At 40.7% G+C, this 57,671-nt stretch carries 52 protein-coding genes and 1 tRNA gene (1 of these 53 only partly in view); 21 read left to right on the top strand and 32 right to left on the bottom strand.

Going from position 1 to position 57,671, the window contains the following annotated elements; genetic code table 11:
- Nucleotides 1-5: 5 nt before the first annotated feature.
- The 5 genes from EXE30_RS09910 to EXE30_RS09890 form a co-directional block, all read right to left on the bottom strand.
- Entirely contained in the window at nucleotides 6-1,382 is a 1,377-nt protein-coding gene (locus EXE30_RS09910; RefSeq protein WP_130162238.1) for a sensor histidine kinase, read from the bottom strand.
- 6 nt (nucleotides 1,383-1,388) lie between these two features.
- Nucleotides 1,389-2,066, bottom strand: coding sequence for a response regulator transcription factor (locus tag EXE30_RS09905; protein WP_130162237.1), 678 nt, complete (start codon nucleotides 2,064-2,066; stop codon nucleotides 1,389-1,391).
- Between the two features lie 12 nt (nucleotides 2,067-2,078).
- Nucleotides 2,079-3,719, bottom strand: a complete 1,641-nt coding sequence (locus tag EXE30_RS09900; RefSeq protein ID WP_130162236.1) for a phosphoethanolamine transferase — start codon at nucleotides 3,717-3,719, stop codon at nucleotides 2,079-2,081.
- Between the two features lie 163 nt (nucleotides 3,720-3,882).
- Entirely contained in the window at nucleotides 3,883-5,166 is a 1,284-nt protein-coding gene (locus EXE30_RS09895; protein ID WP_130162235.1) for a DcaP family trimeric outer membrane transporter, read from the bottom strand.
- A gap of 526 nt (nucleotides 5,167-5,692) precedes the next feature.
- Nucleotides 5,693-6,967 carry an MFS transporter gene (locus EXE30_RS09890; RefSeq protein ID WP_130162234.1) on the bottom strand — a complete coding sequence of 425 codons (1,275 nt, stop codon included), beginning with the start codon at nucleotides 6,965-6,967 and terminating at the stop codon, nucleotides 5,693-5,695.
- A 145-nt stretch (nucleotides 6,968-7,112) separates the two neighbouring features.
- Between EXE30_RS09890 and EXE30_RS09885 the strand changes: the two genes are divergently transcribed.
- The 4 genes from EXE30_RS09885 to EXE30_RS09870 all read left to right on the top strand — a co-directional run bounded on the left by EXE30_RS09885 (nucleotide 7,113) and on the right by EXE30_RS09870 (nucleotide 10,150).
- Nucleotides 7,113-7,739, top strand: coding sequence for a lysophospholipid acyltransferase family protein (locus EXE30_RS09885; RefSeq protein ID WP_130162233.1), 627 nt, complete (start codon nucleotides 7,113-7,115; stop codon nucleotides 7,737-7,739).
- 62 nt (nucleotides 7,740-7,801) lie between these two features.
- On the top strand, nucleotides 7,802-8,719 hold the full coding sequence (locus EXE30_RS09880; RefSeq protein WP_130162294.1) for a patatin-like phospholipase family protein: 918 nt from the start codon (nucleotides 7,802-7,804) through the stop codon (nucleotides 8,717-8,719).
- 98 nt (nucleotides 8,720-8,817) lie between these two features.
- Nucleotides 8,818-9,279, top strand: coding sequence for an NfeD family protein (locus tag EXE30_RS09875; protein ID WP_130162232.1), 462 nt, complete (start codon nucleotides 8,818-8,820; stop codon nucleotides 9,277-9,279).
- Nucleotides 9,280-9,298: 19 nt separating this feature from the next.
- Nucleotides 9,299-10,150, top strand: a complete 852-nt coding sequence (locus EXE30_RS09870; protein WP_130162231.1) for an SPFH domain-containing protein — start codon at nucleotides 9,299-9,301, stop codon at nucleotides 10,148-10,150.
- 46 nt (nucleotides 10,151-10,196) lie between these two features.
- Here EXE30_RS09870 and EXE30_RS09865 read toward each other — a convergent pair whose 3' ends face one another.
- The 3 genes from EXE30_RS09865 to prpF all read right to left on the bottom strand — a co-directional run bounded on the left by EXE30_RS09865 (nucleotide 10,197) and on the right by prpF (nucleotide 12,890).
- Nucleotides 10,197-10,565, bottom strand: coding sequence for an MmcQ/YjbR family DNA-binding protein (locus EXE30_RS09865; protein ID WP_130162230.1), 369 nt, complete (start codon nucleotides 10,563-10,565; stop codon nucleotides 10,197-10,199).
- A gap of 56 nt (nucleotides 10,566-10,621) precedes the next feature.
- Nucleotides 10,622-11,533 (bottom strand): polyprenyl synthetase family protein, encoded by a 912-nt coding sequence (locus tag EXE30_RS09860; protein WP_130162229.1) that lies wholly within the window; start codon nucleotides 11,531-11,533, stop codon nucleotides 10,622-10,624.
- A 169-nt stretch (nucleotides 11,534-11,702) separates the two neighbouring features.
- On the bottom strand, nucleotides 11,703-12,890 hold the full coding sequence (prpF, locus tag EXE30_RS09855) for a 2-methylaconitate cis-trans isomerase PrpF (RefSeq protein WP_130162228.1): 1,188 nt from the start codon (nucleotides 12,888-12,890) through the stop codon (nucleotides 11,703-11,705).
- A 367-nt stretch (nucleotides 12,891-13,257) separates the two neighbouring features.
- On the opposite strand from prpF, the gene EXE30_RS09850 reads away from it, so the two are divergent.
- Both EXE30_RS09850 and EXE30_RS09845 read left to right on the top strand, forming a co-directional pair.
- Nucleotides 13,258-14,640 carry an amino acid permease gene (locus tag EXE30_RS09850; protein ID WP_130162227.1) on the top strand — a complete coding sequence of 461 codons (1,383 nt, stop codon included), beginning with the start codon at nucleotides 13,258-13,260 and terminating at the stop codon, nucleotides 14,638-14,640.
- A 72-nt stretch (nucleotides 14,641-14,712) separates the two neighbouring features.
- Nucleotides 14,713-14,788: transfer RNA gene (locus EXE30_RS09845), tRNA-Arg, on the top strand.
- Between the two features lies 1 nt (nucleotide 14,789).
- Here EXE30_RS09845 and EXE30_RS09840 read toward each other — a convergent pair.
- Nucleotides 14,790-16,070 (bottom strand): OprD family outer membrane porin, encoded by a 1,281-nt coding sequence (locus tag EXE30_RS09840; protein ID WP_130162226.1) that lies wholly within the window; start codon nucleotides 16,068-16,070, stop codon nucleotides 14,790-14,792.
- A gap of 32 nt (nucleotides 16,071-16,102) precedes the next feature.
- Nucleotides 16,103-17,449 carry an MFS transporter gene (locus tag EXE30_RS09835; protein ID WP_130162225.1) on the bottom strand — a complete coding sequence of 449 codons (1,347 nt, stop codon included), beginning with the start codon at nucleotides 17,447-17,449 and terminating at the stop codon, nucleotides 16,103-16,105.
- 398 nt (nucleotides 17,450-17,847) lie between these two features.
- Here EXE30_RS09835 and EXE30_RS09830 point away from each other — a divergent pair, with 398 nt between their 5' ends.
- The 5 genes from EXE30_RS09830 (at nucleotide 17,848) to EXE30_RS09810 (ending at nucleotide 23,914) form a co-directional block, all read left to right on the top strand.
- The gene (locus EXE30_RS09830; RefSeq protein ID WP_130162224.1) at nucleotides 17,848-19,524 is read left to right on the top strand and encodes an arylsulfatase; all 1,677 of its coding nucleotides are present in this window, start codon (nucleotides 17,848-17,850) and stop codon (nucleotides 19,522-19,524) included.
- A 10-nt stretch (nucleotides 19,525-19,534) separates the two neighbouring features.
- Nucleotides 19,535-20,497, top strand: coding sequence for a formylglycine-generating enzyme family protein (locus EXE30_RS09825; RefSeq protein WP_228256118.1), 963 nt, complete (start codon nucleotides 19,535-19,537; stop codon nucleotides 20,495-20,497).
- A 1-nt stretch (nucleotide 20,498) separates the two neighbouring features.
- The gene (locus EXE30_RS09820; RefSeq protein WP_130162223.1) at nucleotides 20,499-21,686 is read left to right on the top strand and encodes an OprD family outer membrane porin; all 1,188 of its coding nucleotides are present in this window, start codon (nucleotides 20,499-20,501) and stop codon (nucleotides 21,684-21,686) included.
- A 194-nt stretch (nucleotides 21,687-21,880) separates the two neighbouring features.
- The gene (locus EXE30_RS09815; protein ID WP_130162222.1) at nucleotides 21,881-22,957 is read left to right on the top strand and encodes an aromatic ring-hydroxylating dioxygenase subunit alpha; all 1,077 of its coding nucleotides are present in this window, start codon (nucleotides 21,881-21,883) and stop codon (nucleotides 22,955-22,957) included.
- A 12-nt stretch (nucleotides 22,958-22,969) separates the two neighbouring features.
- The gene (locus EXE30_RS09810) at nucleotides 22,970-23,914 is read left to right on the top strand and encodes a PDR/VanB family oxidoreductase (protein WP_130162221.1); all 945 of its coding nucleotides are present in this window, start codon (nucleotides 22,970-22,972) and stop codon (nucleotides 23,912-23,914) included.
- Nucleotides 23,915-23,954: 40 nt separating this feature from the next.
- Here the strand turns inward: EXE30_RS09810 and EXE30_RS09805 are convergent, their stop codons facing one another.
- From EXE30_RS09805 to EXE30_RS09795, 3 genes are all read right to left on the bottom strand, one after another.
- On the bottom strand, nucleotides 23,955-24,653 hold the full coding sequence (locus tag EXE30_RS09805; RefSeq protein ID WP_130162220.1) for a GntR family transcriptional regulator: 699 nt from the start codon (nucleotides 24,651-24,653) through the stop codon (nucleotides 23,955-23,957).
- A gap of 236 nt (nucleotides 24,654-24,889) precedes the next feature.
- Nucleotides 24,890-26,302, bottom strand: coding sequence for a glutamine synthetase family protein (locus EXE30_RS09800; RefSeq protein WP_130162219.1), 1,413 nt, complete (start codon nucleotides 26,300-26,302; stop codon nucleotides 24,890-24,892).
- Between the two features lie 247 nt (nucleotides 26,303-26,549).
- Nucleotides 26,550-27,110 carry a phosphatase PAP2 family protein gene (locus EXE30_RS09795; protein ID WP_130162218.1) on the bottom strand — a complete coding sequence of 187 codons (561 nt, stop codon included), beginning with the start codon at nucleotides 27,108-27,110 and terminating at the stop codon, nucleotides 26,550-26,552.
- A 153-nt stretch (nucleotides 27,111-27,263) separates the two neighbouring features.
- Here EXE30_RS09795 and EXE30_RS09790 point away from each other — a divergent pair, with 153 nt between their 5' ends.
- Nucleotides 27,264-28,724, top strand: a complete 1,461-nt coding sequence (locus EXE30_RS09790) for a coniferyl aldehyde dehydrogenase (protein ID WP_130162217.1) — start codon at nucleotides 27,264-27,266, stop codon at nucleotides 28,722-28,724.
- Between the two features lie 59 nt (nucleotides 28,725-28,783).
- On the opposite strand, the gene EXE30_RS09785 is transcribed toward EXE30_RS09790, so the two are convergent.
- The 8 genes from EXE30_RS09785 to kdpA all read right to left on the bottom strand — a co-directional run bounded on the left by EXE30_RS09785 (nucleotide 28,784) and on the right by kdpA (nucleotide 38,378).
- A complete protein-coding gene (locus EXE30_RS09785) occupies nucleotides 28,784-29,461 on the bottom strand; it encodes a DUF799 domain-containing protein (protein WP_130162216.1) in 678 nt (225 codons plus the stop codon).
- Nucleotides 29,458-29,826: a DUF4810 domain-containing protein gene (locus EXE30_RS09780; RefSeq protein WP_130162215.1), complete on the bottom strand. Its 369-nt coding sequence runs from the start codon at nucleotides 29,824-29,826 to the stop codon at nucleotides 29,458-29,460. The genes EXE30_RS09785 and EXE30_RS09780 overlap by 4 nt, the downstream gene beginning before the upstream one ends.
- A 17-nt stretch (nucleotides 29,827-29,843) precedes the next feature.
- A complete protein-coding gene (locus EXE30_RS09775) occupies nucleotides 29,844-30,515 on the bottom strand; it encodes a CsgG/HfaB family protein (protein WP_130162214.1) in 672 nt (223 codons plus the stop codon).
- Nucleotides 30,516-30,659: 144 nt separating this feature from the next.
- Complete coding sequence (locus EXE30_RS09770) at nucleotides 30,660-31,358, bottom strand: response regulator (protein WP_005195468.1); 699 nt, start codon at nucleotides 31,356-31,358, stop codon at nucleotides 30,660-30,662.
- Between the two features lie 10 nt (nucleotides 31,359-31,368).
- Complete coding sequence (locus tag EXE30_RS09765; protein WP_130162213.1) at nucleotides 31,369-34,020, bottom strand: sensor histidine kinase; 2,652 nt, start codon at nucleotides 34,018-34,020, stop codon at nucleotides 31,369-31,371.
- A 13-nt stretch (nucleotides 34,021-34,033) separates the two neighbouring features.
- Nucleotides 34,034-34,645: a potassium-transporting ATPase subunit KdpC gene (gene kdpC / locus EXE30_RS09760; RefSeq protein ID WP_130162212.1), complete on the bottom strand. Its 612-nt coding sequence runs from the start codon at nucleotides 34,643-34,645 to the stop codon at nucleotides 34,034-34,036.
- Nucleotides 34,646-34,654: 9 nt separating this feature from the next.
- Complete coding sequence (kdpB, locus tag EXE30_RS09755) at nucleotides 34,655-36,667, bottom strand: potassium-transporting ATPase subunit KdpB (RefSeq protein WP_130162211.1); 2,013 nt, start codon at nucleotides 36,665-36,667, stop codon at nucleotides 34,655-34,657.
- Between the two features lie 13 nt (nucleotides 36,668-36,680).
- Nucleotides 36,681-38,378 (bottom strand): potassium-transporting ATPase subunit KdpA, encoded by a 1,698-nt coding sequence (kdpA, locus tag EXE30_RS09750; protein ID WP_130162210.1) that lies wholly within the window; start codon nucleotides 38,376-38,378, stop codon nucleotides 36,681-36,683.
- A 487-nt stretch (nucleotides 38,379-38,865) separates the two neighbouring features.
- On the opposite strand from kdpA, the gene EXE30_RS09745 reads away from it, so the two are divergent.
- Entirely contained in the window at nucleotides 38,866-40,365 is a 1,500-nt protein-coding gene (locus EXE30_RS09745) for an outer membrane protein transport protein (RefSeq protein ID WP_130162209.1), read from the top strand.
- A 224-nt stretch (nucleotides 40,366-40,589) separates the two neighbouring features.
- The gene (locus tag EXE30_RS09740; RefSeq protein ID WP_130162208.1) at nucleotides 40,590-41,819 is read left to right on the top strand and encodes an OmpP1/FadL family transporter; all 1,230 of its coding nucleotides are present in this window, start codon (nucleotides 40,590-40,592) and stop codon (nucleotides 41,817-41,819) included.
- A 78-nt stretch (nucleotides 41,820-41,897) separates the two neighbouring features.
- Here the strand turns inward: EXE30_RS09740 and thrH are convergent, their stop codons facing one another.
- Nucleotides 41,898-42,515 (bottom strand): bifunctional phosphoserine phosphatase/homoserine phosphotransferase ThrH, encoded by a 618-nt coding sequence (gene thrH, locus EXE30_RS09735; RefSeq protein ID WP_130162207.1) that lies wholly within the window; start codon nucleotides 42,513-42,515, stop codon nucleotides 41,898-41,900.
- Between the two features lie 173 nt (nucleotides 42,516-42,688).
- Here thrH and EXE30_RS09730 point away from each other — a divergent pair, with 173 nt between their 5' ends.
- Both EXE30_RS09730 and EXE30_RS09725 read left to right on the top strand, forming a co-directional pair.
- Nucleotides 42,689-43,420, top strand: coding sequence for a phosphoadenylyl-sulfate reductase (locus tag EXE30_RS09730; RefSeq protein WP_004669347.1), 732 nt, complete (start codon nucleotides 42,689-42,691; stop codon nucleotides 43,418-43,420).
- A 224-nt stretch (nucleotides 43,421-43,644) separates the two neighbouring features.
- Nucleotides 43,645-45,030: a WS/DGAT/MGAT family O-acyltransferase gene (locus EXE30_RS09725; protein WP_130162206.1), complete on the top strand. Its 1,386-nt coding sequence runs from the start codon at nucleotides 43,645-43,647 to the stop codon at nucleotides 45,028-45,030.
- Nucleotides 45,031-45,064: 34 nt separating this feature from the next.
- Here EXE30_RS09725 and EXE30_RS09720 read toward each other — a convergent pair whose 3' ends face one another.
- From EXE30_RS09720 to EXE30_RS09695, 6 genes are all read right to left on the bottom strand, one after another.
- Nucleotides 45,065-45,238, bottom strand: a complete 174-nt coding sequence (locus tag EXE30_RS09720; protein WP_130162205.1) for a PA1571 family protein — start codon at nucleotides 45,236-45,238, stop codon at nucleotides 45,065-45,067.
- A 134-nt stretch (nucleotides 45,239-45,372) separates the two neighbouring features.
- Nucleotides 45,373-46,827, bottom strand: coding sequence for a ribonuclease G (gene rng, locus EXE30_RS09715; protein WP_130162204.1), 1,455 nt, complete (start codon nucleotides 46,825-46,827; stop codon nucleotides 45,373-45,375).
- Nucleotides 46,828-46,869: 42 nt separating this feature from the next.
- Complete coding sequence (locus EXE30_RS09710) at nucleotides 46,870-47,436, bottom strand: Maf-like protein (RefSeq protein WP_130162203.1); 567 nt, start codon at nucleotides 47,434-47,436, stop codon at nucleotides 46,870-46,872.
- Nucleotides 47,424-47,918: a rod shape-determining protein MreD gene (mreD, locus tag EXE30_RS09705; protein ID WP_130162202.1), complete on the bottom strand. Its 495-nt coding sequence runs from the start codon at nucleotides 47,916-47,918 to the stop codon at nucleotides 47,424-47,426. The genes EXE30_RS09710 and mreD overlap by 13 nt, the downstream gene beginning before the upstream one ends.
- The gene (gene mreC, locus EXE30_RS09700) at nucleotides 47,905-48,762 is read right to left on the bottom strand and encodes a rod shape-determining protein MreC (protein ID WP_121928650.1); all 858 of its coding nucleotides are present in this window, start codon (nucleotides 48,760-48,762) and stop codon (nucleotides 47,905-47,907) included. The genes mreD and mreC overlap by 14 nt, the downstream gene beginning before the upstream one ends.
- Nucleotides 48,763-48,779: 17 nt before the next feature.
- Entirely contained in the window at nucleotides 48,780-49,826 is a 1,047-nt protein-coding gene (locus EXE30_RS09695) for a rod shape-determining protein (RefSeq protein ID WP_121928651.1), read from the bottom strand.
- 133 nt (nucleotides 49,827-49,959) lie between these two features.
- Between EXE30_RS09695 and gatC the strand changes: the two genes are divergently transcribed.
- From gatC to EXE30_RS09675, 4 genes are all read left to right on the top strand, one after another.
- A complete protein-coding gene (gene gatC, locus EXE30_RS09690; RefSeq protein ID WP_004669364.1) occupies nucleotides 49,960-50,277 on the top strand; it encodes an Asp-tRNA(Asn)/Glu-tRNA(Gln) amidotransferase subunit GatC in 318 nt (105 codons plus the stop codon).
- A 53-nt stretch (nucleotides 50,278-50,330) separates the two neighbouring features.
- The gene (gatA, locus tag EXE30_RS09685; protein ID WP_130162201.1) at nucleotides 50,331-51,809 is read left to right on the top strand and encodes an Asp-tRNA(Asn)/Glu-tRNA(Gln) amidotransferase subunit GatA; all 1,479 of its coding nucleotides are present in this window, start codon (nucleotides 50,331-50,333) and stop codon (nucleotides 51,807-51,809) included.
- Nucleotides 51,809-53,293 carry an Asp-tRNA(Asn)/Glu-tRNA(Gln) amidotransferase subunit GatB gene (gene gatB, locus EXE30_RS09680; protein WP_130162200.1) on the top strand — a complete coding sequence of 495 codons (1,485 nt, stop codon included), beginning with the start codon at nucleotides 51,809-51,811 and terminating at the stop codon, nucleotides 53,291-53,293. Before gatA ends, gatB begins: the two co-directional genes overlap by 1 nt.
- Before the next feature lie 123 nt (nucleotides 53,294-53,416).
- Entirely contained in the window at nucleotides 53,417-53,884 is a 468-nt protein-coding gene (locus EXE30_RS09675) for a hypothetical protein (protein ID WP_130162199.1), read from the top strand.
- Nucleotides 53,885-53,937: 53 nt separating this feature from the next.
- On the opposite strand, the gene EXE30_RS09670 is transcribed toward EXE30_RS09675, so the two are convergent.
- The 4 genes from EXE30_RS09670 to EXE30_RS09655 all read right to left on the bottom strand — a co-directional run bounded on the left by EXE30_RS09670 (nucleotide 53,938) and on the right by EXE30_RS09655 (nucleotide 57,465).
- Nucleotides 53,938-54,453, bottom strand: coding sequence for a hypothetical protein (locus EXE30_RS09670; protein WP_130162198.1), 516 nt, complete (start codon nucleotides 54,451-54,453; stop codon nucleotides 53,938-53,940).
- 151 nt (nucleotides 54,454-54,604) lie between these two features.
- Nucleotides 54,605-55,375 carry a hypothetical protein gene (locus EXE30_RS09665; RefSeq protein ID WP_130162197.1) on the bottom strand — a complete coding sequence of 257 codons (771 nt, stop codon included), beginning with the start codon at nucleotides 55,373-55,375 and terminating at the stop codon, nucleotides 54,605-54,607.
- 36 nt (nucleotides 55,376-55,411) lie between these two features.
- Complete coding sequence (locus tag EXE30_RS09660) at nucleotides 55,412-56,482, bottom strand: DUF1176 domain-containing protein (RefSeq protein WP_130162196.1); 1,071 nt, start codon at nucleotides 56,480-56,482, stop codon at nucleotides 55,412-55,414.
- An 80-nt stretch (nucleotides 56,483-56,562) separates the two neighbouring features.
- The gene (locus EXE30_RS09655; RefSeq protein WP_130162195.1) at nucleotides 56,563-57,465 is read right to left on the bottom strand and encodes a LysR family transcriptional regulator; all 903 of its coding nucleotides are present in this window, start codon (nucleotides 57,463-57,465) and stop codon (nucleotides 56,563-56,565) included.
- A 100-nt stretch (nucleotides 57,466-57,565) separates the two neighbouring features.
- Here EXE30_RS09655 and EXE30_RS09650 point away from each other — a divergent pair, with 100 nt between their 5' ends.
- Nucleotides 57,566-57,671: the 5' portion of a chromate transporter gene (locus tag EXE30_RS09650; protein ID WP_130162194.1), read on the top strand. The gene runs 467 nt beyond the window's last position; the window shows 106 of its 573 coding nt (coding positions 1-106); its start codon is at nucleotides 57,566-57,568; its stop codon lies beyond the right edge, outside the window.

Raw genomic sequence — 57,671 nt, 5'->3', positions numbered from 1 at the left:
AGGGTTTAGTTGTTTTTTTTAGCATTGAGCTTGGTATGGTCTTCATAGGATCCCAATACCTTCGGTAATTTTACCAATACCGATAAGCCACCCAAGTCCATACTTCTCGATAAAGTTAGCACCCCGCCTAGGCGTTGGGTTGCTTTATCCACAATCGAAAGCCCCAAACCACTCCCCACTTCCAAGTGATGATGAATACGATAGAAACGTTTTAATACTTCGTCATATTTTTCTGGCTCAATACCCGCCCCACTATCTTCGATTTGGATATAGGCAAAGTCATCCGTATCACTAAAAACAGAAATATTAATAATGCCTTGGTTGGGTGTGTACTTAATCGCATTGTCAATCAGATTAAAAATAATCGAATGTACCGTGGATTCAATGCTCTGCATTTCAATCAACTCGTTGCGTTCAAAGCCTAAATCAATTTCTTTTTGCATAGCTAGATTGACCAATTGCTCAACGCAATTTAAGGCCACATCATTTAGGCGAAAATGTGTATTGGGTTCAATCATGCTCAATGCAACATCTTGTTTTGCCAGTGCTAATAGCTGCGTGACCAAATGTTGAATACGCGCTAAACCTTTACTTAAATTTTGTAAAGCTTCATGTTCAGGAAACTGTCCAATCAAAATCCGAGTTTGTAAATTAAGTGCAGTGACAGGGGTTCTTAGCTCATGTGCCGCATCTGCAATAAATTGCTTTTGCTCAGTTTGCGCATGTTGAATCCGCTCAAATAAACGATTCATTTCTTCAATCGTCGGCATCAACTCTTGAGGATAATGATCACTGTTAATCGGCGCCAGCCCATCCGAATCACGCTGAGTCAGTTCTGTCTTAAAATCATCTAAAGGCTTTAGATTCAAACTGATAATAAATGCCAAAAGTAAGATTGCGATCGGCAAAAGCAGCACGTAGGGCATAAACATGCTGCCCGCCAACTCCCAAGCAAAGGTTTGACGTACACTTTCACGTTGGCTCACTTGTATCTGATAGTGTTTAAGTGGAATCACATAAACGCGCCAGTTCCCTTGATTGGTCTGCTGACTATAAAAACCAGCTTGTTTGACTGGCGGAAGCAATAACTGACTTGGATCGGATAAATGGTTGTGATCATGATATGCCCAAATATCAACCAACAACCCTTCTTGATGATAATAATAGGTTTCGTGTGATTCAATACGGCTGGCCATCGTCGGTATAGGTCGGGTCGCGGATTGCTCTGCCATATATTGCATTTGCGTATCTAAAATCTTATCGACTTCATGCAATGAAATTTTATAGGCGGCCAAAATCAATAAACAGCCCAATAAGAGGCTAAAAATAGACGTTCCCCAAATCAGCCTTTTCTTGAGCGAATAATGCTTAACCGTTTTCATCAGTTTTTATGATTGTCCCAAACGATAACCCAAACCACGGATGGTGCGAATAAAATCTTTGCCCAGCTTGGCACGTAAATGATGTACATAGACTTCAATAGTATTACTGGTCACTTCGCTATCAAAATCATATAACTTATCTTCAAGATTAACCTTTGAGAAAATTTTATTCGGATGCGTGACCATTGGAATTAAAATTGCCCATTCACGGTTAGATAGCTCAACTTGCTGTCCCTTAAAAGTCGCTAAATGCTGTTCCACATCAAGCACCAACTCACCACATTTGAGTAACTGAGATTGATTTTTTAGCTGAGCCGTATCTGAATGCCCTCTACGCAATAATGCATGGATCCGTGCCAGTAGCTCATCAAACTCATAGGGTTTGACCAAGTAATCATCTGCGCCTTGATTTAAGCCATCCACACGGTTTTGTAGCTGATCACGTGCTGAAATAATTAATACAGGAATCGAGGTGCGCTGACGAAGTTGTTTCAGAATTTGCATCCCATCCATCAACGGCAAACCTAAGTCCAATAACACTAAATCAAAATCGTGTTTGTTCAACAAAGCCAAGCCATCCACGCCATTGTTGACCCACTCCACATCAAACTGATGATATTGCAATAGTGTCAATGTTGACTCTGCAATCATAAAATCATCTTCTATCATCAAGATTTTGGTCATGCGCCTCTCACCTTATGGATTCAAACATGTGTGTAACATGTCATTTTTAGGGTTAATTACCTTACTCGTAATACCTAACAAGCTCAGCATGGTTGGAAATAAGTTATCTTGGCTAAGCTCAACTTTTCCTTGCTGAGCAAGGCACTGTACTTGTTTTTTTGCGTGTTGTTTCCATGCGTCAGAAAACCACATCAACATTGGGATATGGGTTTGTTGGGTCGGAGCAATCGCATACGGCGCACCATGCAAATACATGCCACTTTCACCGGTGGACTCGCCATGATCAGATAAATACCATAAAGCTGTTTGATATTGCGTTGTATTTTTTAGTGTTTTAATTAAAGCATCTAAAACATGATCGGTATAAAGTAAACTATTGTCATAACTGTTCATTAACTGTTCTCGTGTACAGCCTTGAATAGCATTGGTTTCACAAGTGGGGTTAAACACTTTGAATGGTGGAGGGACACGCCGATAATAAGCTGGTCCATGACTGCCGATTTGATGCAGAACAATTAATCGCGGTCGCCTATCCTTTTGATCAAGTGCAGCTAAATATGCTTTTAGGCTATCAATCAAAATACCATCAAAACATTCCCCCTCATTACACCACTTCTGTTGCAGAGATTCAGGGATTTTAAACTGTTCAACGCGGTCACATGCCCCTTTACAGCCCGAGTTATTATCAATCCAAGTGACTTGATAACCCGCACGTTTTGCAATATCCAGTAAACCCTCACGATGACTTGCAAGCTGTTCATCATAATCTTCTCTCGGCATGCCTGAAAACATGCATGGAACCGAAACGGCGGTGGCTGTCCCACAAGAACTGACTTGTGAAAAGTTTAGAATATCTTGTTTGGAGAGTTTGGGATTGGTCTTCTTAGCATAGCCATTTAACGAAAAGTTTTCTGCACGGGCCGTCTCACCAACGACTAATACCATCAATTTAGGCAATGTTGAATGATCTATTGAGGCTATCTTTGCATCAGTACCGTAGCTCAGCAAAGGTAAATTCTGTTTGGGTGCTTTATGCTTATAATAAGACGCAACCGATTCGATCATATTTTGTGGTGAAATCATTTCTTTTAGATCACGATTTTCACGAAAAATCTCTGCAAAATCAACATAAAAAACAAATAACAAACCACTAACCAGCACAAGGGAAAGCGCTAAACCGAGTGCTTTTTTCCAAATCTTTTGCCATATGGGTTCTGGCCTCAAAGTGACTGATAAAATCACAATGATAGGCAACACAACCATCCCTAAACCCCATATCACCAAGTCCCAAGACCATATATCACGCGCTTCAACAATATCTGTTTGCATCAGGTTTTGAATTTGGTCTGGCGTGATCAACACTCCCAAGCTCGTCACAGCATAGGAAGAAAAACCACCAATCACCACCAGCGCAATTGCAAGTGGTTTGGCCGTGCATGTCCAGCTTAAAATCTGCAATACAAAGTAATATGCGGCTGCAACCACAATGACCGATGCAGCGATGAACAGTCGTGACTTGACCCCCGTATAGGGCGTGAGCGCTTGTATTTTCTCATAGAATACAATATTCAGAAAAACACCTAACCAAATTGCAAGGAGCAGATTGAATGCAAATAGGGAGATGGTCTGGGTCTTGATTTTCTGTAGTGACATCACATTCTAAAAACCGATTGCTGAGCTACTTAAATATAGTTTTAGAAACTTAAAAATGACTTAAAGACAGAATGTCTCAAGCTCCTCAATCTTTCAAAAGTTATATAAACAAAAAAATCGAGGTTTAAACCTCGATTTTTTAAAATTTGAGTTTTAACAAATTTTAGAAGTTGTATTTAGCCATTAAGCCGACGCGATTATCTTTGAAAGACTTACCTTCGAATGTTTCGCGCTTACCATTGATATATTCAACGCCCAAATCAATTGGTTTTACTGGCGTATAGATAAAGTTGATCCAAGCTTGTTGAACTTTCTCATTGGCTGTGACATTCGCTTTGGCATAGTCAGTACCATCATCAGCGAAGTGAGCACCATACGCTAACGTCGAACGTAGATTCGGTAAAATCTTATAGGTTCCACCCACCTGCACTGCGATTAATTCATTCTGTTCAATAGCATCATTGACCACCGTATAGGCAGTGTTACTACCATATAAATAACTACTGTTACCTACAACATAAGAAGCATCAGCAAAAAGCTTCAACGGATCAGCGACTTTAAAATCTGTACCGACAGCAACTCCCCAACCCGTTTTATCGTCATCCGCCTTTTCGGACTTATAGTTTTCGACTAAAGCGCGAGCTGAGGCAGAGCCTTTGCCTTCCGCATAAGCTTGCGTCACTTTAGCTGTCAGCACAGGTAATCTATACTTGAGTGTATCGCCTGTTGCAGAGCTATCGCCCTCTTCAGCAGAAACAAATAATTGTGTTGTAGGACTTAATTTGTAGTTATAACGCACTTGTGGAAGACGCTTGGTACCACCACCAATGTTAGTCGAGAAGTCGATCATTTCTGGCGCGTGATTTGACAAGAAGTTTGAGGTTGTTTGACCAAATAACCAGTTATTGTAAGTTAAGTAAGCATGACGGATACGTAATCCCTCATTCGTACCAGCAAAGTCAACCTCGACTTTACCACCTACTTTTTCGTCACCAAGCGGGGTTGTGAAATCTAAACCAAGACGCGTCGTTTTCGCTGTTGCGCGTAATTTATCTTTTGTTTCGCCAGTTGACTTACTTACAGCGTTAAAATCATCGTCTGCACCTTCAATAATGTAGTTCGCATCTCCTCGAACGAAACCATACAGGCTCACATCAGCACCTGTTTTGGATTTTAATGAGGCTAAAGGGGAAACGGGTGCAACTGCTTGCGGTTGTGTTTTAACTTCAGCTAACTGTACTTGTTGTTGTTGCTGTACTTGTTGCTGCTGTTGTTGTACTTGTCGTTGTTCTTGAACTAACGCTTTTAATGCTTCAACCTCTTGACGAAGCTTTTGAATTTCTTCTTTATCTGAGACCGCCGCATTTGCCCCACTCATCATTAAAGCTGTGACTGTAAGCACTAAACCTTTAATTACAAATGATTTACCATTAAGAAATAGTTCCATCAAAAACTCCTAATCTATATTTTATATTGCCTATCCATGCTCAGTTGATCCGTACTATTCCTAAGAACTAAAGAAATCAACCGTCTTAAAATGTATTGAGTTGCATGGGTTCGGTTACTACATCCAAAAAATGATTTATATATAAAATAAAGTCGAACTTGAAACTTGAATTGCAATTAGGTGAAACCATGCTTCCAGTTTACAAAGTTACTCTCTTTACTATTTATATTTAGTAACGAATCCTACACATCACCTTTATCTTACAGAACGATTAAAAAAATATTTCATTATTCTTAATTAGACTTTAGGCTAATATCCAAGTGTGAGTAGGTCTTGTAAATTTACTGGGCTATTCACATGATTTTGCTGATTGAAGCTAGGCTACTCATTTTTATTTTTTATTTCCAAGTCACATAAGTTATGTATAGTTAAACTTGTATTGAAATGGCTAAAACATACTCTTTACAACATGATTGAAAAACATATTCATAATATATAAATGCATTACCGTTAAAATTTAAAAGATTTATTTCAAATACTTATTGTTAATTTTCTGTAGGACTCTTTGTTTCCATAACAAAATCGGCATCAATGCCAACACCCCAATAATCACAATAATAATCAAATAATGGTAATAACCCAATAAATCCCCCATCACGCCGCTGACCATGTACAGCGAACCACTTACTGTCGCCATAATTGACACCTGAAAGGTGAAATCAGTTCCTGCAAATTGTTTTCGGCTATAGTGCATGATCAAAGTCAGCATCACCACCAACAGCATAGCTGAACATGCATCTTCAAATGCATTAACGGCATATAACCACACAGGACTAATTTGATATTGATGTTCATAGGCAAATGCTAAAAACACATAACCAATTAAACTGCTAATCTTTAAAACTGAGAAAAAAATCAACGATGCGGGTCTAGAAACATATCGAAGTAGTACACCTGCAAGTCCGGCTCCGATGAGTGCTGCGACAGCACCAAACATGGTGATGTAAACCCCAATCTGCGAGAAACTTAAACCCATATCCACCATTAAAGGTTTTAATAATGCTCCAGACAAACCATCTGCAACTTTAAAACTCACTAAAATAATCAACCACATTTTTAATTCAGCGGAAGATTTAAAATAATTCAGATAATTCTTAATCGCTTGCTTAACTGAAGATGTAACTGCTTCAGGATTATTGTGTTTGCTGGAATGTATCGGTTCTTGGAAAAATAGAACAGGCAACGTATTCAGGAAAACCAACCCCGCCAATGTGAGAAAGGTCGCTTGCCAGTGTAGCCAATCTAAGCCCCAAAGCACGGCACCACCACCCACAATAAAACCGAGTCGCGAACCGACCACTTGAAACGTGTTGCCCCAATGTTGCTGATCACTTTTTAGTAAATTTACAGCCAATGCATCTGTTGCAATATCTTGGGTTGCACCCGTGAGATTCATTAGAAAGAGTAATGCAAAGAAAATGAGTAAATAACTCGGCTGATCCAAGCTCTGAATAGGAAAAAATGAAAGAATAATTAGAATAATTACACTGCATAATTGAGTGGGGATAATCCAACTGCGGTACTGCCCTAGGCGTGACAATGCGATTCGATCAACAAAAGGCGCCCAAAGAATCTTAATCGCCCAAGGCAACATCAGCAGACCAAAACCACCAATATGCGCTAATGACACGCCTTGTGCTCTTAAAATCACTGGCAACGCATGCGTCATAAAGCCAACAGGTAACCCCTGTGCCCAATACAAAGAAAATAACAGGACATAAACCTGCTTCATATTCGGCATTATTTGCGTTCCTTCCGTGAGTGATCAACATCAGCAAAGTATCTAATTCTTACAGCACAGTGACAATAAAATCTTATTTCTTGCCAATGTAGTCCATTTCATGAGCGCTTAATATAATAGAAGTTGTCATTATATATCTTCATTTATGCCACAACATTTTCCTGATTTACCGCCGCTCGTTCCACAACGTGGAACCGCATCTAGTCGCGCGTTATGTAAAAAACTTTTTCTTCGTCAAGGCTGGAAGATCGTTGGCGAAATCCCGAATCTGCCCAAAGCTGTTGCCATTATCTCCCCCCATACCTCGAATATTGATGGCTGGTATGGCTTTCTAGCAATCGGCGGCCTCGGTTTAAAAATCACCGTTTTAGGCAAAGATACGTTATTCAAACCACCTTTCAAAGCATTTCTCAAATGGGCTGGACTCGTACCTGTACATCGTGACACTGCCCATGGTCTAACAGAACAAGTCGTTGCAACCATTCAGCAATACGACAGAATTTGGGTCGGAATGGCGCCAGAAGGCACTCGGAAAAAAGCGGAGAAAATGAAAAGTGGCTTTTACCATATTGCGCATGCAGCTGGTATTCCCATTGTGATGTTTGCCTTTGACTATGATCACAAGACCATCTATAGCTTAGGTGCGTTTAAACCAACGGGACATTACCAACAAGACCTTGAACAAATCATGCAACGATATGTCGGTCACTTTTCACCAAAAAACCCCGATTGGCTCGCTGAGCCATTACAAAAACTTGTGAAAAAAAACTAGAAAAATAAGGGCAAATCTGATCTGATGTGCCCTTCTCATTGGTTAATTTATCTACACTCGATATGAATATTGCTCGACTGTCTTGTTTGGCACTTGTTAGCTTCACATTATTTGGCTGTGATCCCACTGCAAAAAAAACTGTCCCTACTCCAACGATTCAAACGCGTGAACCTGTCATTGCGATTGCCTTGGGCGGTGGTGGTGCGAAAGGCTTTGCCCATATAGGGGTCATTAAAGTCTTAGAGTCTCATGGGATTAAACCCAAAATTGTGACTGGAACCAGTGCAGGTAGTTTTGTTGGGAGTATTTATGCCAGCGGGCAAACCCCTTATCAAATGCAAAATCTTGCACTTAAACTACAAGAATCTGATATTCGTGACTTAACCCTTAATAGCCAAGGATTCGTTCTGGGTCAAAAACTACAGAATTACGTCAACACGCAAATTGGCAATAAACCGATAGAGAAGTTTCCAATCCGCTTTGCTGCTGTTGCAACACGCTTAGATAATGGTAAAAAAGCCGAGTTTATCAAAGGCAATGCAGGTCAAGCCGTTCGTGCATCTTGTAGCATTCCAAACGTATTTGTACCTGCACTCATCGGGAATACGAAATATGTTGACGGTGGTTTAGTCAGCCCGATCCCTGTAAAAACAGCAAAAGATATGGGTGCGGATATTGTCATCGCCGTGGATATTTCAGCACGACCAACGGGTGATAAACCCTTAAGTATGTGGGGATTACTCGATCAAACCATTAATATTATGGGACAACACAGTATCAATGAAGAACTACGCCAAGCGACTGTAGTGATCCAACCCAAAGTAGGACATTTAGGTGTGCTCGATCTCAAATCAAGCAATCAAGCCATCTTAGAGGGCGAAAAGGCAGCCCAAGCCAAGATCATTGCCATTCAAAATGCAATCAGTGATTTCAAAAAATCCCCTGCCGCATTAAAACCTGCCCCAAAACCTAAATTCTAAAAAAACAACCTTTTTATATTCATAAAGATAATGATCTGCTAGAGTAGAGGAGGTGAATATTTCTTCACCTCCAACACTTAAATAATGCGAGCAAATCTATGGAATTTGTAGTTGAGCCTTGGCACTGGTTTGTATTAGGTATTTTACTGATTCTTTCAGAATTGATCATACCTGCATTCGCCGCTTTATGGTTCGGCATCGCAGCAGTTATGGTCTGCATTTTATTGTGGCTTTTCCCGATGATGGGCTTTCCAACGCAGGTCATTACTTGGGGAATTTTATCGATTTTATGTACTGTACTTTGGTTTAAATTTATCAAACCGCTTTCAATCGATAAAACCAAAGCTGGACTATCTCGTGAAGCAACTATCGGGCAAGTTGGGATGGTCATCCAAACTGGGCTTGAACACGAACAAATTTTAGTCCGCTTTTCACTCCCCGTATTGGGTTCTGATGAATGGCATTGTCGCTGTACAACGCCAGTCAAAGTGGGTGATCGCGTTCGAGTAATTGATATTTTGGGCAATGATTTAGTCGTCCAACCACATTGCACTTCATAAACAAAAAAGAGGGTTTCAAATGTCTGTCGGTACTATAGTTGTCATTGCGTTTTTAGCATTTGTTGCGATAACCATTTTCAAAGGGGTACGTCTCGTTCCTCAAGGCTACAAATGGATTGTTCAACGATTAGGTAAATACCATACCACTCTACAGCCAGGTTTGAATTTCGTTATTCCTTATATTGACGAAGTCGCTTATAAAATCACCACCAAAGATATTGTTTTGGATATTCCTTCGCAAGAAGTGATCACCAGTGACAATGCTGTATTAGTGATGAATGCTGTGGCATATATCAATATTACAACACCTGAAAAAGCAGTCTATGGTATTGAGAACTATAACTGGGCGATTCAGAACATGGTTCAAACTTCACTTCGTTCAATCGCTGGTGAAATGGCTTTAGATGATGCTTTGTCTTCTCGAGATCAGATCAAAGCGAAGCTTAAAGCTGCAATTTCTGACGATATTGCAGATTGGGGAATTACCCTTAAAACGGTTGAGATCCAAGACATTCAACCATCACATACCATGCAATCTGCAATGGAAGCTCAAGCGGCTGCTGAACGTCAACGTCGTGCAACCGTAACTAAAGCAGATGGCGAGAAACAAGCGGCGATCTTAGAAGCAGATGGTCGTTTAGAAGCGTCTCGTCGTGATGCAGAAGCACAAGTCGTTCTTGCTGAAGCATCAAAACGCGCGATTGAAATGGTCACCAGTGCTGTTGGTGACAAAGAAACGCCTGTCGCTTATTTGCTTGGTGAACAATATGTGAAAGCAATGCAAGAGTTAGCTAAATCAAACAATGCCAAAACTGTGGTATTGCCTGCTGACGTATTAAATACGATTCGTGGATTGATGGGTAAACACTAAACTGTCTCTACACCTATATCCCCAAAAACAGCCTACGGGCTGTTTTTTATTGGGCCTTTAAACGCTTTTGATCTTTGAGTGGAAGCTTTTTCACGACAAGGGTATAAGAGTCTTGAATTAAGTCTGTCAGTAAGTCACTGGTAAGTAAGTCGTTTTCGACAATAGAAATCCAGTGTTTTTTATTCATGTGATAAGCGGGTTTAATAAAGCAATATAACTCTTGGTATTCTTGTCCTTTATAAGGGTCACATTTTACATTGACCATTTTGACACCATTCACCTCAGCCGTGAGCATGAAGATTTTACCTAGAATTTTAAAGACTTCATAATCAGGTCCGAAAGGCTGGGTATGCTGAGCAAAAGGGAGTTGTGCTGCAATCTCTAGCGCATCTTGATGTAAGTGCTCTCCATTCATGAGACGCTCCTCTATGAATTTATCGTAGTCATCAAGATCATAAAAATGACGAACGATTAACTTTTACGAGCAAGTAAAAATTGTGAAATAGCAGTTAGTTCTTTCGCATCATCGCCCAAATACGCTAAAGCCTCAAAAGCTTGATCATGCAAACGTTGTGCATAAGCTTGTGCTTGTTCTAATCCCATAAGCGCAGGATAAGTCGATTTTTGTACTTGCTCATCCTTTCCAGCAGTTTTACCTAACGTTTCAGTACTCGCGGTAATATCTAAAATATCGTCTTGTACTTGGAAAGCTAAACCTATCGCCTGCCCGAACTGACGTAATTTTGGAATCGCCTGATCAGTCCCCGTAAAAATCGTCACCGCACCCATCATGATTGCTGCTTGAATCAACGCACCAGTCTTATTACGATGAATATTTTCCAATTCAACCTGCTCAACCATCTTGCCTTCAGCTTGGATATCAGAAACCTGTCCGCAGACCATTTTTGAACTTGCTGTTGCTAGAATCTGAACTTGTTTAAGCACAATCGCTGCATCTGTTCCCTGTCCTTGCTCATCGAACAAACGACTGCCTAAAATCTCAAATGCCATCGACTGTAAAATATCACCCGCCAACAAAGCGGTATCTTCACCAAAAGCGACATGACAGGTTGGTTGTCCACGACGCAATAGATCATTATCCATACATGGCAAATCATCATGCGCTAAGGAATAACAATGAATCAATTCCACAGCAACGGCCGCACGTCGAACAGCAGCAAAATTAGAATTGGGTCGCAATGCAGCTGCGGCATAACATAAGGCAGGACGAACTCGCTTACCACCTAACATCACCGTATGATGGACGGCTGCTTTTAAAGGTTCTGGGATGGAAAATGCAGCCAATGCGGTCAATAAATCTTGTTGAATACGTTGTTGAGCTTGTTTTAGAACATCCGCATTAACTTGAGAAATAGATGACACAATAGCCTCGGGAAATCTGAATGGAAGAATAAAATGACAAGACTCACCAGCTCGTCAGAATAGCGATATCATAGCATTATTTATTTGGATAGGCGGGTTTGTATCTTGCCCCTTTTAAATAATAAAACCTCCAAATATGGAGGTTTTATAGCAATGCGATAGTGACAGTTTAAAATGTATCACCAGGTACACGTACCCAACCTTCCATCAACACACGCGCACTACGGCTCATAATGGCTTTTTTAACAGCCCATTTATCATTAACCCACTCAGCTTGAGCACCAACACGAAGCGTGCCTGATGGATGTCCGAAACGAACCGCTTCACGCGCGCCACCACCAGCAGCTAAATTGACTAATGTACCCGGAATCGCAGCTGCAGTACCAATCGCCACCGCAGCAGTTCCCATCATAGCATGATGTAATTTACCCATAGAAAGCGCACGAACCAGTAAATCAACGTCAGCTGCTTCAACAGTTTTACCGCTTGAAGATGGATATGTTTTTGGCTTAGATACAAAAGCAATCTTCGGAGTGTGCTGACGTGATGCAGCTTCAGAGATATCTTTAAAAAGTCCCATTTGAACTGCACCATAAGCACGAATCTTTTCAAAACGAGCCAATGCAGCAGCATCTCCATTGATATGATCTTGTAACTCTGTACCTTGGTAACCAATATCTTCTGCATTGAGGAAAATCGTTGGAATACCAGCATTAATAAAAGTTGCTTGGAAAGTCCCAACGTCAGGAACAACGAGTTGATCAACGACATTTCCTGTAGGGAACATATCGCCACCGTCTTCACCATCATCAGCAGGATCTAAAAATTCAATTTGAACTTCCGCTGCGGGAAAAGTCACACCATCCAGCTCAAAATCACCTGTTTCCTGCACTTGACCATTGGTGATAGGTACATGCGCAATAATGGTTTTTTGGATATTTTTCTGCCAGATACGTACCGTACATATACCATTTTCAGGAATACGCTCTGCATCGACTAAACCATTTGAAATCGCAAATGACCCCACGGCAGCAGTGAGATTGCCACAGTTACCACTCCAATCTACAAAAGGTTGATCAATCGAGACTTGTCCAAATAAATAATCAACATCATGGTCTGGCTCAGAACTTTTTGCCAAAATTACGGTCTTACTTGTGCTTGAAGTTGCCCCGCCCATCCCATCAATTTGTTTTGCATAAGGATCTGGGCTCCCTATCACACGTAAAAGCAACAGATCACGCGCTTTACCAGCAACTTGTGCTGCTTCAGGTAAATCATCTAATTTAAAAAATACACCCTTACTTGTACCACCACGCATATAGGTTGCAGGGACTTTAATTTGTGGAACTGAACTCATGTTAATTTCATCCTTTTATCATGTTCATGGTACAAAATATTGCGTCTAAAGTTACTGCACAACGATTTAAAATGCCATATACCTTATTATTTTTTGGCGATCACTGTCAGTAGAAACTAAGCTATATCTTCCATATATCAAGATAATTAAACAATGGCATCAAAGCCAACAAACCCGGTTTAAACAACAAAGATGACATTTTACAGTCTACACTTCTATTAGACTTAAATTTACTATTCACTCAAATATAAGATTTTAAATGATTTTTTAAAACAACTTTCCAGTCATACCCAGACTGTACTTTTACTAGTCGAAAATCGTTGAATCTATTAGAATAATCCACTTATTCCTCGTCGAGCTCAGTCCTTTGAACAACGATTCCTCTCAACTTCAGCGTGGACTAAAAAACCGTCATATCCAACTCATCGCGATGGGTGGGGCAATTGGTACGGGGTTATTTTTAGGTTCTGCACAAGTGATCCAGTCTGCTGGACCATCTATTATTTTGGGTTATGCGATTGGCGGTTTGATTGCCTTTTTAATCATGCGCCAACTCGGTGAAATGATCGTTGAAGAACCTGTTGCAGGTTCATTTAGTCATTTTGCATATCAATATTGGGGTAAATTTCCAGGCTTTTTGTCTGGTTGGAACTATTGGGTGCTTTATATTTTAGTTGCCATGGCGGAACTCACCGCAGTAGCAAAATATATTAGTTATTGGTGGCCTCATATTCCTGCTTGGTCTTCAGTTTTATTCTTCTTTGTGGTCATCACCGCAGTCAACTTAACCAATGTCAAATTCTACGGTGAGTCAGAATTCTGGTTAGCAATCATCAAAGTCACCGCAGTGATTGCGATGATTCTTTTTGGTCTGTTCTTGATTGCAACTGCTGACGCAAATTCAACCGCTTCATTTAGTAATCTTTGGACTCATGGGGGCTTCTTTCCCAATGGTTTCGAAGGTTTGTTCTTCATGTTGGCTTTCTTGATGTTTGCTTTCGGTGGTATTGAACTGATCGGGATGGCGGCAGCTGAAGCGAAAGATCCAAAGAAAACGATTCCTAAAGCCATTAACCAAGTTGTATTCCGTATTTTGATTTTCTATGTCGGTTCATTAACGATTTTACTATCGCTTGTGCCGTGGAATCAGCTTGACTTAGGTGGTTTGGATAAAAGTCCATTCGTAATGATTTTTAGTCAGATGGGGATCGGCTGGGCTGCTCATTTATTGAATTTTATTATTTTGACTGCAGCACTCTCGGTTTATAACAGTGGTATGTATGCCAATAGCCGTATGTTGTATAGCTTAGCAAAACAAGGCAATGCGCCAAAGGTTTTTGCCAAGACCAACAAACAAGGCGTACCCATCCCTGCTGTTTTACTCTCAGCGTTATTGATCTTTGGCTGCGTACTCTTAAACTACTTTGTGCCAGAAGAAGCACTTGGTCATTTGATGTATGTAGTTGTCGGTGCGTTGGTTCTAAATTGGGCAATGATCAGCATTACTCATTTGAAATATAAACGTTATATTCTTCATGTGAACATCAAACCTTCATTCCCTGCTTTATGGTCACCTTTTAGTAACTACTTGGTATTAGCTTTCATTGCTGTGGTGCTTTATATCATGTGGCAGCAAGGCTTTAAAGAATCTGTGTTGATGATTCCAATTTGGATAACACTAATGTTAATTCTGTTTGATTATTTAAATCCTAAAGATTTGAATAGTGTTAAAAAGCCAGAAGACAATTAAAATAAGTCCAAAAGTGATTGCTTAGGCAATCACTTTTTTGTTTATAATTTTGATTTACAATCATAAAATTATGCGCTCATAGCTTAACTGGATAGAGCAGTTGCCTCCTAAGCGACCGACGTGGGTTCGAGTCCCGCTGAGCGCACCAATCAGAACTTGAAACTATAATCAATATTGAAACGTGTTTCGTTGGCTGAGTGAAAAGTCATATTCATCGGCATATCGTTACGATAGTGAGAGAAACGTGCACGCATTCCCAAACCCTGTAATTTTCCTTCAGGGATTTTATACCCAAGATCAAACTCAATTGATTCCTCTTTAAAACGTTGATCTCCGTATTGGAGCAAATCAATATCTTCCCCTTTCGCATATCGGGTCATTAAGCGAAGTCCATTTAAGGGCAGATCACCTAACTGTGCATTTTTAAAGTCATACTCATAACGAACTGAATAGACTTTTTCATCCTTGTTGGAATAATCCGAACTCATAAAATCAAGCACAACAGGACTTTCGGTTCCCGACAAAAATGGCAATCCGGTCGAACCAAACGACTGCATATATCCCAAAGAAATCGTATGATTGTGATAATTCAAACCAAATAAACCACTCATATGACGGTTATCAACCTCTCCGATTTGTTTGCTTCCAGTTTCAGTACTATTAAAAAAACGTACGTCACTTAGAAAATTAAGTTGTTCGTTTAAAGCCTGTTTTCCGTTAAAGCCTAAAAACTGTTGTTGGTAAATATCTTTAAGTTCAGCGTGATAAGCGCGCAAACGGTAATCTTTTAATTGGTAATTTCCCCCAAAACTATAAAAATGGTCAGTCTTTGCTGATTTGTCAAAACGTTGGTTGATATTATCTATACCCACCTCTGTATAGCGAATCGAGTCGCGTTGTCGCACTTCATCTACATAAAACCCCTCTAATTGAAGGTTTGGAATTTCATTTGAAACAAAGCGAATCCCGCGATAAGTCTGTGGAAACAAACGCGCCGGCGATGAAAATATGGTCGGTAATTGTGGAACAAGATCCCCCACAAACAGCTCATTTTTTCTGAATTTTGCCTTTCCCGTAACTCCAATTTTCCCATAATAATCATCACGAGAGTTATCCGCATTGACCTGCAATAAACCACTACGGGCATAATCATCTGCACGATTACCCATCAAGTTAAAACCAGCCATAGCCAATATATCGACACCGAATCCAACTGGACCTTCGGTATAACCCGATTGTCCTTTGAAAATTAAACCCTGCGCCCAATCTCGCGCAGCAGTATAGGGATATGGGTCTTTTTTATAATCTCGATCAAAGTAAAAATTTCTAAGGGTCAGTTCAGCGCTACTGTCCGAAATCAACTCAGCATGCGCCAAATGACTAAATAACGGGCACAAGCAGATCCCCACCCATACAGATGTCCTTTTCATTTATTATCTCAACTATTTAATTTTAATCAGATTTAAGATGTCACTTTCAAAGAAAGTGGTTGCGTTTGGTTATGCTGATAAAAAGCTTTCGCTAAAGCTAAAATCAGAAAAATAGCAAAAATAAAGACGACGCCGTAGTAGGCATACAGGGTGGCTGGAGCTATACCTTTATCCAGAAAGATCCCTGCAACTGTTGGCGATAAAATAGCACCAATCCGCCCAAAACCAATCGCATAACCGACTCCACGACTGCGAATATCTGCCGTATAAATTGTAGGTGAAATCGAATATAAGCCTGCTACACAACCATTAATAAGCGTCCCTAGCAACAAACCAACTATCAGAGCTACACTCACCTGTGCAGAAACAGCAACAAATAAAAATACACAAACCGCAGTCAATCCCAGAAATAGACTTAATGCATAGAAAATTTTGATACGAGATGCAAGCAAACCAATAATCGCTGCTCCAAAAATCCCACCAATACTAATTAATATTCCAGTCGTTACACCTTGATCAGCCGACATTCCCATTGAGATGAGAATTTTAGGTGTCCAACTCATCACAAAATAAAAACCGAACATCACCAAGAAGAAGGCAAACCAAAGGCATAGTGTTTGAAATCCGAGTTGACCAGCAAATAATTTTGCAAATTGGCCCTCATTGCCCGTACTGTTTTTGAAATGATTCGGTAGAACAGAAAGTGTATTTCCTCCCATTCGCTGCATGATGATATTCGTTTGCTTTAGTGCCTGTTTTGGTCTTTTTGCCAATAAATAATCAAGAGATTCAGGCAATAACCAAATACTTAACAACAACATCATGATCGTGGCGACACCACCTGCCAAGAAGATTGACCGCCATCCTAAGTGTTCAATCAATGCAAGTGATAACACGCCACCTAATGTGGCACCAATACCATAACCAGTCGACATCAAACTCACTGCGAGACTTCTCCAGCGCGCATTGGCATATTCACTCGCCAATACATTACTACTCGCAAGAATACCGCCAACACCGATCCCTGTGATAAAACGAAGTAAAGCCAACATACTATGACTGTTAACCAAAGCACACGCCGACATACTCAAGCCCGCAATCACAAGGCACGCCAAGATCAGTAAACGACGTCCTATTTTATCAGCGAGTGGAGCTAAGAAAATCGAGCCAGCAGCCATACCAAATAGACCTGCACTCAATAGTAGTCCTATTTGTGCCCCCGAGAGTGACCATTCCACAGATACTGAGGGTGCAGTAAATGCCATGACCATAACGTCAAAACCATCAATAATGTTTAGGCAAATACAAATTAAAATCACGAACCACTGATAGCGGCTCATTTTATTTTGGTTTATTTCACTGAGAACATCTCTGCTCATGTGTTTATCTCCAAGATTGGACAAAATACACACATGTCAAAGCAAAAACGTGCAATAGCTGATCATGCATATCCCTATCCAAAATGATTTTTAAAAATTGTTTGATTTCACAAACCGTATGCCATTGATACGGTTGCTAAGCATCCTGCTACTTTTATATTGAATAAATGGATCCAAAAAATCAATACGTTTTGCAATTCAATTTAAAATTTAAAACTATCACCCTGTATTTTATCGTTTTTAAGCCTAAACCATGTAATCATCAAACATTTATTAAATTATTAAAATTAAATATGGATCCAATTGAAAAAATAAATTATGCTTTTAGTGAGCCTACTTTTTAAACAAAAAATACCCCTTGAGTGCACGATGCACCACCCAAATCAAAGGATTGCGATATGAAGCTAAAAAAAATGGCCCAGTTCACACTTGGACTCACTTTTCTAGGAAACCCCCTCCCCATAACTCATGCCAAGACAACCCAAACGCCTAATATCATGGTCATTTTGGCAGACGATTTGGGCTTTTCAGATATAGGGGCTTACGGTAGTGAAATTAAGACACCAAATATTGATAGTTTATTAAAGCAAGGAAAAATGCTTTTCAATTTCCATGCATCATCAATGTGCTCACCAACCAGAGCACAACTCATGACAGGAGCTGACAATCATCTCGTGGGTTTAGGCGCAATGTATGAAACATCCAAACGCCAAGAGACGCTAGTAGGTGAGGATAGCCCTCGTGCACTACTCAAAATTGATGGTTATTCTGGTCATTTAACCCCAAATGCCTACACCCTCGCCGAAATTCTTAAGCGCAAAGATTATTACACTTTCATGGTTGGTAAATGGCATTTAGGTCATGCACCAGAACACAATCCTCATGCACGTGGTTTTGATCAATCCTTTGTCCTACTGGATGGCTTCGACTTACACTTCAAAGACCAACCTAAAAACTATCCTCGGAAGGTTCAATATACCGAGAATGGTCAAAAAACCGAGTTGCCCGATGGCTATTTCTCCACCGATTACTTTACTCAAAAAGCTTTTGAATATCTTGATAAGAATAAACAAGCCAAACCTTTCTTTGCCTATCTTGCATATACCGCACCCCACTGGCCAATTCAGGCACCAGATGCGTATTTAAATCTTTATAAGGGAAAATATGATCAAGGCTATGACGCGATCAGAAAACAGCGCTTTGAAAAGCAGAAAAAATTAGGATTGATTCCAGTTAACGCCAAACTCCCAACACAACAAGGAAATCAGGCACTCAATACCAAAAGCTGGTCAGAGCTATCCTCAGAAGAACGTAAATATGAAGCTCGAAAAATGGAAGTGTATGCAGGCATGATCACTCAATTGGATGATCGTATCGGAGATGTTATCCAATATCTAAAAAAACATAATCAATATGAAAATACACTCATCATTTTCATGTCTGATAATGGCGCCGAAGGAGGAAATCATAACTTCCCAATGGGTGAAGCAGACAACAGCTATGAAAACATTGGTAAAGCCACCTCCTATGTATATATGGGACCACGTTGGTCAGAGGTGAGTAGCACACCCTTCACCTATTGGAAATCTGCCGCTTCAGAAGGCGGGGTGCGAGTCCCTTTTATCATCAAATACCCACACCACCTTTCCAAAGATCGAGGAATCAACAATCATTTTGCAACTGTACGCGATGTCTTCCCAACCGTGATGGAGTTAGCAAATATTCAATCTGATCAACTCTACCCCACATCAAGCAAAAAAATTCAACCCTCTGGTTTTAGCTTAATTCCTGCATTGAAAAGCAATAATGCACGCATTCGCCCCGTAAATTACTACGATTTCAAAGAATTACACGGCAGTCGTTACGCCAAAAATGATGAATGGAAACTCGTAGAAAACTCTCCATCGAAGTTCAACAGTCAAGGTTGGGAACTCTATAATTTAAAAAGAGACTTCAATGAACAGCATAATGTTTCTACTCAACACCCAGATATCGTAAAAATCTTAAATGATAAGTACTTAAAATATGCCGATGAAAATGGTGTTGTCGATTTCGAACAATACATCAAGAAATAGGAGTTAGCTGATGAAAATGATCATCATGCTCTTACCCCTCCTCTTCATATCTGGATGTCAAAAACATACACCCAATGAGCAGATGGCCTTAAACCTAGGCGACATATCAAAATGTTCAGATTATTCTGGCCTGCCTCCCGATTGGCCAGAAAACAACACTGCAGGTAAGATTCAACTCCCTGCTGGACAAATTCAGCTTGGTTCAACACAAGGTTATGACGATGAAAAACCTTTCAAACAAGAACCCAGCTCAGTCAAATCATTTTGGATTGACGCAACCGAAGTAACCAATGCTCAATTTGCTGAGTTTACCCAGCAAACTGGCTATATCACAGATGCTGAAAAACAAGGTGGTGCCGCTGTTTTTGTTCAACCGACTACCCCCGTAGAGGAAATGCAATGGTGGACTTTTAAACAAGGAGCTAATTGGAAGCAGCCCTGGGGTACAAATAGCAATAGATCTCCACTTCCAAGTGAGCCTGCACGCCTAATCACATGGAATGACGCCTATGCCTATGCACATTGGTTAGGACATGACCTACCAACAGAACTCGAATGGGAATATGCCGCCAAAGGATTTCAACAACTGTCTGATATCGGCCCAACCCATCAAGGACACATTACGGCAAATTACTGGCAAGGTGAATTCCCTTACCAAAATACCCAACAAGATGGCTTTGATGACGTGGCGCCCGTCGGTTGCTTTAAGGCAAATCCATTTGGTCTATACGACATGATTGGAAACGTTTGGGAGTGGACTCAAACACCCTATACGGGACCGAGAGACCACCATATGGGTGACCCCTCCGTTTACAGACAAGATCTAAACTACATTTTGCAATACACCATCAAAGGAGGCTCATACCTGTGTGCAAGTAATTATTGCGCACGTTATCGGGCTGCCGCAAGACACCCACAAGAGCTTGATTTAGCCACGAGTCACGTTGGATTTAGAACCGTAAAAAGGAATTAACATGAAATATTATTTAACTTATGGGATGTTTGTCTCAGGGATTACTATTGCCTGCTGTTCTGCATATGCAACTGAAACTTTTAATGTTCAAAATGAGCTTAGCTTTAAAACCTTTAGCTTTGAGCGCGACTACAAAGATGATCCCAGTGCAAATTCAAACAGCTTGAGCCAAGGCTTGCTTTATCGTGGTGACTGGTCGGTAAAATTAAATGACATCCAACTTCACCTCATGCCGAGCTTACAATATGCCTATCGACTCAGTTCCGATCAGCATGCAAATGACTTCACCCTACCATTTGACCCCAACACAAAGCAACAAGCCCAGCACTACAGTAAATATGGTTTAGGCGCGGGGGTTGAGTACAAAGACTTTCGCATCAATATCGGTGAAATCACCCCCAATACTCCACTCACACCACAAGTAGACACCCATCAATTAAGGGTTAATTACAAAGGTGCTGAATTTAAATATCATCAGCAGCAACAGAATTTCACGCTCGGATTTATCAACCGATATTCGCCTCGAAATGAAGAGGACTATAGAAAACTTGCTATATCCAAACAAGAATCTGATGGTTTATATTTTTTTGAATGGAATGGGAAAAAGCCACAATATAGCTGGAAGTTCTACAATGGTTATTTAACCGATATCATTAATCAGAGTTACTTCGCTGTTGATTATCAATGGTCAGATCGACACAGTACAAAATTGCGCATATTTCAACACACCGATATTGGAGATGCAAAATTAGGTCAATACAACAATACATCCTTAGGCGCAATGCACTTTATACAGCATGGCAACTTTAGCACTGGAATCGGCTATCAAGAGAACTTTGGTAGAGATGGGATACCCAAACTCGATGGATCACCCATTCCACACATGATGAACTGGACATTAGGGGCATTTACCAAAGCAAATGAAAAATCCTATCATTTCGTGAGTAGCTATGATTTTAAAGACTATATAAAAGGACTAAAAATCACCTACAAGTACATATACGGCGATTCATTTCAAACGAAAAATAAAGATGATTTTGAACAAGAAAGTGACCTACTCATCCAATATGATTTAAATCACGTCGTCAAAAATTTGAAACTTCTATTCTTAAACATCAACTACGATACAAAATATGGAAAAAGCCTCGATGAGCAAAGAATGATGCTTCACTATACATTAAAATTTTAAAAAACCTTAAATATGGATCCAATAAACATTTCTCTTTAAATCACCCCATAAAACGAACCAAGCTAAAAACACCAAAATCAATCAATTTAAGCACAAAATAAAGTTTAAAGTTGCAGTCAACCCAACTGAACGGGTTGACCAACTTTATCATTTATTATAAATTGGATCCAATAAGTGATAAGGAGACGTCACACATGTTTATTAAAAATGCTTGGTATGTGGCATGCCGCCCAGAAGAAATTCAAGATAAACCACTTGGTCGTACAATTTGTGGCGAGAAGATTGTTTTTTATCGTGCGAAAGAAAACCAAGTAGCAGCCGTTGAAGATTTTTGCCCGCATCGCGGTGCTCCACTATCCCTAGGTTATGTCGAAAATGGAAATCTGGTCTGTGGCTACCATGGTTTAGTCATGGGGTGTGATGGAAAAACTGTTTCTATGCCAGCCCAGCGTACCCACGGCTTTCCTTGCAACAAAGCGTATGCGGCGATTGAAAAGTTCGGGTTTATTTGGGTTTGGCCAGGTGAAAAAGCGTTGGCAGATGAATCAAAACTTCCAACTCTAGAATGGGCCGAACATCCCGAGTGGAGCTATGGTGGCGGCTTATTTCATATCCAATGTGATTATCGCTTAATGGTGGATAATCTCATGGATCTGACACATGAGACCTATGTTCACTCAAGCAGTATTGGTCAAAAAGAAATTGATGAAGCACTACCTGTGACTAAAGTGGACGGTGATCACGTCATTACTGAACGTTATATGGAAAATGTTATTGCACCACCATTTTGGCAAATGGCACTTCGTGGCAACAATTTAGCCGATGATGTGCCCGTAGATCGTTGGCAGCGCTGCCATTTCTTCGCTCCAAGCAACGTACATATTGAAGTGGGTGTCGCACATGCGGGATGTGGTGGATATGATGCACCGAAAGATAAAAAAGTATCTTCAATCGTCGTAGATTTCATTACACCTGAAACCGAAACTTCGCACTGGTATTTCTGGGGAATGGCACGCAATTTCCAGCCAAACAATCGCGAACTCACTGACCAAATTCGTGAAGGCCAAGGCAAAATTTTCACTGAAGATTTAGAAATGCTGGAACAGCAACAACAAAATATTTTAAGCAATCCTCACCGAAAGTTATTGATGCTTAACATTGATGCGGGTGGTGTTCAGTCACGTCGAGTCATTGATCGTCTGCTTTCTGAAGAAAACAAAACGCCTCCCAACATATCTAAGCAGAAGTTTCCCAATATTCATGTGATTTAAAGGAAGAGGAACATGGACGTAATTATTCAGAAAATTCATCAACTCACCCCCACCATTCGTGCATTTGAACTCGTTTCAGCGAACGGCTCAACGCTTCCTGCTTTTGAAGCCGGTGCACACATTGATGTACATCTTAAAAATGGCTTAACTCGACAATATTCGCTTTCGAATTGTTGCAGTGAACGACATCGCTATGTCATTGGTGTTCTACATGACGCCAATTCACGGGGCGGGTCGCGTTGTATTCATAATGAATACCATGAAGGCGACCATTTACACATTGGGGAACCACGTAATTTATTTGAGATTCAACCTCAAACCAAACAAGCCATTTTATTTGCAGGTGGTATCGGAATTACCCCGATTTTATCGATGGCGTATCGACTTAAATCAGCACGAATTCCGTTTGAGTTACATTACTTTGTTCGCAGTCATGACATGATTGCTTTCTATGGTAATTTAACCGAGCATTTTAACGGTCAAGTCCATTTTCATATTCAAGATCAACCAGGTACTGGTTGTGATATGTCACAGGTCCTGGAGCAAAGTCCTGCTGATAAACATTTATATGTCTGTGGCCCTACAGGGTTTATGGAGTTTGTTATCAGTTCGGCTTTACAAGCTGGCTGGTTGGCAGAGCAATTACATCAGGAACATTTTGTTGCTCAAATCGCGGATACTTCGACGAATGAAACCTTCACCATTGAGGTTAAGGGCTCAAATCGTCAAATCGAAGTATCAGCTCATCAAACCGCAACCCAAGCCTTAATTGAGCATGGCTTTGATGTTCCAATTTCCTGCGAACAAGGTATCTGCGGAACATGTATTACTCGTGTGGTTGATGGCATTCCAGATCATCGTGATGTATTCATGACAGATGAAGAGCATGCGCTGAATAATCAATTTACCCCTTGCTGTTCTCGAGCAAAATCAGGAAAACTAGTGATTGAACTTTAATGTATTGAGTTCCTTTTCAAAAATGCTTAAAAGGAGCTCTTTAATCTTGTTCACTTAGAATATTTTTTAAAGTTTCACCCAAAATCACCACACTACTGTGTTCACGCATTAATGTTTCTGCACGCCCAGCTTGACGATGGAGCAAAGCATCATAAATTGAACAATGCTGTAAATGTGCATAATGCAATCGACGGTACTCCGACAAAGCTTGGGTCTGATCATAAGTAATCGCTTGTGCCGAAGCCATAGGCAACTGATTATTTTTAGCTAAGGCTTGTAGCAAGGCTACATTTTGTGCCCCCTGAATAATCGTATCGTGGAAAATCACATTCAAGTGGTGATAACGTTCTAATTCAGCATCACCAAATTCTGTATGCTCATCAAAAAGCTGTTCCGTTTCCTGAATACAATTTTTTAAGGCTGTTTTTTGTTGGTCAGTCAACCCTTGCTCAGCTAATGTTTTTGCAGCCAATCCTTCCAGTACACCACGCACCTCAAGCGCATCGTGAATAAGCTTCTCAGAAATCTCCCGTACGGTATAACCCCGTGTTGGATTTTTAATCAGCAAACCTTCTTGTTCAAGCAGGCGAAATGCCATTCTGATGGGTTGCCTAGAAACTCCAAGCAAGTCAGCTGTTGGAATCTCTGCAAGTCTAGTACCGCCTTCAAACTCTCCTGCAATAATCATTTTTCTGAGTTTAATTAAAACTTGTTGTCCTGAAGACATGCTGTTCCACACACTATCGCAAATTATCTTTGATCTTCGATGCTAGCAAGTTCGCCATTAAAATGAAAATAATATTTTCCTCCTAAACCTTAATCAGATACCTGAAACAATCATCTCAATGCCTTGGTAAAGGATGGGGTTTAGAATAACAATCATCCATTCACACTCACTTGATGAGTCTAAACCATTCGATTTACTGGGTTCGTTATCTGATGATTGAATCAATTATCTAAAACAGCTCAACAGATTTAGATATCCCAATTCCGTTCTATAGACGTAATCTGGCTATAAACATTTTGATATTCTGCCTGCTTAACGGTGCACCAGACTTCTATAAATTCTTTTCCTAATGCATCCCCAAGTAAATTATTCGCTTTCAATTGTTTTAATGCTTCAATTTGATCAGTGGGTAATAAAACATGTTCACTTCGGAGCTTTAATTGATTGGCCTGTTTGGGAATTTCCAAACGATGTGTTAAACCATAAAAAGCCCCTGTTAGAATTGTCGCTAAAGCTAAATAAGGATTACAGTCGGCCCCTGCAACACGATATTCTAATCTTTGGTTCTCTTGATCTGAGCAAGGTATTCGAATCGCCACATTTCGATTATTGAAGTCCCAATTTGCTTCGAGTGGAACATGATGACCCAATTTAAAACGTCGGAAGGAATTCAAGTTAGGTGCTAAAATCGCCATTGAATCAGGCATAAATAAGAGCAGGCCACTGATGACTTTCAATAGAGCCTCAGACATTTCATCTTGCTTCGCACTGAAAATATTATTTTTATATTCGTCTAAAATACTCATATGAAAATGCATCCCACTACCCGCTTGATGCATATCGGGCTTTGCAAGGAAGTTCGCTCGTAAACCATATTTTTTTGCGATTTGTTTTATTGTTCGTTTGAGCAACATTATTTGATCACATAATTTCAAAATATCATCGGTGTGTAGAAGGTTGATCTCATATTGACCTGAAGACGACTCTGAAACGATAGCTGTAATCTGAACGCCTTGTAACTTAGCAATATGCTCAATTTCGTTTAAAATATTTTGATAAAGGTCTGAAGTATTAATATCAAAACATTGGGTAATGGTTTCTTTGACTTGCTCCATTGAATTTAAAGGTTGTAAATAAAATTCTATTTCTGCTGAAACACAAGGATAGACATTTTTATCATGCAATTGCTTAAGTATTTTTTTTAAGATATTCCGTGGCTCAAACCCACAATCTTTTTCCTCACTTTCTTTCATGGTTAAAAGTAGTTGGGCATTGATTTCAGGATCGATAGGATTCGGTTGTAAGGAACCTACCACAGGCTCACAGAGATAATCAGGTTCTCCTATGAACTTTCCTAGTCCAGTTTCTTCAATGACTTTTCCATCCAAGCTCATTGCATAAATAGATAATGGAAAGTAACACCCTTTGGCTAAGCCACTTAAGCAACTGACATCAATTCTTTTACCGCGTAAATGCCCATTTAGATCACATAAATAGATGTCTATATGTTGTGTCTTTGGATACTGCTTTAGGTAATTATCAACTTCTTCTAAAAATGGAGTCCTTATAGGATGGCGCTCTGTTACGCTCTTGTTCTTCACAAGAGGAAGATACTTTTTAAGTGTAGATTGGTTATTTATCTCAACAAGTACAGCGCTCATAGCTGAAAGCTCAAATTATATTGATAAAATCAGCTTAAAGGATGCTCAAAAAGAAGTAACGTAAACAGTGCGTAAATTACTTCATGAAGGAAATAAATTTTATATAAATTACTCAATCCGAATTATGCTACCAGCAACCGATAATGCCTTAATCTTTCAAGCACTTTGACATCTAAAATCTAACACTAACCTGCAAAATAAATAATAAAAAACGGAGCAAATGCTCCGTTTTTACCCTAGACTCAATCTAATCAATCGCTTGTATTGACGTTGCTTTACGCAATCTTATTGCCAATTCTTTTAAGCCATAATTAACAGCTACCACCAACATAAAACCAATCAAGAAAGCCCCCACGATATCAAATGGGAAATGCACTCCAACATAAATTCGAGATAACCCAACCACTAAACTCAGTACTAAGCCAATACCACCAATCAGCTTAAACCCTGCCATCAAATATGAGCATGCTATAATCACCATCGTCAAGGTATGCTGACTAGGAAATGATGAACTCGTACCATGACCAATCAGTTTGTGTCCCAACCCGTATTGAAATGGCCGCGGATGATGATAAAAATAATCCACTAAATCACACAATAACAATGATATAAGTACAATAAACAATGTTTTTGCAAATATCATATTGTATATTTTCAACTGCACAACCAGTAAAAACACAAGAAAACTGATAAAGACTGTGTTTAAATCATCAGCCAAGAATATCGCTATTTTGTCTAAAATCGGATATTTCAAAGCAAAAGAATTTATACAATGAAATAAATGAATGTTTAAGTTTTCAAAAATCATCTCAAGTCTATTTTTGATCAATGAATAAGTTCCAACAATTGTACAACAGCCAGATGAAAGAATGATGAATTCGGTTCTCCAAACCTAAACCATTGAGATGAAATATTTAGAATATTTAAACAATCGAGATAATGAAGCATAAAAGGAGCAATTATGAATTCCCCTCATTCAATAGAATCTAGTCAATCAGCCAATGAACATATGCAATCTGTTTTTACTCAACAATGCGCTGCCTTCAATGCTCAACCCTATCCTGATCTAGACACACGACGCAGTAAATTATTTAACCTTAAAAAACAGATCATTCGTTATCAAGATGCGATCGCATCGGCAATCAATACTGACTTTAGTTCACGCTCACTGGATGAGTCCAAGCTATTGGATTTACTGGGTTCAGTATTAGAAGCTGAGCATGCAATTCGTCACTTACGGAAGTGGATGCGACCGAGCAAACGCAGTACTGAATTACTTTTCCTATCCAATCGATTACGCGTGCAATACCAACCCAAAGGAGTTGTTGGCGTTGTCGTACCGTGGAATTTTCCCGTTTATTTGGCGCTCGGTCCTCTCATTGCAGCGATTGCAGCAGGCAATCGCGTCATGATCAAACTTCCTGAGATTACCCCAGCCACCAACGCGATGCTCAAAAGAATGTTGGCTGAAGTTTTTAGTGAAGATGAGGTATGTGTATTTGGTGAGGAAATCACTGATCCATCACTATTCACATCGCTACCATTTAACCACATCGTCTTTACGGGCTCGCCTGCGATTGGACGTGTTGTGATGCGCGCAGCCGCAGAAAACTTAACGCCTGTAACGCTTGAATTAGGTGGTAAATCCCCTGCACTGATTAGCCGAAATTATCCATTAGCCGATGCAGCAAAACGTATTTTGCATGGTAAAGCCACCAATTGTGGTCAGATCTGCGTTTCCCCTGACTATGCACTAGTGCCTAAAGAAAAAGTTGAGCAGTTCGTACAGGAATGTAAAACCAATTTCACGGCGATGTATGGCAACAATATTCATAATAATGACAATTACACTTCTATTGTAAATGACCGCCATTTAAAGCGGATTCAAGAAATATTAGAAGACGCAAAAACCAAAGGTGCTCAAATCATTGTTTGTGGTGATTACGATCATGAACAAGATGCGCGTCGTATGCCAGTGCATATCGTACTAAACTGCACAGCAGAAATGCGTATTTTAAAAGAAGAGTTGTTTGGACCTGTGCTACCTGTTGTTGCTTACGACACCTTAGATGAAGCGATTGATTATATTAAAGTGGGTGATCGACCTTTAGCCTTATATTGTTTTACTCATGATGCCACAGAACGTGATCACATTTTAAAACAGACTCACTCTGGCGGTGTCACCATCAATGACTGGGGTTGGCATGTCGTCAATCATGATGCACCATTCGGTGGGATCGGCAACTCAGGTATGGGTACATATCATGGTGTAGAAGGTTTCCGAGAACTTTCACATGCAAAAACAGTCTTTATTCGACATCGATTCTTCCCAACCCAATTATTTTATCCACCTTATGGTACATGGGTACAAAAACTCGCTTTGCATTTCTTTTTGAAAAAAGGCGATCCAAATATTAAATAACCTTCAATAATAAAAAAGCCTCATTCAGAGGCTTTTTTATTATGTGTATGAACAATGGATTACTTCACAACACCATCTTGTTGATATCGAGGGGATCGTGGTCCATAGAGCAAGCCCAAACCAGGATTATGCTGAGTTGGTGTAAATAATTGCATATTTACAATCGTTGCTAAAGGATAAGCACGATCACTTAAACTACCCGCAATTTGTTCAACCAATGCCCCAACAAGTGCAGTGAGTAAATCATTGTTGCCATTATTACTGGATTGAACTGCCTTTTTCTCACCTGTCCAAAGCGTCTCATTGGTTTTTAAATCAACTAGCTTTGCCTCTACACTCACCGTCGCAACACTTTGGATGACTTGATATTTAGAGCCATATTCTTTAATTCGAATATAAAGTGCAGCATCAGCACCAAAAATTTCGTGTAATTTCTGAGTCGGAATGCTTTGAGCATCATGACCATTGGTCACACCATTCTCTTTAAACATCGAATCAACCACAGAAATTGGAAAGACGTAATATCCTGCTTCAGCAACAGGTGTAATCACAGTTGGCCAATAGCTATAGGTTGCCTTCACATCTGGGGAATCATTGACAGGCGGTAACACTAAAATTGATTTTGGCATATGCTGCTTATACACAGTCATATCTTTATTCACTGCAGGAGAGGATGCACAGCCCGTAAACACCAAACCTGTGAGCAAAAGACTCGCAACTAAAAACGTCTTGATCATGGCTGTGTCGATCCTACATTGGCATTCATTTTCTGCAACAAACGATCCATCAACACTGTTGATTCTGGATAAACTTGTCGTTCCAATTGGAAATATTCAACTGATTTTTGCGCATTGTTCTGTTGTAAAAATAACAACCCTAAATGTGCATAGAGTCCGGGTGGAACAGCCAAATTTTTCGCTTTTGCTTTTTCTATTTCCGCTTCCAACTTGATGATTTGTGCATTGGGTGTGGCTTTTTCTGGCGCGTTATACATCAAATAAGTCTGTTGCGTATAAGACCCCCAACTGTATAAAGGTTGAGGTCCAGCAGCACAGCCAACCAATCCAATACTCATCAGACTGGTGAAAAGAATTTTTTTCATTTTACAGCGACCCTGTCTTATTGTGCAGTCCAACGGTTATTCTGAATATCAGTAACCAAATTGTTGACTGCTTCACGTACCGCTAAATCAAGTACCTTACCGTTCAAGGTTGAGTCATAAGAAGCTGTAGAACCAAAACCAAGTACTTCGCGCGCGCTCAATGCATATTCGCCCGCACCCTGCACTGAATGCACGATCTCTGATGTTTTCACATCCACAATATTCAAGTTCACTTTGGCATAAGAAATTTGTTGTTTACCTCGTCCCAAAATCCCAAATAATTGCTGATCACCAACTTCTTTGCGGCCGAACTCAGATACATCACCTGTGAGCACATAACGCGCGCCTTTGATCGCTTGAGTGGTATTGCTATAGCCTACTTCTTGCTTGAGTTCAGACAAGTTATCGCGGTTTAAAACCGAGAAATAACCAGTTTGCTGTAGGTGAGTTTCTAAAATGGTTTTCGCCTGTCCACCAAGACGATCGACATTGTCCGAGAATATTCCTCTCATATAACTTGAACGATTATCAAACTTACCAATCGAAACAGGTACTTTCGTTCCGTTATATTTAATTTGTTGTACCGCTGCCGTCACTTGTGGGCTTTGAATTGACTTTGATGTTTCTGTGGTTGAACAGGCCATTAAGCCTAAAGAACTAAATGCCGCAATCGCTAATAATTTTTTCATTGTTGCTCAATCAAAATAAAGATAAAAAACCGTAAAATTATAGCTTAAAAACGATTAAGCACCTAACACTTTACAATTCAAGCATCCATTTAAATCAGAACAAATCATTTTATAATCCAAGCAATTAGATCGACTTAATCGAGACTATTCGCAAAATCGCAAACCAACCCCAGCAATCGTAAAAATATAATGTGGCGTTGCGGCAGAATCACCAATTTTAGTTCTAAGCTTTTTCAGCAAAATTCTGAGATAGTGGGTATCTTCTTCATGGGTGATGCCCCACAACTCATTCATAATTTGTTTTTGCGTCACTATTTTGCCTTGGTGGCGGATCAACAATGCAAAAAGCTGAAATTCTTTTTTGGTTAAAACGATTTCCTCACCAGCAAGTTTCACGACATGCTCAGCGACATCGACAAATAATTGCCCATCATTAAAAATGATATTGTGTTCTGATTGCTGTGATTTATTACGAAACAATACACGGATTCGAGCGCATAACTCCTGAATACTAAATGGTTTGGTCACATAGTCATTGGCACCCGCATCCAGTAGCTTAATTTTTTGATTTTCATCGGGTCGTGCTGAAAGAACAATGACTGGAATATCGGACCATTGCCTCATTTCAGTTAAAACAGCTTGCCCTTCCATATCAGGCAGGCCTAAATCCAAAATCAATAAATCTGCACCGCGAGTTGCTAATGTTTCCAACCCTTTCATACCAGTTTCAGCAACATGCACCTGATAACCTTGAGCACGTAAGGCGATATCTAGAAATTTTCTGATTTGCGGTTCGTCATCAATAATAAGAACCGACGCTTGTTGATTAAATGTTTGTGGCATACAAATGATTTTAATCCTGATGTAACGGTAATCGTATTCGAATTAAGGTACCTTGACCATATGCTCCAGCATGGGCTGTAATGCTGCCCATATGGGCACCAATAATCGCTTTGACGATGGCTAGACCTAAACCTGTTCCAGTTTTACCACGATCCCCACGTTGCATGGTATAGAACATATCAAAGATTTGCTCTCGCTCATCTTCAGGAATCCCAACACCTTGATCTACGATATCTATTTGAAGTTCAGTTTCATGCTGCTGGATCTTTACTTCAATTGGAATGTCATCGGGTGAGAACTTGGCAGCATTTTCCAAAACATTGAAAATCGCCTGTTCAATCAAAGCAGGATGCACATAGAGTTGCGGCAAATCTTCGTGAAAAGACACTTCAATATTAATATTCGGCTGATAACGTTTGAGTCGTTGGGTTGCAGAACCAATCAACTCATCCACCCCAATCCAAGCTCGACTAAGCGTCAAACCTTGATGACCCAATCGCGTCATATCGAGTAAGTTTTGAATATAACGATCTAAACGTTCCCCCTCGATATGAATCGTATCCAATAAATCGTGGCGGTCAGACACCGACATCTGCTCACTATAATATTTTAAACTGTCCGCAGAACCAATCATCGCAGCCAATGGTGAGCGTAAATCATGCGAAACAGATGACAATAAGGCTGAACGTAACTTTTCAGTTTCAGCCACGACCCGAGAGTTTTCCAGCTGTAATGACAACTGTACCCGAGACACAGTTTGAGCAATATCATCAATCATCAACTCAGCCAAACGTTGTTGTTCAAAGCTGATGGTTTGGGGATGTTGGTTAAATTGAATCGCAATAACACCATATCCATCAACTAAATGAACTGGATTGAACCACCATTCGGACTGAGTCAATGTATTGGTAAAACGTCCGCAAGGTTTAGCATTTTTTTGTGTCCAGTCTGCTGCGATTTGATCTTTGTCATTCAACAAAGAAGCTGTATCGCCTAACTCTTGAGTCCCTATTCTCAACCAAACTGCTGCATTTAAAGCGCTTTCTAAATGTTGTTTCGCCACATTTAAAACTTGCTCAATATCAACACAACTTGAGAGCTTCCTTTCCAGTTCTTGGAGTTGTAAGGAAACTGAATTTGCAGCACGTAAACTCAATACTTGAGCACGTAACTGATTTGCCAAACGTCCAACCAATAATGCCGTGACGATAAATGTCACAATCGTAATCACACCACGTTCGGCACTGATTCTAAACGTATAGCGAGGGTCAATAAAAAAGTAGTTATAAAGTAAAAAACAAATAAATACCGTTGCAAGAGTAATCACCATCCGCGCTCGCATAGCGACCAAAAGTACGGTAACAATAAAAATTAAAGCTAAATCACTATAACCAATAAATCGGTCACTCACGACCGCAGCAAAAAAACCAAGGAGAATGATAAAAATACTTTCAATCACTTCACGTTGATTAAAAGCGAAACCTTGCTCGAAAAATGATTTACTTGAAGCATCCCCGTGCTGTTGATGATCATTCTGCCTATCCTTCAACGGCTGAACAAAAGTGATCTCAAAAGGATGCTGTTTTTCTAAGAGTTGATCCGCAATATGATCTGAAAATAGTCGCTGCCAAACTGATTTTTTGGGACTTTTACCGAGTAAAATATTCGATGCACCGTAATCATAAGCCGCTTGTAAAATACTTGAGGCGATATGATTGCTATAGAGCAGATAAGTATCTGCACCTAACTTACGTGCCAAATTAAAGGCTTTAGTGACTGCAAAGGTTTGCGTGTCTTGATATCGACTCTTTTGAATCGACATCACGCTCCACGTTGCATTCCGTCTTTCTGCGATACGATGTGCTCGTCTGACCAAATCCTCTGAAAACTCTGAACCATCAATCGCCAGCATGACATGATTTTGGATCGGAATAATTTGCCCTTGAGCAACAAACTTTTCTCGATAATCAATTTCCACTTGTCCAGCGACAGTTTGAATTGCTAAATCACGTAACGCAGTCAAATGTGCTGGCTTAAAAAAACCTTGCAAAGCATGCGGTGCAACATCTGCTCTATAAATTTTGCCGTGATTCATCCGTTCCAACAATTCTGGAACGGGCAAATCAACCAAGCGAATATCTTTCAGACGTTTCAATAACGCATCGGGAACTGTTTCACTGACTCGAATCCCTGTGATTTGATAGACCACATCATTCAAACTTTCGAGATGCTGGATATTCAAAGTGCTATATACATCAATACCAGCATCAAGTAATTCATTGACATCTTGCCAACGATATTCATGGCGACTATTGGGTACATTACGATGTGCCAATTCATCAACCAACACAATTTCAGGTTTTAAACTCAGTATGTGATCGAGATCCATCTCATCCAAAGTTCGATCCTGATATTCAACATTCTTCCTTGGTATAACATTGAGCCCCTGAATCAAGCGTTCCGTATCAGATCGACCATGTGTTTCCACCACGCCCACAACCACATGATGACCTTGTTGCATCAACTCATGTGCTCGGGTCAGCATGGCATAGGTTTTACCCACACCGGGCGCTGCACCCAAGAAAATGGTTAAACGTCCAGATTGTTCACGCTGACTATGTGCCAACCATGCATCAGCTTTATTGTTACGGTCGATCTGCATAAAGTTTGCTCTATCAACGTGGTGTAGAAGATAATTGATCTAATGCCAAGTTTAGCTGAAGTACATTTACTCGTGCTTGCCCATATATCCCCCATTGAGCAGGTTGAATATGTTGTTTGACCAGATTAGTAACCTCTTGCTCAGCTAAATGGTGTTGTTCAGCCACACGTTTGACCTGTAATAACGCACTCTCAGGTGAGATATCAGGATCAATCCCACTTCCCGAAGCAGTGATCATCTCATTCGGCACTTGCTCTGCCGTCGTATGATTGTGTTGCGCAAACTGTGCTGTTCTTTCTTTTATTTGCTGATGTAATTCAGGATTTGAAACAGCCAAATTACTTCCCCCAACCGCAAACGCATCATAAGCAATAGCACTAGGACGAGCGTGAAAATAGCGATCACTCACAAAAGACTGTCCAACCAAGCTTGATCCTACAATTTTACCATTCGTAGTAATTAAACTACCATTCGCCTGCGTTGGAAATATGAGCTGTGCAATCGAGACACTCGCACTGCAATACAGCGCACCAGCAATCAGGAATCCAACCATAACCAAACCAAGGCTAGGACGGAGTAACGACTGAGACTCAATCATTGATGGAAGTTTTTCTAATGTATTCATTTCACACTCCTAAATCCACAACGAAACAACAAGATCAATCAGCTTGATTGCAATGAATGGAAATACCACCCCACCGACACCATAAATCAGCATATTACGACGGAGTAATTGCAAAGCACTCGCTGGCTTGAATTGCACCCCTTTGAGTGCAAGTGGAATCAACATTGGAATAATGAGTGCATTAAAGATCAAAGCAGAAATAACAGCACTGCTTGGACTACTCAATTGTAAAATGTTGAGCACTTCAAGTTGAGGGATTGCCACGGCGAACAATGCAGGCAAGATAACGAAGTATTTAGATACATCATTTGCCAAAGAGAATGTGGTTAACGCACCTCTTGTGATCAATTGTTGCTTACCAATTTCAACCACATCTAACAGTTTGGTCGGATCAGAATCCAAGTCCACCATATTGCCAGCTTCTTTAGCGGCTTGCGTACCTGAATTCATTGCTAAACCAATATCGGCTTGCGCCAAAGCAGGTGCATCATTGGTACCATCCCCCACCATGGCCACCAACTTACCAGCAGCTTGCTCTTTACGAATACAGTTCAGCTTATCTTCTGGTTTAGCTTCGGCAATATAGTCGTCAACCCCAGCTTCAGCAGCAATTGCGGCGGCAGTTAAAGGATTATCCCCTGTCACCATAATGGTTTTAATGCCCATCTCACGTAGCAAAGCAAAACGCTCTTTAATCCCAGGCTTAATCACATCAGACAGCTCAATCACACCGAGGATCATTTCACGATCAATCACCACCAAAGGTGTTGCACCTTTACGAGCAACTGTTTCGACTACTTGCTTTAACTCAGCTTGAATCGTTTGATTTTGATAAGGTAATTGAATAATTGCATCATAAGATCCCTTACGAATCTGGCGATTTTCTGCCAAGTCCACACCTGAAATACGCGTCTGAGCACTAAAGGGAATAAACTGCATTTCAATCTCAGAAGAATGAACCTGTTCACCTTGTTCTTGTGCCAGTTTAACAATCGACTTACCTTCAGGCGTTGGATCAGCTAAAGATGATAAGACTGCGGCTTGACGTAAGTTTTGAATCGCAACACCCTTGAGTGGATAAAATGCGGTTGCTTGACGGTCGCCATAGGTAATCGTGCCAGTTTTATCTAACAGCAACACATCAATATCGCCTGCCACCTCAACTGCTTTTCCTGACTTTGCCAATACATTGGCTTTTAATGCGCGGTTCATCCCTGCAATCCCAATTGCAGGCAATAATCCACCAATCGTCGTCGGAATCAAACACACCAACAAAGCAATCAATAACACAAGACTAATCTTGATTCCCACCATTGAACCAATGAACGGTAGTGTTGCAACCACCACCACAAAAGTTATGGTCATAATGTTGAGCAAGATACTCAGTGCTATTTCATTCGGTGTTTTCTGACGGTTGGCACCTTCGACCAAAGCAATCATTCGATCTAGAAAGCTATGACCAGCTTCATTACTAACTCGAATAATAATTTGATCAGATAATACCTTCGTTCCTCCGATCACCCCTGAACGATCAGTATCTGCTTCACGGAGTACAGGCGCAGATTCACCAGTTACGGCTGATTCATTAATGGTGGCGAAACCTCGGATAATTTCTCCATCAGCAGGCACAATTTCACCTGCCTTGACCACGACTAAATCATCTTTTTTAAGTAAATTTGCAGATATGACATGTGGAGTCGCATTGAGGTCTGCGATTCGATTTGCAGTTAAATTCTCACGAGCTTGACGCAATGAAGCAGCTTGCCCCCGTCCTTTGGCCTCTGCAACAGCTTCTGCATAATTGGCAAATAACACCGTCACCAATAAAATCAAAGTCAGCAATAGACCAAAGCCTAAACTGGTACTTCCCATTAAAGTTGCAATAACAGTTAAAACAGTCCCCACCCATACACACGCCATCACAGGGTTTTTAAATGCATGTTGCGGCAGCAATTTATAAAAGGTTTGCTGAATAATTGCTTTATTCAAAATATCCATTTGTGTCGCATTTGAATGATTCATTGAGCTTGCTCCACTAGATGTTTACAGATAAATAATCAGCAATTGGTCCAATCACCAACACTGGCATAAATTGCAATAACGTGAGGATCAATACAATTGCGATCAACGTCAGCGCAAATGTAGGCGACTCAATCTGTAAAGAACCTTTGCTTTCTCCAGCTTGCGGTTTGGTTGCCAAGCTCACGGCGATTAAAACAGGGACAATCAATACGCTATAGCGCCCTGCTAACAATGCGACACTCGCACTGAGATTCCACCACAAGCTGTCATCGCCCAGTCCCTCAAAACCAGAACCATTGTTGGCATAAGCAGAGACATACTCATAAAACACTTGGCTGATTCCATGGAATGCAGGGTTTGAATTGCCTGTCAACGAAGGAAATGCGATTGCAATTGCAGTTAACCCAAGAATCACAACAGGCTGTAATAGGATCACAAATGCTAAAAGTTTAATTTCAGTGACTTCAATTTTTCGCCCAAATAACTCTGGAGAGCGCCCTGTCATTAAGCCTGCAATAAAAACGGCTAAGAACAGATAAATAAAGAACTGCAATAGACCACAACCGATCCCCCCCCAAATCGCATTAATCAACATATTGCATAGCTCTAGCAAACCCGTCAGAGGGGAAGCAGAATCATGCATCATATTGACAGAGCCATTATTTACTTGTGTGGTCAAGCTGCCCCACAACGCGGATGCATCAGCGCCAAAACGGACTTCTTTCCCTTCCATCAATGCTGAGTTTGCAAGCAAAGATGATTTTTCAGTCCACAATGTCAACGAGGCAGAAGCAACTGACATCAATAACATCGTTCCGAAAATCATCCACATCAATTTCCGACGTTGGACAAAACGCCCGACCATAAACACCACAGATAATGGAATCAATAGGATTGCAATCATTGCAAGAACATTTGAAAGTGGAGTTGGGTTTTCTAAAGGCACACTGCTGTTTGGACCATACCAACCACCACCATTACTCCCTAATTGCTTAATCGCAACCATCGGTGCCACTGGGCCAAGAGGGATACGTTGAGTTTGGACTTCTGCTGATTGATCCAAAACTTGTACAGTCGGGCCAGCAGAAAGCGTTGCTGGAACGCCTTGAAAGGTGAGCAATAAAGAGAAAATAAATGCTAAAGGAATAAAAAACCGAAATAATGGACGAATAATATCCATCCAAAAATTACCCAGATTAATATTCTTCCATGTCTTTTTCTCTGAGCTTTCTGTTTGACTCGGCTGTAAGAATAATGCTCTTAACATTGCCACTAATAGTGCCAATCCCATTAAAGGTGACAAGTATTGCAGCCCCACGATCACTGTCATTTGTGATAAATAAGAAAGCTGTGCTTGTCCAGAATAATGCTGCTGATTGGTATTGGTCAGGAACGAAATCGCAGTATGTAACGCCAAATCCCAATTCATATTTGGAATATGATCAGGATTCAGTGGTAACCAAGCTTGTGTCATTAAAATGGTGACACTGGTCACCAACAATAAAATATTACTCAGAACAAAGGCTGCCAAATATTGGCGCCAATTCATTCCAACTTGTTTTACATTGAGAACAGTATAAATGGGCTGCTCTATCCATTTAAAAAATCGGTCGCTTCGCATCGGTTTTGCTTGCATCACATCGGCGAGATAGCGTCCTAAGGGATACGCTAGAAGCAATGCAAACATAAATACGGAAATAAATTCCCACATAGGTAATGCCATAAAAAAATAGTTCGGCATAAGTATGGAAATTGAGTGCGTAAATTCTCTATATTGAAAAAAGACAGATGCGTAAATTTTGCGTAAACTTATTTACTGCACACCTAAATCACCCGATAGCGCAATTAAAATAACTGTATTGAAAAAATTTCCTATTTATTACAAAAAATCTTTGACCTTAAAAAAAATATTTTTCTTAAAAATGCAAAAAAAAATATACTCCTCCAAAAAAAATAATTTATATTTTTCATGATTTTATTAATAAAAACACAGATGTATAAAATATATATAGATTATTTTCCGTTCATTTTCATGTAAAAAATCGTACTGAATAGTTCATTTAGAACATTTACTCTTATTTTAATTATGGTATTTTTGTTACATGAAGTTATAGCCAATCACAATAGACAACTGTTTTGTTGTTAATTCATAGCTTCTCAACACTTAAGAATCTTAAAAGTTCAAGGAAAGATTTAAAATGAAATTAAAACACCTTAGCACTGCAATGATCTTAGCAACGTTACCTGCAACTGGAGTTTTTGCAGCGGCGTTAGACCGTTCGGGTCAGTCTATGTCTGCTTTTTTACAACCAGGTAATTATTTTGAAGCTGGAATTTCAATTCTAGATCCGACGGTAGAAGGACAAGAAGCTGGGGAATCTACTAGTAAACGTAAAATTGACGATATGGCGGGAGATTATTTTTTCCCTGGTGCGGCTTTAAAACTTCAATTAACAGATAAGTTCTCTTTCGGTTTACTCTACGACCAACCATTTGGTGCAGATGCTGCATATACTGGTAATAATGTGTTTGTTTCTAGTCCATCAGATACAATTTTAGCTCAAGATAGATTAGATGTTATTCGCCAATCAACTATCGACACTCAATTCAACAATCTTTCTGCTCAACAACGTGTTGGTGCTGCATTAACAGCACAAGGTGTTGACTTAACTACTCCAGCAGGTCAACAACAGTTAGCAGCCACTTTAGCTCAATATAATACAAGTGATGCTGTCAAAAATCAGATCGATACAGCCGTTAAACAAGGTGTAACAAACTTAGTTGATCAAGGTTTACAGCAAGTTAACGGTTTACTTGGAGAAGGAAATACCAAAGTAAAAGTAGACTCACAGAATTTATCTATGATTTTTGGTTTCCAGCCTAATAAAAACCTTAACTTTTATGCTGGTGGCGTATATCAAACAGTAAAAGGCTCCGTGAATCTTCGTGGTCAAGCTTATAGTATCTACAATGGCTATGATGCAAACATCAAAGAGACTGGCGGTGTGGGATGGCTTGCAGGTGCAGCGTATCAAATTCCTGAAATTGCACTTAAAGCATCGGTTACTTACCGCTCTGAGATAGATCATAAAGTTGATATAAATGAGACGCTTCCAACTTTACCTGCTTTAAATCTATTAGGTAAAGGTGATGCTATCGATGTGATTAACAACAGCTCTGAAAAAACAAAAATTACAACTCCACAATCTGTCAACCTTGATTTCCAATCGGGAATCATGGCCAACACCGTAGCATTTGCCAATGTACGTTGGGTGAACTGGAAAGACTTCTCGATCCAACCATATAAGTTTGGTTTATTGTCAAAACAGATTGGTGAAGCTGTAAATCGCCCTAATGGTTTCAATTTAGTAGAATATTCTGAGGACCAATGGACAGTAAACGCAGGTGTTGGTCGCAAACTCAGCGAACAATGGGCGGGTAACGTTTCTGTGGGTTGGGATTCTGGCGCAGGTAACCCAATTACGACTTTAGGTCCAACTGATGGTTATTGGAATGTTGGTTTAGGTGTGCAGTACAGCCCTACCCCAGCAACCTTTATTGCAGGTGGTGTGAAGTACTTCTGGTTAGGCGATGCTAAAGCTCAAACTGGCGCTCAAGCGGGTAGCAATGATTATGTTGCGAAGTTTGAGGACAACAATGCAATCGCTTATGGCTTAAAAATCGGTTACCGTTTCTAATCCATATCAACGAAAAAAGGCCGTCATAAGACGGTCTTTTTTTTCTCATAATTTACCGTTAAATAAAAAAATTAGAGTGAATAATCTATAAACCCCTATAACTCAACACCTTTCCATGACTTTAGCAGTTCATTTATTGACATTTGTAAAATATTTCGGCTTCCCAAAATTATGTTACTTTCCGCGGCATTCTTGTTATACCGTGATATGAGAGAAAAATATCAATGAAGCTGCATGCCATTCAAAAAGCTGTATTACTCAGTTTACTACCAACGACCTCAGCCTTTGCTGCTGCATTAGATCGTTCGGGTCAGTCAATCGCTGCATTTTTACAGCCAGACAACTATTTTGAAGCGGGTATTACCTTTCTGAGCGCAGATGTTTCAGGAAAAGATATTTCACAAAACTCTACGGGTGATATGGCAAACCAGTATTACTCACCAAGCGCTGCATTAAAAATTCAAGCAACTAAGCATTTTTCTATTGGTCTACTCTATGATCATCCTTATGGTGCTGATGCTGAATATCACGGTCAAAACAATTTTGTTGAAAATCGGCCAGTACCTTTTAACGGCAGAACATCGGTTACGGTAAGTACCGAAAATTTAAATTTACTCTTTGGATATCAGCCAAATCAAAACTGGAACGTTTATGCAGGTGCGGTTTATCAAACCTTAGACAGTACCGTATTATTACGTGGCACTAGCTATAGCGCATACAATGGCTATGATTTTAAAACAGGTAAAGATGAAGCAGTGGGTTGGTTGGCTGGTGTCGCTTATCAACTTCCTGAAATCGCACTGAAAGCATCTCTCACCTACCGTGCCAAGATCAAGCATGAAATGAATGCATATGAAAAGCATAATGCTGCTGGAATGACTGGCAACCCGATATTTGATGCGATGTTAAACGACATTAATAATGCACAAGGTACAACAGAAATTATCACCCCTCAATCCATCAACCTCGATTTACAAACAGGGATTATGGAAAATACCATTGCATTTGCGAACATTCGCTGGGTGAACTGGAAAGACTTTGCTATTCGTCCTTATAAGTTTGGTGAAGCCTCTGTGTTAGCACCAATCATTGCCTCAACAGGCAAAAAAGAGGGTTTTGATCTTGTCGCTTATACCGATGATCAATATTCGGTTACTGCTGGTGTAGGACGTAAACTGAATGATCAATGGGCAGGCAATCTATCTGTCGGTTGGGACTCTGGTGCAGGTAATCCAGTCACCACACTTGGACCAACAGAAGGTTATTGGAATGTAGGCCTAGGTGTTCAATACAGCCCTGCTACAAACTACTTCATCGCAGGTGGCGTAAAATATTTCTGGTTAGGTGATGCCAAAGCACAATCAGGTTCTCAATTTGATACACCTAATTATATCGCCGAGTTTAACAATAACGATGCGATCGCTTACGGCCTGAAAATTGGTTATAAGTTCTAATTGCGTTTGATAAAACAAAAGGCGCTTGATGCGCCTTTTGTTTTATACATTTTTCACGCGATGGTGAAAAAACACATATTATTCTGGAATATTGCGTTGCGATACTGAACGAATTGCTTGCTTCAATGCTTCATAACCATGAAGTGGTGGAAATTGTGGAAACTCAGCGATCACATTGTCTGGTGCATCAAATAAGAAACCATGATCTGCTTCGCCCAACATCGTAGTATCGTTATAAGAATCGCCCGCTGCGATTACACGGAAATTCAAACCATGTAATGCTTTGACTGCTTGACGTTTTTGATCAGGTTGACGCAATTTATACGCGGTAATCATGCCATTTTCATCTGTCTCTAATTTATGACAGAAAATAGTTGGCCAACCAAGTTGCTTCATCAACGGGTGCGCAAACTCATAGAAAGTATCAGACAAAATGATCAGTTGAAAATGAGTACTCACCCATTCAACAAACTCCTTCGCCCCTTCAAAAGGCCCCATATCAGCAATCACAGCCTGAATATCGCTTAAACCCAGACCATGTTGTTTTAAGATATTTAGACGTTGTGTCATAAGCACATCATAGTCTGGAATATCACGCGTGGTCGCTTCGAGTTCTTTAATCCCTGTTTTTTTTGCAAAATTAATCCAGATTTCTGGAACTAAAACCCCTTCAAGATCTAGGCATACGATTTCCATGAATGCGTCCAATGTTGGTTAAAAATTGCTGTATCATACCATTAACATTTTCAATTTTTTGCGCTGTTGTTGAATAAAACGACTTTATTCTGCAAGATTAAAGTTGACGGCAAGCCCTCCGCTTTGCTTAGAATGATTTACAATTATGCCCAAGCCTATCGCCAGGAACATTCATGACTGTTATTCCGACTATTGACCTTGTAGATGCTCTCGCTGCTGACTATGCAGATAAATCGCCACGAGAAATATTAGAACTCGCTTTAAGCCAATCAGGTGAAATCGCCATTTCTTTTTCAGGCGCCGAAGATGTTGTATTGATTGATATCGCATCTCGTATTGGTAAACCCTTCCGTGTATTTAGTTTAGATACTGGGCGCTTACATGCCGAGACGTATCAGTTCATCGAAACTGTGCGTAAACATTACAAGATCAATATCGAAATTTGCTTTCCTGAATCAGCAGCAGTTCAGCAACTGGTAGACGAAAAAGGCTTATTTAGTTTTTTTGAAGATGGTCATCAGGAGTGTTGCGGCGTTCGTAAAGTACAGCCTTTACGTAAAAAGTTGGCAACTTTAGACGGCTGGATTACAGGTCAGCGCAAGGATCAAAGCCCAACGCGAAGTGACGTTCCAGTGGTTCAAGCCGATGTTGGTTTTTCAGGTGAAGGTAAGCAACTGATTAAATACAATCCGCTTGCGAACTGGAGCAGTGCGGATGTATGGAGTTATATCCGTATGATGGAAATCCCATACAATCCATTGCATGAGCGGGGTTTTATTTCAATTGGTTGTGAGCCGTGTACCCGTGCCGTACTTCCAAATCAGCATGAACGTGAAGGACGCTGGTGGTGGGAAGAAGCCACTCACAAAGAATGTGGCTTACACGCAGGCAATCTCAAAAAATAATCAATTACAGATTTGGTATATTAAAACCACTGATTCATCAGTGGTTTTATTTTTTATGACTGCTGTGTACAAAGTCATATTTTAACCAGAACAAACCGTATATACTCGACAGAACGGTTCAATAATTCTAATAAGAGTTATAGGGTCTGTTGACACTTCAAGGTTGAAATATCAACACTCCCTACGAGTATCTTATAAAAAATGCGACGAGAGGCTAATCTGCTATGCGCCCATTACATCCAATCGACTTCATTTTTCTTTCATTAGAAAAAAGACAGCAGCCTATGCATGTGGGTGGCCTGTTTTTATTTGAACTTCCAGAGAATGCTTCGCCGACTTTTGTCCATGACTTAGTGGAAGAAATTCGCCAATCAAAAAGCATTCCCGTTCCCCCATTTAATAACCAACTCAATGGTTTATTTTGGGGTGAGGACAATGAATTCGATTTAGATCATCATTTCAGCCATATTGCACTCCCTAAACCTGGACGTATTCGTGAATTGCTGGTCTACGTTTCACAGAAACATAGTTCACTGATTGATCGCGCAAAACCTTTATGGACCTGTGACATTATCGAAGGAATTGAAGGCAATCGCTTTGCAATGTATTTCAAAATCCATCATGCGATGGTTGACGGCATTGCGGGTATGCGTTTGATTGAAAAATCACTGTCTAAAGATCCAAATGAAAAACATGTTGTCCCTTTATGGTGTGTTGAAGGAACACGGGGTAAACGTTTAAAAGTTCCAAAACCACCCACTGTCAGCAAAATTAAAGGGTTTATAGATGGGATTAAATCTCAGCTTGAAGTCACCCCTAAGGTCATGCAAGAGTTATCTCAGACCATATTTAAAGAAATGGGCAAAAACCCAGACTACGTTTCAACCTTCCAAGCGCCACATTCAATTTTAAACCAGCGTGTAAGCTCTTCTCGTCGTTTTGCAGCCCAATCGTTTGAACTAAATCGCTTGCGTTATATTGCTAAAGTCTTGGGTGTAACGATCAATGATGTGGTACTTACCATCTGTTCAGGTGCACTACGTGAATATCTAATTAGTCAGGACAGCTTGCCCAAAAAACCGCTCATTGCCATGGTTCCTGCGTCATTACGTACTGATGATTCAGACGTCAGTAACCGTATCACTATGATTTTGGCAAATCTTGCGACCCACATTGAAAATCCAATTGAACGTTTAGAAATTATTCGTCGTAGCGTACAAAACTCTAAACAGCGTTTTAGTCGTATGACTGCTAATGAGATTCTTAATTATAGTGCTGTTGTATATGGCCCAGCTGGTTTGAATATCGTTTCAGGCATGCTACCTAAACGCCAAGCATTTAACCTTGTGATTTCTAATGTACCGGGTCCACGCGAACCTTTATATTGGAATGGTGCGAGACTAGATGCTCTCTACCCTGCTTCGATCGTCATGGATGGCCAAGCCCTGAATATCACCTTGACCAGTTATCTTGATAAGCTTGAGGTTGGACTGATTGCATGTCGTAATGCATTGCCTAAAATGCAAAACTTACTCACGCATTTGGAAGAAGAGATTCAACGTTTTGAACAAACAATTCAAGAAGTAGAAAAGCAGAAAATTGCGAATTAAACCTTCTAAAAACTAAGGGGCTTATCATGGCCCCTTATTTTTTAATGGTACGGCAACGTTGTAACAGTTGATGGCAGGCAGAGCGAATCATGGCCGTGGTAATTGGAACTTCTTTACCTTGGCTATCTACCATATAACATGTATTTACAGGTGTGCTGTCCAAAACATGCTTAAAACCGTGACTCACTAATCTTTTACTAACATTCATATTATATACCTCATTATATTTGCTAAGGCACTGGAAAATGCCTATGGCTAATCTTATGGTTCTAGTATTTAAAATTCATGATAGAAAGTAAAATTTCAGTTGTAACAAGGATTAAGCGAAATCTTGTTACAACTTTAGCTTAAAATGATATCGTATTGCTCTTGCGTATATAAATTTTCCACTTGGAATTTTATGACACGGTTCACAAAATGCTCCAAATCCGCCACGGCTGGGGCTTCTGCTGTTAAGAGCCGATCAATCACTGCTGGATGTGCAACGACAGTAAAGCCACCCTTGGAATCAAATGCACGGGCATATCGCATGATCTCACGAAATATTTCGTAACACACTGTCTCTGCTGTTTTCACATATCCCCGTCCTTGACAGGTTGGACAGGATTCACAAAGCAAATGTTCTAAAGATTCACGTGTACGTTTACGTGTCATTTCCACTAAACCAAGCTCTGAAACTTGGGTAATTTTGGTCTTCGCATGATCGCGTTCGAGCATTTTCTCAAACTGACGCATCACCTCTTCGCGATGCCCTGCTTCCTGCATATCAATAAAATCAATGATTAGAATGCCGCCCAAATTACGCAAGCGTAATTGACGACTAATCACTTGCGTGGCTTCCATATTGGTTTTAAAAACAGTATCTTCTAAGCTTCGACCACCGACATAAGAACCCGTATTGACATCAATCGTGGTCATTGCCTCCGTCTGGTCGATCATCAAATACCCCCCAGATTTAAGCGCAACGCGTGTCTGTAGGGCTTTTTGGATGTCTTCTTCGACGTTATACAAGTCAAATAATGGTTTTTCCCCCGGATAATGAATCAGGCGGTTTTTGATCATCGGTACAAACTCATCGACAAACTCGCTGAGCTTGGCATGAATTTCACGTGAATCGACATAGATTTTGGTGGTTTCACCACTTGCTAGATCACGTACAATCCGTTGTGGGAGGGGTAATTCTTCAAAAATGATTTCTGGTGTCGCCACTTCTTTTTGTTTGCGTTGAATATATTCCCAAAGTTTACTTAGATAATTCATATCTTGGGCGATTGCGGCTTCATCAACGCCTTCTGCCGCAGTACGAACAATCACACTACCTGGGAGAAGATGTTCTTCCTGAATATGCTCAATGATGCCACGCAGTCGATCTCGCTCTTCTTCAGATTCGATACGCTGAGATACCCCAATATGATTGCCATAAGGCATGAGTACGAGATAGCGCGATGGGATGGAAAGATCAGTACTTAAACGCGCTCCTTTGGTCCCCAACATATCTTTCATGACTTGAACCGTAAGCATTTGCCCCGGATGCAAAAGTTCAAAAACATTTGGGGTTGGCTGTGAACGCGGCCAGACCATATCATTGATATGTAAAAAGGCAGTTCTTGATAGACCGATATCCACAAAAGCAGCCTGCATACCGGGCAATACCCGTACAACTTTACCTTTGTAAATATTACCGACCAACCCGCGTTTTACTGTACGTTCAACAAATAGCTCATTGACCGTACCATTTTCGATTAAAGCCACACGACATTCCATCGGTGTGACGTTAATTAGCAACTCTTCAGCCATAACCAACTCAAAACTTTATAAAAATTCTTATATCCGAAAGTATCAGCGAAATGCCTTTATGCTTTCTAATAACTGTGCTGTTTCATGCAAAGGTAAACCAACAACATTGCTATAACTGCCACGAATCTGAGGAATATATTGTGCAGCAATTCCTTGTATCGCATACGCCCCTGCTTTTCCTACTGGCTCACCCGTTGCCCAATATTTTTCCATTTCAGCATGGCTCAATACTTGTAACTCAACCTGAGTTTTTACTACTGTACTGAGCATCTTAGAGGATTTAGCGACACACAGTCCAGAAAACACATCATGCCAATGTCCTGAAAGCGCCGACCAAATTTCAAATGCATGCTGCTTAGACTCTGGTTTACCTATAATCTTTCCAGCAAAACTCAAACTGGTATCTGCAGCAATCACAACTGCTTCAGGATAACGTGTTAAAACAACTTTGGCTTTGTCTTTCGCCAAACGTTCAACATATTGCTCAACTGTTTCACCCGCTAATACCGTTTCATCCACCTCTGGACTAAAAACCTGAAAGTCCAAACCGAGTTGCTGTAACAGCTCCTGTCGACGAGGTGAGCTAGAGGCTAAAATTATATTCGCCATTTATGTAAACAATAATAAATGACAGGCCATGCGAGTATACCCGTAATGAGCGGTTGCCAATGACGTGCGATTGAGAAATGAGTACCCGCAATTGTCTGAGCCATCCATAGGAACGTAAGATGTGCAGTAATCGCAATGATGGCAATCACCCAAGAATTACCAAAGGTCAAAATTCGACGTTCACGGATAAAATATCGAGTCGAAAAACAAATCAGAACAAAACTCAGGGCATTTAAACCAAGCGGTGCATCCAACAATAAATCGACAAAGATTCCCATTGCAAATGCGAACCAAATACCACACCAAACGGGCTGATAGAGAATCCAAAATAGCATGATCATCAACATCACTGATGGTCGCCACCCCGAAGTATCATAGGCCAACGGATAGACCACCAGTACTGACCCGATCACAATGGAGATAATAATCATCCAAAGTGGATCTTTATTTGTTCTGGCATAATTTAATTTAGCGATCGGCATAAGGTTGCTCCTTTGCCAAAGACTCTGAGAACAGAACCACGACATGATGACCACTGGCCAACTGAGCAGTCGGCATGACATCAATTTCAGCAAACTCACCCGAGTTATGACGGCTGACCTTAGACACTGTTCCGACTAAGTAACCTGCTGGAAAATGTTCACCTAAACCAGAACTAAAAACTTTGTCACCCACCTTAATATTTGCACTGGTTGGAACATATTGCATTTTTAATTGTCCCAAATCCCCTGTCCCAGACACAATCGCTCGCATTCCCGTGCGCTCTAAACGTACCGATAAGGAATGTTCTTTATCTGAAAGCAACATGATTCGGGCACTATGCGGATAGACATCGATAATCTGTCCCATAATCCCTTTGTCATCTAAAACGGTCTGACCGATTTTAAGATGATCCAGCGCACCACGATTGATGATAATAATATGACGCAATGGATCTGCATCTGTACCAATCACTTCGGCGATTTGCATACGCCCATCAATAATCAATGGGGTATCAAGCAAACCACGCAATCGATTATTTTCAGCAGAAAGTTCTGAAAGTTTTTGCAAGCGAACCTGTGCTTGCAATAACTCTGCTTGCATCGCGGTATTTTCGCGGCGCAACTGAGCTTCAGACTTGGTTTGTTGATTCAGCCATTCACGCGACAGTACTGGATAACTTGCCAGCGCATAAATTGGATTATACGCAGCGTACAAGACTTCTCTGGCAGGTTGAACCACATGCGGCATGCGCCAATCAAAGAAAAGCACGACCAAACATGTGATGACCGCAATAACAAACGAACGAAAAGAGGGCGGTTTTCTTGAAAAAAGATTCGGTTGCACCGCCTATTCCTTATGAATTAACCAACAAACAGCATGTCATGGTTTGGATTGTCAAAGAACTCTAATACTTTACCTGCACCACGCGTAACACAGGTCAGCGGTTCTTCTGCCACAACGACAGGTAAGCCTGTTTCTTGCGCGATCAATTTATCGAGATTACGCAGTAATGCACCACCACCAGTCAGTACGATCCCACGCTCTGCAATATCAGATGAGAGTTCAGGCGGTGTTTGTTCAAGTGCTGATTTCACCGCACTTACAATACTTTGTAATGGATCAGTAATCGCTTGGGTAATTTCATCAGAAGTTACGGTAATGGCACGAGGAACACCTTCAGCCAAGTTACGACCACGCACTTCAATCTCAAGCGTTTTGCCATCTGCATCTGCAATCGCCATACCGACTTCTTTTTTAATGACTTCAGCAGTTGTTTCACCGATCACACAACCATGCGCTTTACGCACATAATTGATAATTTGCTCATCAAAAACATCACCACCGATACGTAGAGAGTCCGCGTAAACACAACCTTGCAATGAAATAATGGCAATTTCAGTGGTACCACCACCAACATCGACCACCATCGAACCACATGCTTGCTCAACTGGCATACCTGCGCCAATCGCAGCAGCCATTGGCTCTTCGATCAGACGAACTTCACGCGCACCTGCATTAAATACGGCTTCACGAATCGCGCGACGTTCAACCAAAGTTGATTTGCATGGTACGCAGACCACAACTTTTGGATGATTCGGAAACAAGCGTTTTTCATGTACTTTACTGATAAACTGATGCAGCATCGTTTCAGTAACTTCAAAATCAGCAATCACACCATCTTTCATGGGACGAATGGCTGAAATATTCGCTGGGGTACGGCCTAACATTTGTTTAGCATCAAGACCAACAGCAGCAACTATTTTTTGTGAACCACTGTGACGAATCGCCACAACTGTCGGTTCATTTAATATAATGCCACGGCCTGGTGCATAAATCAGTGTATTTGCAGTACCTAAATCTATGGCTAAATCCGGCGAAAACAAGCCAAGTAGTCTTTTTAGAATCACGGGGGCGTTCTCAATTAAACTTTGTGTGAATACAAGGTGGCAACTTTAACTAAATGTGATGATTTGAACAAGTCAATCGCTTATTATAACGCACGATATTTTGAATTTTTTTGATACTGAATTAGGTAAAGTTATGTCTACATCATCTGATGCGTCACAGACAGCGGATCTAAATGCGCAAACTGTATCGCAAATCGCAAATTTAGCTCGCTTATCCCTAAATGACACGCAATCTGCTGAATATGCTCAAAGTTTAAATAAAATCTTAGGTATGATGGAAACATTAAAAGGCATAAACACCGATGATGTTGAACCTTTAAAAAGTCCATTTGATCACCCACAACCCTTACGTACTGACGTTGTGAGTGAAACTAATCACCGTGATGAATACCAAGCAGTCGCTCCTGCGACAGAAGCTGGTTTGTACCTCGTTCCTCGTGTAATTGAATAATTTTTATTCGATTAGTCAATATTTTATATTTAGAATGTAAAGAAATTTTTCATATGACAGATTTACATCGCTTATCAATTCGTGAACTCTCTGAAGGCTTACAACAAGCCCAATTTTCATCACGTGAATTGACTGAACATTATTTAAAACGTATCGCCAAAATTGACACAAAAGTAAAGAGTTATGTGACGGTTACAGCAGAACAAGCTTTGGCTGAAGCGGATGCCGCTGATGCTGCACTAAAAGCTGGCAATGCATCTGTACTTGCAGGTATTCCACTGGCGCATAAAGATATTTTTTGTACCAAAGGCATTAAAACCACTGCTGGTTCAAAAATGCTGGATAACTTCATCTCCCCTTATGATGCAACTGTGGTGGCCAAAGCCAAAGCTGCGGGTCTTGTGACCTTAGGTAAGGTGAACATGGATGAATTCGCCATGGGTTCAACCTCGGAAAGCTCTTACTTTGGCGCAACAGGAAACCCTTGGGCACTTGATCATGTGCCGGGTGGTTCTTCAGGTGGCTCTGCAGCGGCTGTAGCAGCTGATCTCGCACCGATTGCTACAGGTACGGATACTGGCGGTTCAATCCGTCAACCTGCCTCATTCTGCGGTTTAACAGGCTTAAAACCGACGTATGGTCGTGTTTCTCGCTTCGGTATGATTGCCTATGCCTCATCACTAGATCAGGGCGGCCCAATGGCACGTACTGCCGAAGACTGTGCTTACTTGATGAATGTAATCGCAGGCCATGATGCCAAAGACTCAACCTCTATCAATAAAGAAGTTGATGACTACGTTGCAAACTTGAACGGTACATCGGTCAAAGGCTTACGTATTGGTATTCCAAAGCAATACTTCAACGTCTCTGGTTTAGATGCTGAGGTCAAAGCCCGTGTCGAAGAATCATTGAAAAAACTTGAGGAAATGGGCGCAAGCTTGGTTGAGATTGATCTCAACATGACTGAAGCCTATGTTCCGACCTACTACTTGATCGCACCTGCCGAAGCGTCATCGAACCTATCTCGTTTTGATGGTGTACGTTATGGCTACCGCTGTGAAAACCCTGTGGACTTGATGGACTTATACAAGCGTTCACGTTCAGAAGGTTTTGGTGCAGAAGTACAACGTCGTATTTTGATTGGTACTTATGCCCTTTCTGCTGGTTATTACGATGCATACTATGTCAAAGCACAAAAAGTACGTCGTCTGATCCAACAAGATTTCTTAAAAGCATTTGAAAATGTCGATGTGATCGCTGCGCCATCTGCGCCAACCACAGCGTATAAGATCGGTGCGAATCTCAGCCCAACTGAAATGTATTTAGGCGATATTTATACCCTCGCGGTGAACTTGGCAGGTCTGCCTGCCATTAACGCCCCTGTTGGTTTTGATAAAGAAAGCTTGCCTGTCGGCCTACAGTTGATTGGTAACTACTGGTCAGAATCACAATTGCTTTCGATTGTGCATCAATATCAACAAAACACAGACTGGCATACCAAGCGCGCTAGCGTTGCTGAGGAGACTGCATAATGACTGAAGCTCAAAAGTTGGCTAAACCAAAATCAAATCTGATTGACGGTTGGGAAGTTGTTATCGGGATCGAGATTCACACGCAGCTTGCAACCAAATCAAAAATCTTCTCAGGTTCATCGACCGAATTTGGTCAAGACCCAAATACACAAGCCAGCCTCGTTGATTTGGCGATGCCGGGTGTATTGCCTGTATTGAATGCCGAAGTGGTTAATCTTGCGATTCGCTTTGGTTTAGGGATTGATGCTTATATCGACCAAGCATCTGTGTTTGCACGTAAGAACTATTTCTACCCTGACTCTCCAAAAGGCTATCAGATCAGCCAAATGGACAATCCAATCGTCGGCTTGGGTCATATTGATATCCAACTTGAAGATGGCACGATCAAGCGCATAGGCGTTACTCGCGCGCATCTTGAAGAAGATGCAGGTAAATCTATCCATGACCAGTTTGAAGGCATGTCAGGAATCGATTTAAACCGTGCAGGTACTCCGCTACTTGAAATCGTTTCTGAACCAGATATGCGTTCGGTTGAAGAAGCGGTTGCTTATATTAAATCGATTCACACTTTAGTGCGTTGGTTGGGTATTTCTGATGGCAACATGGCCGAAGGTTCATTCCGTTGTGACTGTAACGTGTCTTTACGTCGTCCAGATCAGCCATTTGGTACACGCTGTGAGTTGAAAAACCTCAATTCATTCCGTTTCATTGAGCAAGCGATCAATGTTGAAATTGAACGCCAAATGGAAATCTTGGAATACGGCGGCAAGATCGATCAAGAAACACGTTTATTCGATCCAGTGAAAATGGAAACTCGTTCGATGCGTTCGAAAGAAGAAGCGAACGACTATCGCTACTTCCCTGACCCTGACCTGCTTCCTGTCATCATTGCTGATGAGCAGATCGAAGCGGCTCGTGCTGCACTTCCTGAGTTGCCTAAAGCGCGTCGTGCACGTTTCATCGCTGACTTTGGTGTGACTGAATACGATGCACATGTGTTGACGCTGTCACGCGAAATCGCAGACTTCTATGAAGCTGTTGTGATGGCTGCTGGCGGCGCGAAACAAGGTAAGATTGCGGCAAACTGGGTGATGGGTGAATTCTCAGGTGCTTTAAACAAAGCGGGCCTAGAATTGGTAGATTCTCCTGTTTCTGCTGAGCAACTCGGTGGCATGGTGGCACGTATTGTGGATAACACCATCAGCGGTAAGATTGCGAAGCAAGTGTTTGGCTTTATGTGGGAAGCAGAAGGCAAATCTGCAGATGACATCATTGCTGAGAAAGGCTTGAAGCAAGAAACCGATACAGGTGCGATTGAAGCGATCATCAAAGAAGTGCTTGCAGCCAATGAAAAAATGGTTGAGGAATACAAGTCTGGTAAGGAAAAAGCCTTTAACGGTCTTGTCGGTCAAGTGATGAAAGCGTCTAAGGGTAAAGCCAACCCTGCTCAAGTCAATGAATTAATGAAAAAATTGATTGGTTGATTAGTTGGCTAGTCAATTTATTTCATGATATAAAACCTCACTTAATGTGGGGTTTTATAATTTTAATACGATAAAACATCCAAACAATAAATTTTAAATTCAACCAACATGATCGTAAAACTTATGAAAAATAAATTATTACTTAGCGCCTCTTTACTTCTAATCAGCACACCTAATTTTGCACAACAGCCTAAAGTCCCTAAAGCAGATGCTCAAGCTATTTTTAAAGCTGCAGATTTCAAAAGAACCAAATATGGCTGGGAAGGTAATTGTGATACTGGTGAAATTATCATTTATAAAGATTTAAATGGTGACGGTCGTAAAGATGCCGTTATTCAAGATAATAGCAGCATGTGTTATGGCAGAACTGGTGTCGGTTACTATATTGTTTCACAGCAAAAAAATGGTAAATGGAAGCAGTTATTTAGTAATCCGGGCATCCCCACCTTTTTGAAAACCAAAGGAAAAGATGGCTGGCCAGATATTGAAAATGGTGGTTCTGGTTTTTGCTTTGCGGTATTCCGTTGGGATGGTCAAGAATATAAGGTTCAACGTTATGAATATGAAGGTAAAGCATGTTCATTACGATAAATGAAGATGCAATAAAATAAATCCCTCATGAACGAGGGATTTTAAGTAATTTCTTAACGCACCACACCCAACTTATTCCAAATATCAGGCGTTAAAAAAGTCGTGACCAATTTATTTAAATCAATATAACGCAACGTGCCTTGCAACTGCTGTCTTACCGCTGGGTCTTTGACAATATCCTCACCCGCACTCTGACCCAATTGCTGAAAAGCCTCCCCAACCGCTTGAATGCCCTCTGCCTGAATCACTGCTTTGGTCTGAGCCGAACACTGCTCCACGATCACACGCTGTAAAACTTGTGCCAACTTTTGATCAAGCTGAGTTTTCTGCTCAGGCGTGACGTTACTAAACGTTTTTAAATCAGGATGTGCCGCTAAAGCACTATACGTCCATTGCAATACCGTGGTTTTATCGGCTGCCGTAGTCGCTTTAACTAAACAATCACTCAGTTGATCAACTGTAGGTCCTGCCATTGCCACTTGAGTTGTGCCTAACACAGCCGCAGCCATCAATACAGAACGACTCAAATGAGAAAATTTACGACGGGGAAAAATATAAATACGAGACATAAGCACAGTTCCAAATTGCAATCTGTCTCTTTGTACCATGCCCGATCTAGATCATCTGTTATGACGCTGTAAATTGCGTAAGTCCACGCCATTAAAATTTTGACAAAATGTAATAACCAATCATCATTATTTTATGTTTTACACTCGTCACTTAGCCCTGCCCTGTAAAGTTCCAAGTTACAGGGAGATTCGGTTGCTTCGGCGCTCTATTCAAATCAATATTCAGGTTACGACTGCCTTTAAAAGAGTTTTCACCTGAATCAGATGCAGGTGACACATCTAAACTGTAACGATAACGAAATTGCCATAACATCGGCTTAATCGGACGAATATCTAGACTTAAACGATCTACATCATGACAATTACCCTTTGAAGTTTCATAATCCTGTTCTGAGAAACAAGCCCGAATCATACGATTAAAACTAAAAGGATAATTTTTAATAAAACGATGTGTGCTACCTGAGTCCTTTAATTCATAAAAGTCAGCACGTTCTATCTTTGCTCCACCACCTGAATACATCTCTGAAAAGACATCAATCATTGCAATCGCATAACGGTTTTGATCGATTGGAAACAGTTTGGGAAAAATAAACTGTCCAACTGACACACCTTCCTCTTCATTTGAAAATTCAATTCGCCACTGCTTTGCTAATTCTAGTCCTATGGTTGATTGACGAAATTGAGCAACAGTGTCACCTGACAATAACCATAGGTTTTGATCAGCAGTTTTTAAGCTACGCCATTGCTCACGCTGCTGACATAGGTTTTGCACTTGCTCACATAGTTTTGTCTGTTCAGTTTGGCTGAGTTGCCCTTTTTTAAATTCAAGAGTCTGTAATGGTGCGGCAAAAATAGGCGAGCTAAAGCAAGTCAATGCTCCTGCCAAGATAATGCCATGTAAATTGACTTTATTATTCGGCATCGTTTTTCCCTAAATTATTTTGATGTGATAAAAACATCATTTCACAACCGCTTCGATCAAATCCAACTCCCACACACCACCAGCAGCTAAACCTTTACACATTCCCGTCCACATATCTCTACTTTGAACAAACTTTTGACCATCCCAAACCCACTCCGAACTTGACCAACAATCACCAATTCCTCGACCTTTTTGCGCACTACCAATCACGCCAGCACCAAAATCAGAAGCATGTTCAGTCACAAAAGTAGCTTTACCCTTTAATGACTCATCCATCACCCACGCACCATAACCTTCGTTATAAGCAGCACGCCAGCATAAGCTCATCGCTAACACTTTATGATTGCTTAACTTATAGAGTTGGATCGGCTGAGATTGCGCACCATCACGAGCATAATCATAAGTCCCTTCACAGAAACCCTCCTCTTTTGGAGTCGGTTGTGCTGCCATTAAACGCTGATAAATAGATGGGTACTGCTTGTTACTTGATTGTAAGGTCAAATAAGGCTCAGTCGCTGTATTGACCCGCTTGATCACACGTTTAGGCTGAGCCTTTAAGACCTTAGATTCATCGCCCTTGCCTTTTTTTACCAATGCACCTACTGTTCCGACACGCTTCTGAAAATCATCCATTTTCAATAAAGTCGCCGTCATACCAGCGTCCGAGATTTGCCATTGGAAAGACGCATTTTTAAATACAATTTCTGTTTTTTGTTGCGCCTGTTGCAATAAAGCCGTGACTTGCGATGCAGAGAGTTTTCCCATTAAGAGCGATTCATTGCCATCCACCGTCACCTGTCCCAAGTCTTTTCCATTGAGATAGAATCGAATATTTTTCAGTTTATTGGCTGGAATGCTTTGTTCCTCATATAGCGCTAAAGCAAACTTGGCTGTCACCGCTTGCTTCGCTCCTGCTTGGCGTGTCAAAAGTAATGAAGCTGGATTATCTCCAGCCGCATCCGCTTGATAGCCAGCCGCACGACAAGTACCTGTATTACTGCAATACATTTCCCAGTTTTGATGGAAAAAAGCAATTCCTTTTATCTCTTGAGCAACAGCAACGGAGCTCATCGCAACTAAACAACAACCTGACAGCAAATTTTTCATGGCTTTTCTCTATTTGGTTTATTTATTATTCATCTCAACAGCAGTTTAACGCTTTTTCTAATTACAATCGAAGCAGATGCCTAAGCACTTAACCTACTCGTATTTAATAACCTCAGAAAGTGATTAGCTCGCACGCTTTTTTCTTTCGTTCGGTAAATTGCATAAATGGGTGCAATACATGGTTGATCCGCTTCTAAAGGACGATAGACAATCTGCTTGTTCCAAAACTCTTGAATAGAGGCTGGTACGATCGAGAGCCCAATCCCTGCCGCAATCAAATTAAGACTTGAGGTTAAACGTGGCGCCTCTTGGACAATATTTGGACTAAATCCTGCCTGATAGCAATTTGCCAAAATATTATCAAACAAATCTTGCCCGCCTAGACGGCGATATAACACGAACTCATAAGCTTCTAAGTCAGGTAAATGAATTGCTCCTTGCTGCTCGACCAAAGGATGGTTGCTCGGCAAAGCCACCATTAAAGGTTCATCTAAGACATACAAACTGTGCAAATCGGCATGTATCGGTGCTGGTTTCCGCAGGAAGGCAATATCTAATTTTTCATTGATTACGGCATCCACCAAAGCACTACTACTGTCCTCTTCTAAGTGAATGGCAACAGCAGAAAATTGCTCTCGATATTGACGCAACAAAGCGGGTAAAAAAGGGTGCAAACCAATAGAGTGAGTAAATCCAATATTAATCTGACCTTCCTTTCCTTGCGCAATATTACGCACTCTTCGGGGAATGGACTCCGCATGATCCAAAATCGTCAATGCCTCTTGATATAAGGCCTTGCCTGCCTCTGTCACTTCTACACCACGCGGCAATCGTTTTAACAACACGGTATCTAAATCTTTCTCTAGACTTTTAATCAGACGCGTCAGTGGCGGTTGTTGTATATGCAAGCGAACAGCTGCCTTGGAAATATTGCTTTCCTCAACAACTGCAATAAAAGCTTTGAGTTTATGAATATCGATCATACATACCTTAAAAGTATAGATAATGAAAAATAAAGCATTTGTAAATATACTACTATTCCACCATCCTATTACCAGTAAAGTCAATCAGGAAACCGTCCCAATGAAGGCTCCAGCCCTTTCAATCGCAAATGAATCATCATCTACAACGCCAGATAGCAAGGCGCTGTTTATGGGATTTATGAAGTTGGGATTGATCGGCTTTGGTG

Source organism: Acinetobacter halotolerans (assembly GCF_004208515.1).
GTDB lineage: Bacteria > Pseudomonadota > Gammaproteobacteria > Pseudomonadales > Moraxellaceae > Acinetobacter > Acinetobacter halotolerans.
This window is presented reverse-complemented; position numbering and strand designations above follow the sequence as displayed.

Bases quoted from the DNA above. Each gene is read 5' to 3' on its own strand.
- EXE30_RS09870 (WP_130162231.1), top strand. From the start codon at position 9,299: ATGTCTGTCGGTACTATAGTTGTCATTGCGTTTTTAGCATTTGTTGCG.
- EXE30_RS09800 (WP_130162219.1), bottom strand. From the start codon at position 26,302: ATGAGCGCTGTACTTGTTGAGATAAATAACCAATCTACACTTAAAAAG.
- EXE30_RS09865 (WP_130162230.1), bottom strand. From the start codon at position 10,565: ATGAATGGAGAGCACTTACATCAAGATGCGCTAGAGATTGCAGCACAA.
- kdpA (WP_130162210.1), bottom strand. From the start codon at position 38,378: ATGTGGGAATTTATTTCCGTATTTATGTTTGCATTGCTTCTAGCGTAT.
- EXE30_RS09840 (WP_130162226.1), bottom strand. From the start codon at position 16,070: ATGAAAAGGACATCTGTATGGGTGGGGATCTGCTTGTGCCCGTTATTT.
- EXE30_RS09825 (WP_228256118.1), top strand. From the start codon at position 19,535: ATGAAAATGATCATCATGCTCTTACCCCTCCTCTTCATATCTGGATGT.
- EXE30_RS09670 (WP_130162198.1), bottom strand. From the start codon at position 54,453: ATGTCTCGTATTTATATTTTTCCCCGTCGTAAATTTTCTCATTTGAGT.
- EXE30_RS09740 (WP_130162208.1), top strand. From the start codon at position 40,590: ATGAAGCTGCATGCCATTCAAAAAGCTGTATTACTCAGTTTACTACCA.
- EXE30_RS09835 (WP_130162225.1), bottom strand. From the start codon at position 17,449: ATGAGCAGAGATGTTCTCAGTGAAATAAACCAAAATAAAATGAGCCGC.
- EXE30_RS09815 (WP_130162222.1), top strand. From the start codon at position 21,881: ATGTTTATTAAAAATGCTTGGTATGTGGCATGCCGCCCAGAAGAAATT.
- EXE30_RS09885 (WP_130162233.1), top strand. From the start codon at position 7,113: ATGCCACAACATTTTCCTGATTTACCGCCGCTCGTTCCACAACGTGGA.
- gatA (WP_130162201.1), top strand. From the start codon at position 50,331: ATGACAGATTTACATCGCTTATCAATTCGTGAACTCTCTGAAGGCTTA.
- EXE30_RS09780 (WP_130162215.1), bottom strand. From the start codon at position 29,826: ATGAAAAAAATTCTTTTCACCAGTCTGATGAGTATTGGATTGGTTGGC.
- EXE30_RS09720 (WP_130162205.1), bottom strand. From the start codon at position 45,238: ATGAATGTTAGTAAAAGATTAGTGAGTCACGGTTTTAAGCATGTTTTG.
- kdpC (WP_130162212.1), bottom strand. From the start codon at position 34,645: ATGAATACATTAGAAAAACTTCCATCAATGATTGAGTCTCAGTCGTTA.
- EXE30_RS09675 (WP_130162199.1), top strand. From the start codon at position 53,417: ATGAAAAATAAATTATTACTTAGCGCCTCTTTACTTCTAATCAGCACA.
- EXE30_RS09905 (WP_130162237.1), bottom strand. From the start codon at position 2,066: ATGACCAAAATCTTGATGATAGAAGATGATTTTATGATTGCAGAGTCA.
- EXE30_RS09730 (WP_004669347.1), top strand. From the start codon at position 42,689: ATGACTGTTATTCCGACTATTGACCTTGTAGATGCTCTCGCTGCTGAC.
- EXE30_RS09655 (WP_130162195.1), bottom strand. From the start codon at position 57,465: ATGATCGATATTCATAAACTCAAAGCTTTTATTGCAGTTGTTGAGGAA.
- EXE30_RS09900 (WP_130162236.1), bottom strand. From the start codon at position 3,719: ATGTCACTACAGAAAATCAAGACCCAGACCATCTCCCTATTTGCATTC.
- EXE30_RS09665 (WP_130162197.1), bottom strand. From the start codon at position 55,375: ATGCCGAATAATAAAGTCAATTTACATGGCATTATCTTGGCAGGAGCA.
- EXE30_RS09890 (WP_130162234.1), bottom strand. From the start codon at position 6,967: ATGCCGAATATGAAGCAGGTTTATGTCCTGTTATTTTCTTTGTATTGG.
- EXE30_RS09660 (WP_130162196.1), bottom strand. From the start codon at position 56,482: ATGAAAAATTTGCTGTCAGGTTGTTGTTTAGTTGCGATGAGCTCCGTT.
- EXE30_RS09745 (WP_130162209.1), top strand. From the start codon at position 38,866: ATGAAATTAAAACACCTTAGCACTGCAATGATCTTAGCAACGTTACCT.
- prpF (WP_130162228.1), bottom strand. From the start codon at position 12,890: ATGAGTTCAGTTCCACAAATTAAAGTCCCTGCAACCTATATGCGTGGT.
- EXE30_RS09770 (WP_005195468.1), bottom strand. From the start codon at position 31,358: ATGCCACAAACATTTAATCAACAAGCGTCGGTTCTTATTATTGATGAC.
- EXE30_RS09725 (WP_130162206.1), top strand. From the start codon at position 43,645: ATGCGCCCATTACATCCAATCGACTTCATTTTTCTTTCATTAGAAAAA.
- EXE30_RS09775 (WP_130162214.1), bottom strand. From the start codon at position 30,515: ATGAAAAAATTATTAGCGATTGCGGCATTTAGTTCTTTAGGCTTAATG.
- rng (WP_130162204.1), bottom strand. From the start codon at position 46,827: ATGGCTGAAGAGTTGCTAATTAACGTCACACCGATGGAATGTCGTGTG.
- EXE30_RS09765 (WP_130162213.1), bottom strand. From the start codon at position 34,020: ATGCAGATCGACCGTAACAATAAAGCTGATGCATGGTTGGCACATAGT.
- EXE30_RS09710 (WP_130162203.1), bottom strand. From the start codon at position 47,436: ATGGCGAATATAATTTTAGCCTCTAGCTCACCTCGTCGACAGGAGCTG.
- thrH (WP_130162207.1), bottom strand. From the start codon at position 42,515: ATGGAAATCGTATGCCTAGATCTTGAAGGGGTTTTAGTTCCAGAAATC.
- EXE30_RS09790 (WP_130162217.1), top strand. From the start codon at position 27,264: ATGAATTCCCCTCATTCAATAGAATCTAGTCAATCAGCCAATGAACAT.
- EXE30_RS09795 (WP_130162218.1), bottom strand. From the start codon at position 27,110: ATGATTTTTGAAAACTTAAACATTCATTTATTTCATTGTATAAATTCT.
- EXE30_RS09830 (WP_130162224.1), top strand. From the start codon at position 17,848: ATGAAGCTAAAAAAAATGGCCCAGTTCACACTTGGACTCACTTTTCTA.
- EXE30_RS09895 (WP_130162235.1), bottom strand. From the start codon at position 5,166: ATGGAACTATTTCTTAATGGTAAATCATTTGTAATTAAAGGTTTAGTG.
- EXE30_RS09785 (WP_130162216.1), bottom strand. From the start codon at position 29,461: ATGATCAAGACGTTTTTAGTTGCGAGTCTTTTGCTCACAGGTTTGGTG.
- EXE30_RS09880 (WP_130162294.1), top strand. From the start codon at position 7,802: ATGAATATTGCTCGACTGTCTTGTTTGGCACTTGTTAGCTTCACATTA.
- kdpB (WP_130162211.1), bottom strand. From the start codon at position 36,667: ATGAATCATTCAAATGCGACACAAATGGATATTTTGAATAAAGCAATT.
- mreD (WP_130162202.1), bottom strand. From the start codon at position 47,918: ATGCCGATCGCTAAATTAAATTATGCCAGAACAAATAAAGATCCACTT.
- gatC (WP_004669364.1), top strand. From the start codon at position 49,960: ATGTCTACATCATCTGATGCGTCACAGACAGCGGATCTAAATGCGCAA.
- EXE30_RS09820 (WP_130162223.1), top strand. From the start codon at position 20,499: ATGAAATATTATTTAACTTATGGGATGTTTGTCTCAGGGATTACTATT.
- gatB (WP_130162200.1), top strand. From the start codon at position 51,809: ATGACTGAAGCTCAAAAGTTGGCTAAACCAAAATCAAATCTGATTGAC.
- EXE30_RS09910 (WP_130162238.1), bottom strand. From the start codon at position 1,382: ATGAAAACGGTTAAGCATTATTCGCTCAAGAAAAGGCTGATTTGGGGA.
- EXE30_RS09810 (WP_130162221.1), top strand. From the start codon at position 22,970: ATGGACGTAATTATTCAGAAAATTCATCAACTCACCCCCACCATTCGT.
- EXE30_RS09875 (WP_130162232.1), top strand. From the start codon at position 8,818: ATGGAATTTGTAGTTGAGCCTTGGCACTGGTTTGTATTAGGTATTTTA.